At 67.5% G+C, this 55,785-nt stretch carries 52 protein-coding genes and 1 tRNA gene (1 of these 53 only partly in view); 31 read left to right on the top strand and 22 right to left on the bottom strand.

The genetic code is table 11. The features are described from left to right. Window positions 1-43: 43 nt before the first annotated feature. The 6 genes from ACTFO6_RS09880 to ACTFO6_RS09905 form a co-directional block, all read right to left on the bottom strand. Window positions 44-517 carry a hypothetical protein gene (locus ACTFO6_RS09880; RefSeq protein WP_439934298.1) on the bottom strand — a complete coding sequence of 158 codons (474 nt, stop codon included), beginning with the start codon at window positions 515-517 and terminating at the stop codon, window positions 44-46. Between the two features lie 9 nt (window positions 518-526). Next, window positions 527-1,624 (bottom strand): SGNH/GDSL hydrolase family protein, encoded by a 1,098-nt coding sequence (locus ACTFO6_RS09885; protein ID WP_439934299.1) that lies wholly within the window; start codon window positions 1,622-1,624, stop codon window positions 527-529. Between the two features lie 395 nt (window positions 1,625-2,019). Next, window positions 2,020-3,168 (bottom strand): acyl-CoA dehydrogenase family protein, encoded by a 1,149-nt coding sequence (locus ACTFO6_RS09890; protein WP_439934300.1) that lies wholly within the window; start codon window positions 3,166-3,168, stop codon window positions 2,020-2,022. Next, the gene (locus ACTFO6_RS09895) at window positions 3,168-4,736 is read right to left on the bottom strand and encodes an amino acid adenylation domain-containing protein (RefSeq protein WP_439934301.1); all 1,569 of its coding nucleotides are present in this window, start codon (window positions 4,734-4,736) and stop codon (window positions 3,168-3,170) included. The genes ACTFO6_RS09890 and ACTFO6_RS09895 overlap by 1 nt, the downstream gene beginning before the upstream one ends. 12 nt (window positions 4,737-4,748) lie before the next feature. Continuing rightward, window positions 4,749-5,000: an acyl carrier protein gene (locus ACTFO6_RS09900; RefSeq protein ID WP_439934302.1), complete on the bottom strand. Its 252-nt coding sequence runs from the start codon at window positions 4,998-5,000 to the stop codon at window positions 4,749-4,751. A gap of 27 nt (window positions 5,001-5,027) precedes the next feature. Beyond that, on the bottom strand, window positions 5,028-7,562 hold the full coding sequence (locus ACTFO6_RS09905; protein WP_439934303.1) for a hypothetical protein: 2,535 nt from the start codon (window positions 7,560-7,562) through the stop codon (window positions 5,028-5,030). A gap of 254 nt (window positions 7,563-7,816) precedes the next feature. On the opposite strand from ACTFO6_RS09905, the gene ACTFO6_RS09910 reads away from it, so the two are divergent. Both ACTFO6_RS09910 and ACTFO6_RS09915 read left to right on the top strand, forming a co-directional pair. Beyond that, window positions 7,817-7,987, top strand: a complete 171-nt coding sequence (locus tag ACTFO6_RS09910) for a hypothetical protein (RefSeq protein WP_439934304.1) — start codon at window positions 7,817-7,819, stop codon at window positions 7,985-7,987. Further along, window positions 7,984-8,310, top strand: coding sequence for a hypothetical protein (locus ACTFO6_RS09915; protein WP_439934305.1), 327 nt, complete (start codon window positions 7,984-7,986; stop codon window positions 8,308-8,310). Before ACTFO6_RS09910 ends, ACTFO6_RS09915 begins: the two co-directional genes overlap by 4 nt. Window positions 8,311-8,367: 57 nt before the next feature. Here the strand turns inward: ACTFO6_RS09915 and ACTFO6_RS09920 are convergent, their stop codons facing one another. Further along, complete coding sequence (locus tag ACTFO6_RS09920) at window positions 8,368-8,907, bottom strand: NUDIX hydrolase (protein WP_439934306.1); 540 nt, start codon at window positions 8,905-8,907, stop codon at window positions 8,368-8,370. A 252-nt stretch (window positions 8,908-9,159) separates the two neighbouring features. Here ACTFO6_RS09920 and ACTFO6_RS09925 point away from each other — a divergent pair, with 252 nt between their 5' ends. Beyond that, window positions 9,160-10,221 (top strand): AAA family ATPase, encoded by a 1,062-nt coding sequence (locus ACTFO6_RS09925; RefSeq protein ID WP_439934443.1) that lies wholly within the window; start codon window positions 9,160-9,162, stop codon window positions 10,219-10,221. 21 nt (window positions 10,222-10,242) lie between these two features. Then, the gene (locus ACTFO6_RS09930; protein ID WP_439934307.1) at window positions 10,243-11,487 is read left to right on the top strand and encodes a vWA domain-containing protein; all 1,245 of its coding nucleotides are present in this window, start codon (window positions 10,243-10,245) and stop codon (window positions 11,485-11,487) included. Between the two features lie 21 nt (window positions 11,488-11,508). On the opposite strand, the gene sfsA is transcribed toward ACTFO6_RS09930, so the two are convergent. Beyond that, complete coding sequence (sfsA, locus tag ACTFO6_RS09935) at window positions 11,509-12,213, bottom strand: DNA/RNA nuclease SfsA (protein ID WP_439934308.1); 705 nt, start codon at window positions 12,211-12,213, stop codon at window positions 11,509-11,511. After that, on the bottom strand, window positions 12,210-13,340 hold the full coding sequence (locus tag ACTFO6_RS09940; RefSeq protein WP_439934309.1) for a GNAT family N-acetyltransferase: 1,131 nt from the start codon (window positions 13,338-13,340) through the stop codon (window positions 12,210-12,212). The genes sfsA and ACTFO6_RS09940 overlap by 4 nt, the downstream gene beginning before the upstream one ends. Window positions 13,341-13,435: 95 nt before the next feature. Between ACTFO6_RS09940 and ACTFO6_RS09945 the strand changes: the two genes are divergently transcribed. Further along, complete coding sequence (locus ACTFO6_RS09945) at window positions 13,436-13,774, top strand: P-II family nitrogen regulator (protein WP_439934310.1); 339 nt, start codon at window positions 13,436-13,438, stop codon at window positions 13,772-13,774. Window positions 13,775-13,824: 50 nt separating this feature from the next. On the opposite strand, the gene ACTFO6_RS09950 is transcribed toward ACTFO6_RS09945, so the two are convergent. After that, window positions 13,825-14,400 carry a Smr/MutS family protein gene (locus ACTFO6_RS09950; protein ID WP_439934311.1) on the bottom strand — a complete coding sequence of 192 codons (576 nt, stop codon included), beginning with the start codon at window positions 14,398-14,400 and terminating at the stop codon, window positions 13,825-13,827. 38 nt (window positions 14,401-14,438) lie between these two features. Continuing rightward, on the bottom strand, window positions 14,439-15,389 hold the full coding sequence (gene trxB / locus ACTFO6_RS09955) for a thioredoxin-disulfide reductase (RefSeq protein ID WP_439934312.1): 951 nt from the start codon (window positions 15,387-15,389) through the stop codon (window positions 14,439-14,441). A gap of 131 nt (window positions 15,390-15,520) precedes the next feature. On the opposite strand from trxB, the gene ACTFO6_RS09960 reads away from it, so the two are divergent. The 5 genes from ACTFO6_RS09960 (at window position 15,521) to serS (ending at window position 21,803) form a co-directional block, all read left to right on the top strand. Beyond that, the gene (locus tag ACTFO6_RS09960; RefSeq protein ID WP_439934313.1) at window positions 15,521-17,812 is read left to right on the top strand and encodes a DNA translocase FtsK; all 2,292 of its coding nucleotides are present in this window, start codon (window positions 15,521-15,523) and stop codon (window positions 17,810-17,812) included. A 68-nt stretch (window positions 17,813-17,880) separates the two neighbouring features. Further along, window positions 17,881-18,471 carry a DUF4124 domain-containing protein gene (locus ACTFO6_RS09965; RefSeq protein WP_439934314.1) on the top strand — a complete coding sequence of 197 codons (591 nt, stop codon included), beginning with the start codon at window positions 17,881-17,883 and terminating at the stop codon, window positions 18,469-18,471. Then, window positions 18,471-19,103: an outer membrane lipoprotein chaperone LolA gene (gene lolA / locus ACTFO6_RS09970; RefSeq protein ID WP_439934315.1), complete on the top strand. Its 633-nt coding sequence runs from the start codon at window positions 18,471-18,473 to the stop codon at window positions 19,101-19,103. Before ACTFO6_RS09965 ends, lolA begins: the two co-directional genes overlap by 1 nt. Next, window positions 19,090-20,454, top strand: coding sequence for a replication-associated recombination protein A (locus ACTFO6_RS09975; RefSeq protein ID WP_439934316.1), 1,365 nt, complete (start codon window positions 19,090-19,092; stop codon window positions 20,452-20,454). Before lolA ends, ACTFO6_RS09975 begins: the two co-directional genes overlap by 14 nt. 65 nt (window positions 20,455-20,519) lie before the next feature. Then, a complete protein-coding gene (gene serS, locus ACTFO6_RS09980; RefSeq protein WP_439934317.1) occupies window positions 20,520-21,803 on the top strand; it encodes a serine--tRNA ligase in 1,284 nt (427 codons plus the stop codon). Window positions 21,804-21,876: 73 nt separating this feature from the next. Here serS and mltF read toward each other — a convergent pair whose 3' ends face one another. Together mltF and ACTFO6_RS09990 are read right to left on the bottom strand one after the other, a co-directional pair. Further along, entirely contained in the window at window positions 21,877-23,265 is a 1,389-nt protein-coding gene (gene mltF, locus ACTFO6_RS09985) for a membrane-bound lytic murein transglycosylase MltF (RefSeq protein WP_439934318.1), read from the bottom strand. Between the two features lie 166 nt (window positions 23,266-23,431). Beyond that, a complete protein-coding gene (locus tag ACTFO6_RS09990; RefSeq protein ID WP_439934319.1) occupies window positions 23,432-23,791 on the bottom strand; it encodes a hypothetical protein in 360 nt (119 codons plus the stop codon). A gap of 287 nt (window positions 23,792-24,078) precedes the next feature. Here ACTFO6_RS09990 and ACTFO6_RS09995 point away from each other — a divergent pair. The 4 genes from ACTFO6_RS09995 (at window position 24,079) to mltB (ending at window position 27,683) form a co-directional block, all read left to right on the top strand. Next, window positions 24,079-24,171: transfer RNA gene (locus ACTFO6_RS09995), tRNA-Ser, on the top strand. Window positions 24,172-24,506: 335 nt separating this feature from the next. After that, window positions 24,507-25,592 carry a threonine aldolase family protein gene (locus ACTFO6_RS10000; RefSeq protein WP_439934320.1) on the top strand — a complete coding sequence of 362 codons (1,086 nt, stop codon included), beginning with the start codon at window positions 24,507-24,509 and terminating at the stop codon, window positions 25,590-25,592. Window positions 25,593-25,793: 201 nt separating this feature from the next. Further along, window positions 25,794-26,447, top strand: coding sequence for a CDGSH iron-sulfur domain-containing protein (locus ACTFO6_RS10005; RefSeq protein WP_439934321.1), 654 nt, complete (start codon window positions 25,794-25,796; stop codon window positions 26,445-26,447). 204 nt (window positions 26,448-26,651) lie between these two features. After that, on the top strand, window positions 26,652-27,683 hold the full coding sequence (gene mltB / locus ACTFO6_RS10010) for a lytic murein transglycosylase B (protein WP_439934444.1): 1,032 nt from the start codon (window positions 26,652-26,654) through the stop codon (window positions 27,681-27,683). A gap of 2 nt (window positions 27,684-27,685) precedes the next feature. Here mltB and ACTFO6_RS10015 read toward each other — a convergent pair whose 3' ends face one another. Further along, the gene (locus tag ACTFO6_RS10015) at window positions 27,686-28,771 is read right to left on the bottom strand and encodes an ABC transporter ATP-binding protein (protein ID WP_439934322.1); all 1,086 of its coding nucleotides are present in this window, start codon (window positions 28,769-28,771) and stop codon (window positions 27,686-27,688) included. A gap of 110 nt (window positions 28,772-28,881) precedes the next feature. Here ACTFO6_RS10015 and ACTFO6_RS10020 point away from each other — a divergent pair, with 110 nt between their 5' ends. From ACTFO6_RS10020 to ACTFO6_RS10030, 3 genes are all read left to right on the top strand, one after another. Then, entirely contained in the window at window positions 28,882-30,573 is a 1,692-nt protein-coding gene (locus ACTFO6_RS10020; protein ID WP_439934323.1) for an ABC transporter permease, read from the top strand. A 122-nt stretch (window positions 30,574-30,695) separates the two neighbouring features. Next, a complete protein-coding gene (locus tag ACTFO6_RS10025) occupies window positions 30,696-30,923 on the top strand; it encodes a type II toxin-antitoxin system VapB family antitoxin (protein ID WP_439934324.1) in 228 nt (75 codons plus the stop codon). Between the two features lie 106 nt (window positions 30,924-31,029). Continuing rightward, window positions 31,030-31,341 carry a TA system VapC family ribonuclease toxin gene (locus tag ACTFO6_RS10030; protein ID WP_439934445.1) on the top strand — a complete coding sequence of 104 codons (312 nt, stop codon included), beginning with the start codon at window positions 31,030-31,032 and terminating at the stop codon, window positions 31,339-31,341. A gap of 223 nt (window positions 31,342-31,564) precedes the next feature. On the opposite strand, the gene ACTFO6_RS10035 is transcribed toward ACTFO6_RS10030, so the two are convergent. Then, the gene (locus tag ACTFO6_RS10035; protein WP_439934325.1) at window positions 31,565-32,596 is read right to left on the bottom strand and encodes a Fe(3+) ABC transporter substrate-binding protein; all 1,032 of its coding nucleotides are present in this window, start codon (window positions 32,594-32,596) and stop codon (window positions 31,565-31,567) included. Between the two features lie 196 nt (window positions 32,597-32,792). Between ACTFO6_RS10035 and ACTFO6_RS10040 the strand changes: the two genes are divergently transcribed. Beyond that, window positions 32,793-33,161: a DUF2325 domain-containing protein gene (locus tag ACTFO6_RS10040; protein ID WP_439934326.1), complete on the top strand. Its 369-nt coding sequence runs from the start codon at window positions 32,793-32,795 to the stop codon at window positions 33,159-33,161. A 61-nt stretch (window positions 33,162-33,222) separates the two neighbouring features. Here ACTFO6_RS10040 and ACTFO6_RS10045 read toward each other — a convergent pair whose 3' ends face one another. Then, window positions 33,223-33,909, bottom strand: a complete 687-nt coding sequence (locus ACTFO6_RS10045; protein WP_439934327.1) for a hypothetical protein — start codon at window positions 33,907-33,909, stop codon at window positions 33,223-33,225. 149 nt (window positions 33,910-34,058) lie between these two features. Here ACTFO6_RS10045 and ACTFO6_RS10050 point away from each other — a divergent pair, with 149 nt between their 5' ends. The 3 genes from ACTFO6_RS10050 to ACTFO6_RS10060 all read left to right on the top strand — a co-directional run bounded on the left by ACTFO6_RS10050 (window position 34,059) and on the right by ACTFO6_RS10060 (window position 37,595). Further along, complete coding sequence (locus tag ACTFO6_RS10050) at window positions 34,059-34,919, top strand: secretin N-terminal domain-containing protein (protein ID WP_439934328.1); 861 nt, start codon at window positions 34,059-34,061, stop codon at window positions 34,917-34,919. Window positions 34,920-34,995: 76 nt separating this feature from the next. Beyond that, window positions 34,996-36,933 carry a type IV pili methyl-accepting chemotaxis transducer N-terminal domain-containing protein gene (locus tag ACTFO6_RS10055; RefSeq protein WP_439934329.1) on the top strand — a complete coding sequence of 646 codons (1,938 nt, stop codon included), beginning with the start codon at window positions 34,996-34,998 and terminating at the stop codon, window positions 36,931-36,933. Continuing rightward, window positions 36,930-37,595 carry a response regulator gene (locus ACTFO6_RS10060; RefSeq protein ID WP_439934330.1) on the top strand — a complete coding sequence of 222 codons (666 nt, stop codon included), beginning with the start codon at window positions 36,930-36,932 and terminating at the stop codon, window positions 37,593-37,595. Before ACTFO6_RS10055 ends, ACTFO6_RS10060 begins: the two co-directional genes overlap by 4 nt. An 18-nt stretch (window positions 37,596-37,613) precedes the next feature. Here ACTFO6_RS10060 and ACTFO6_RS10065 read toward each other — a convergent pair whose 3' ends face one another. Further along, window positions 37,614-37,934, bottom strand: coding sequence for a carboxymuconolactone decarboxylase family protein (locus ACTFO6_RS10065; protein WP_439934331.1), 321 nt, complete (start codon window positions 37,932-37,934; stop codon window positions 37,614-37,616). Window positions 37,935-38,244: 310 nt separating this feature from the next. Here ACTFO6_RS10065 and ACTFO6_RS10070 point away from each other — a divergent pair, with 310 nt between their 5' ends. From ACTFO6_RS10070 to ACTFO6_RS10115, 10 genes are all read left to right on the top strand, one after another. Further along, window positions 38,245-39,504 (top strand): MFS transporter, encoded by a 1,260-nt coding sequence (locus ACTFO6_RS10070; RefSeq protein WP_439934332.1) that lies wholly within the window; start codon window positions 38,245-38,247, stop codon window positions 39,502-39,504. Window positions 39,505-39,533: 29 nt separating this feature from the next. Continuing rightward, on the top strand, window positions 39,534-40,949 hold the full coding sequence (locus ACTFO6_RS10075) for a NarK family nitrate/nitrite MFS transporter (protein WP_439934333.1): 1,416 nt from the start codon (window positions 39,534-39,536) through the stop codon (window positions 40,947-40,949). 82 nt (window positions 40,950-41,031) lie between these two features. Further along, window positions 41,032-44,763, top strand: a complete 3,732-nt coding sequence (locus ACTFO6_RS10080; RefSeq protein ID WP_439934334.1) for a nitrate reductase subunit alpha — start codon at window positions 41,032-41,034, stop codon at window positions 44,761-44,763. A gap of 18 nt (window positions 44,764-44,781) precedes the next feature. Further along, window positions 44,782-46,305, top strand: a complete 1,524-nt coding sequence (gene narH / locus ACTFO6_RS10085; protein ID WP_439934335.1) for a nitrate reductase subunit beta — start codon at window positions 44,782-44,784, stop codon at window positions 46,303-46,305. Next, window positions 46,302-47,000: a nitrate reductase molybdenum cofactor assembly chaperone gene (gene narJ, locus ACTFO6_RS10090; protein WP_439934336.1), complete on the top strand. Its 699-nt coding sequence runs from the start codon at window positions 46,302-46,304 to the stop codon at window positions 46,998-47,000. The genes narH and narJ overlap by 4 nt, the downstream gene beginning before the upstream one ends. Window positions 47,001-47,021: 21 nt before the next feature. After that, on the top strand, window positions 47,022-47,726 hold the full coding sequence (gene narI, locus ACTFO6_RS10095; protein ID WP_439934337.1) for a respiratory nitrate reductase subunit gamma: 705 nt from the start codon (window positions 47,022-47,024) through the stop codon (window positions 47,724-47,726). A 111-nt stretch (window positions 47,727-47,837) separates the two neighbouring features. After that, window positions 47,838-48,239, top strand: coding sequence for a hypothetical protein (locus ACTFO6_RS10100; protein ID WP_439934338.1), 402 nt, complete (start codon window positions 47,838-47,840; stop codon window positions 48,237-48,239). Beyond that, the gene (locus ACTFO6_RS10105; RefSeq protein WP_439934339.1) at window positions 48,236-48,682 is read left to right on the top strand and encodes a glycine cleavage system protein H; all 447 of its coding nucleotides are present in this window, start codon (window positions 48,236-48,238) and stop codon (window positions 48,680-48,682) included. The genes ACTFO6_RS10100 and ACTFO6_RS10105 overlap by 4 nt, the downstream gene beginning before the upstream one ends. Before the next feature lie 47 nt (window positions 48,683-48,729). Beyond that, the gene (locus ACTFO6_RS10110; protein ID WP_439934446.1) at window positions 48,730-49,431 is read left to right on the top strand and encodes a thioredoxin family protein; all 702 of its coding nucleotides are present in this window, start codon (window positions 48,730-48,732) and stop codon (window positions 49,429-49,431) included. A 37-nt stretch (window positions 49,432-49,468) separates the two neighbouring features. After that, on the top strand, window positions 49,469-50,011 hold the full coding sequence (locus tag ACTFO6_RS10115; RefSeq protein ID WP_439934340.1) for a hemerythrin domain-containing protein: 543 nt from the start codon (window positions 49,469-49,471) through the stop codon (window positions 50,009-50,011). 155 nt (window positions 50,012-50,166) lie between these two features. On the opposite strand, the gene ubiT is transcribed toward ACTFO6_RS10115, so the two are convergent. The 5 genes in view from ubiT to ACTFO6_RS10140 are tightly spaced (at most 7 nt apart) and all read right to left on the bottom strand, a layout consistent with a single transcriptional unit that may run on beyond the window. Beyond that, window positions 50,167-50,628: a ubiquinone anaerobic biosynthesis accessory factor UbiT gene (gene ubiT, locus ACTFO6_RS10120; RefSeq protein WP_439934341.1), complete on the bottom strand. Its 462-nt coding sequence runs from the start codon at window positions 50,626-50,628 to the stop codon at window positions 50,167-50,169. After that, window positions 50,625-52,229, bottom strand: coding sequence for a lipoyl protein ligase domain-containing protein (locus ACTFO6_RS10125; protein ID WP_439934342.1), 1,605 nt, complete (start codon window positions 52,227-52,229; stop codon window positions 50,625-50,627). Before ACTFO6_RS10125 ends, ubiT begins: the two co-directional genes overlap by 4 nt. Further along, entirely contained in the window at window positions 52,226-53,125 is a 900-nt protein-coding gene (gene ubiV / locus ACTFO6_RS10130; RefSeq protein WP_439934343.1) for a ubiquinone anaerobic biosynthesis protein UbiV, read from the bottom strand. The genes ACTFO6_RS10125 and ubiV overlap by 4 nt, the downstream gene beginning before the upstream one ends. 7 nt (window positions 53,126-53,132) lie before the next feature. Then, entirely contained in the window at window positions 53,133-54,128 is a 996-nt protein-coding gene (gene ubiU / locus ACTFO6_RS10135) for a ubiquinone anaerobic biosynthesis protein UbiU (protein ID WP_439934344.1), read from the bottom strand. A gap of 4 nt (window positions 54,129-54,132) precedes the next feature. Further along, window positions 54,133-55,785: the 3' portion of a radical SAM protein gene (locus ACTFO6_RS10140; RefSeq protein ID WP_439934345.1), read on the bottom strand. It continues 207 nt past the right edge of the window; the window shows 1,653 of its 1,860 coding nt (coding positions 208-1,860); its start codon lies beyond the right edge, outside the window — the gene reads right to left on this strand; the stop codon is at window positions 54,133-54,135.

A 55,785-nucleotide genomic window follows, 5' to 3' on the forward strand; every position in this document is an offset into this window, starting at 1 on the left:
TTGCTCCCATGCTTCCCGTTCCTTTCAACCGGGCAGCTTTAGCTTACCCGACTGTCCAAAAAAACGTGACCGCCGCAGTGATCTTACCTGCGTGGATGTCTAACGTGTAGGTTAACGCCTGAAACGTGTAGAAGGAAATCCCGATAGGCAGAAAAATTTCGAGCGTGCCAAACTGAGCCGGAAGACCAACAAGCTCCAAAAGCTGCTGAAGCTCTGCGATGAAAAAGCCGAAGTACTTAAAATAGGCAAGGCAGCCGAGGCAGTAGGCCAGTGAAACAACAAGGTATCTGTTGCGGGCTCGCTGGCTTGCTGCATGAAGCATCGCGGAGCCGATCGTCCACTGCACAACAGTTGTGAAGGCAACAAGCCCCGCAAACCTCCAATCCCAAGTTGCGTAAAAATAGTAGCTTGCGAGAAGCAGCAGGTTTTTTCTCGCATTTGACGTATTCACAGCGTAGTGGACAGCTAGCCAGACTGTCCCTAGAAACGCAAAAAAGCCGAAACTGGTTAAACCCACGGCTGCAAGTCAATGAAGGTTAGCGACTCGCTCGATTGCGCTCAATGCGAGCTCTGCGAAGAGAATCTCTCCCTTTTCTGAAAAGTGAGTGGTATCTCCGAAATACGAAACATCCGCAGGTATGAGGGTTGCGGCATCCAAAAGCGTGACGTTTGCGGAGTGCGCAACATCGCGGATTGTCTCGTTGAAGCGATCGAGCGCTTCAAGAAGCGAATCAACCGTGTAACAGGGCCTGAAGTGAAGCGCGGAGGACGCACGCCTGCGACGCTCCTCTTCGGGCAGGGCCGAGGTAAAGCTGCGCGCACTGGTGGATAGGATAATCTTGATGCCCTCTCGATTTGCGATCTCGATCAACCGCATCAGGTCGCTTCTAAGTGAATCCGGGTCGAAGTCTGGAACTAGCGCTCTGGATTTCTGCGGCACGTTGGCTCGGAGCCAGGAGGTGTTCTTGGTGAGCAGCTCATAGGACAAGATCCAATTGGGCAAGACTGGGTAAGGAAGGTTATTACTTTTTTTCTGGTGCCTTTCACGAACCGGATTTTTGCAGCCGATATCATTGGCGCCCGGATACCAGATGACCATATCTATAGAGAGCGGGACCAGTAAGCGCTCAAAGAGCCGAATTTGATCGCGGATCGTGAGGCCGGCGATGCCCGCATTGATTACCCGAACCGTATTCATATTTTTCCGCGCTTTAATGAGTCTCTCCAGTTGTGCACTGGAAGTCTTGGAGTTGTCACGGGCATAAGTGCCCATTATGGTCGAGGCGCCGAGCAGTGCTATGCGCAACTCGTTTGTTACGGGAGCCAGAGGTATTTCTGGACCGCGCAGGCCTATAGAGTTGCTACGGATGATGAAATCCGCTCCACCTATCGTTGTGGATGGGCGAAGAAGCTTTACGCCTATTTCCTTGTTGTATTCGTATGTCGTTGCCCCTATTAAAAAGTTGAACACGCTTTGGCCGTATCTCAAGTGAGCCCTGATTTGCAGGGCCAGCTCCACGTTGCCGAGGAAGGCGAAGATCCATAGTAGGGTTTTGAGGAATTGTTTTTTTGCCGCCTCGTGCCCGTTGGCTTCGATTCTCGAGGAAATCCCCGCCGTAGCCATTGCTTCGCTCCTACCTTCGCTACAATAAGCACGTATGAACGGGGAAGTCATCTATCATGTCATGAACCAAGAATATTAAATTGCGAGCGCTTCTGATAAAAGGGGCCAAATGTAAATTGATATTTCGTAGGATGCTTCTCGCAAGTGTTGAGGCGTTATCGAGCCGGATCCCTTGATCTAGATCTAGACGCCGATGGCACTGATCAGCTCAAAGGAGGAATGGGCTAGGGGTAAGCCGCTAGAAAGGAGAGCCGGACCAAACAGCTACGGAGTGGCTCGAAAGCGCGGCTTCGCACCGGTATGGCTTATTGTGGGAGGATAGGCGCACTACTCTGTCTCGTGGCGGGAGGCTCCGGAACACAGCAACGGGCTGCTTGGCCTCCTGCTATCGCCGCTCAAAGCCCCAGCCAGCGGGCGATGATGTTGCGCTGCATTTCGGACGTGCCCGAGTAGAGGGTGCTGCCCACGGCGTCCCGCAAGGCCCGCTCCACTTCGTATTCCGTCATGAAGCCGTAGCCGCCGTGCACCTGGACCGCGTCGAGGGCCGTGCGGACCAGGGATTCGCTCACGAACAGCTTGGTGATGGAGGCGTCCAGCGAGGCGTTGCGCTGGTGTGCGAGGCGCCAGGCGGAGCGGTAGGTGAGGACGCGGGCCGCCTCCAGATGCACCTTCATGTCGGCGATCTTGTGGGCGACGGCCTGGAACTTGCCGATGGGCTGGCCGAACTGGGAGCGGGTCCGGGCGTAGGCGATGCAGGTCTCCAGCAAGCGCTCCATGGTGCCCACGTGGCACGCCACCAGCAGGGTGCGCTCCCAGTCCATGGCGGTGGAAAAGACCGCCGCGCCGCCTCCCACCGCGCCGAGAACGGCGTCCTCGGGCACGCGGGCGTCTTGGAACACCAGCTCGCCCACCGGGGACGTGCGCAGGCCCATCTTCTCGAACTTCCCGCCGGCGGAAAAACCGGGCGTGCCTTTCTCCATCAGAAAGGCGGTCACGCCGCCGTGGAACCCCTTGGCCGGGTCGGTCACGGCGAAGACCACCGCCAGGTCGCCCACCGGTCCGTTGGAGACGAAGGTCTTGGTGCCGTTCAAACGCCAACCTCCGCCGGCGCGCTCCGCCCGGGTGCGCATGGCGAAGGAATCCGAGCCGGCACCGGGCTCGGTGATGGCATGCATGCCGATCAGGCTTCCGTCGCACAGCCCGGGGAGGTAGCGTCGCTTTTGGGCTTCGGTCCCGTGGGTCGTGATGGGCGCAACGCAGGCGAGGAGATGGGCGCACAGGGAAAAGCTCAAGCCCCCGTCGCGGCAGCCGTAGCCCAGCGCCTCCAGGGCGATGGCGCAGGACAGGGGGTCCAGGCCGCTGCCGCCGTATTCCTCGGGCGCCGGAAGCCCCGGGAGGCCGATCCCGGCGCACTTGCGCCACAGCTCCCGGGAGAAGGTCTGATCCCGGTCCCGTTCGGTTACCCCCTGGTTCAATTCCCGCTGGGCGAATTTGACGATGCTGTCGCGCAGCAGCTTCTGCTCGTCGGACAAGGAGAAGTCCATCAGACCATTTCCTTCAATCGCTGATAGTCGACTTTGTCGGTGGAGGTCTTGGGCAGCGCTTCGCACCAGACGAAGTGGTCGGGAATCATGTAGGCGGGAAGGACCTCGCTGCAGAAGCGTTTCAGCTCGATGAGGGAGGGGCGCTTGCTTTCCCGGCAGCTCAGGAAGGCTTTGATCTTGACGCCCGCCTCCTCGTCGGGAAGGGCTACCACCGCCGCTTCCTTGACCAGGGGATGGCGATAGAGCCCGGCCTCGATCTCCCCCAGCTCGACCCGGTAGCCGCGCCGCTTCACCATGCGGTCGCGCCGCCCGAGGTAAACGTAATTTCCGTCATTTCCCTCTACCACGATGTCGCCGGTCTTGTACCACCGCACCCCGTCCCCGTCGGTGAGGAAGGCGGCGGCAGTCCGCTCGGGCAGGGCCCAGTAGCCCTGCATCACGCCCCGCCCGCTGATGCAGAGTTCTCCCTCTTCCCCCTGCTGGACCTCGCGCCCCTCTCCGTCCACCACCTTGCTGCGCAGATGGGAGCACACCCGGCCGATGGGAAAGGGGGCGGTGCGCTCCTCCGGGATCGGGAGCGGCACCTCGTAGAAGGTGCACACGTTGGTTTCGGTGGGCCCGTAGAGGTTGAAATACCTCGGGTGGGGCCACCACCGGGTCAGGGTCCGCAGGTGCTTCACCGGAAAGACCTCGCCGGCGAAGAGCACCAGGCGCAACGCGGAATAGTCGTGGCTTGAAAGGCTTCCGTACTGGGCCAGCAGGCTCAGGATGGAGGGGGCCGAATACCACACGCTGATGCGCTGCTCGGCGATCAGGGGCGCGAGGCGCAGGGGATCTTTGCCCGCGTCCTCGGCCACCAGGACCAGGGCCGCGCCGTGCTTCAGGGCCACGTGGATGTCCAGAATGGACAGGTCGAAGTGGAAGGGCGCGTGGGAGGAGAAACGGTCGGTGGCGCGGGGCTCGAAGACCTCGGAGCACCAGTCGACGAAGCTCACCCCGTTCTCGTGGGACAGCATGACCCCCTTGGGTTTGCCCGTGGAACCGGAGGTGTACAGGATGTAGGCGAGATCGCCGGGCCCGGGCATCGCGGTGGTCGTCAGCGGGGCGGGGTTTGCGGCGTCCGCCTGCTCCAGGGCCCGCGCCAGGGCGGCCCCGCCCCCGGCCCCCTCCAGGACGAAGGAGGACGGCACGGCGCCCAGTTGCGCCAGCTCGGCCTCCAGCTTTTCCTGGAAGCGCCGCTCCAGCACCACCGCCCGCACGGCGCAGTCGTGCAGGATGTAGGCGTTGCGCGAGGGCGGCGCGCCGGGATCCACCGGCACGTAGGCGGCCCCCGCCTTGAGAATCCCGTAGATGGCCGCCACCGCGTCGATGGACTTGCGCAAATAAATCCCCACCCGGTCGCCCGGCTGCACGCCCAGGGTCCGGAGGCGATCCCGGACCCGGTCGGAGAGCGCTGCCAGCTCGCGATAGGTGATCTCCCCCGCGCCCGGCTCCACCGCGGCGATGCGCTCCGGGTACCGCTCGGCGGCGCGGATGAAAGCATCGTGCAGCACGCAAGGCGTTTCCATGGTCTCGCCTCCTTAACCTTGCTTGGAACGGATGAGGGAGGCGATCTGGGCGAGGGTGTCCAGGTGCTCCGGGTCCGTTTCATGGGCCTGGAGCGTCACCCCGAAGCGCTCCTCGATGAACAGGACGAGCTTCAGCGTGGCGATGGAATCGAGCACGCCCCCCGTGATGAGGGGTGTCCCATCGGTCAGCTCGTCGGGGCTTTCCCCCGGCAGGAACTCCCTGAGGATGAATTCCTTGACGGCGCTCTTGATGTCCTCTGTCATAGTGGCCTCCCTGGCCGCGCGCGATGATCAGTTTCTCGATACCTGCCGCTGGTGATGGAAAATGGCTTCCTGCTGCTCCTGCAGCGCCTTGTAGAGGCGGGAAGCGATCAGTTCATGGCCGCGCCGGTTGGGGTGATCGTCCCACTCCGCGAGGCGGATCGAGGAGATGTCGTGGTTTTTGTAGACGTCCGAGAGATCGATCACGAGGAAACCGGTTTGCTGCGCCCGGCGCAGGGTCTCGGGGGTCTCTTCCTGCCAGGCGCCCTCCCGGACTTGGGGCAGGAACACCAGCACGGGGATGGCCTTCGCGGCGCGGGATTGCTCGACGATGCGCTGGTAGACCCGGGACAGGATCTCCCCGCTTAAGGGCGCAAGCCGCTTGAGGGCGGTGGCCTCGTCCATCTCCCGGTTGAGCCCCGCTTGAGCGACGATCTCCCGCAGCGGCGCGTACGGGATCTCGATGTCCTTTTGCACCACTTCCACCATGTATCTCGCCGCGCGGGAGATCTCCCGGCCTGTCGCCACGTAGAACACCGCATCCGGGCTGAACCCGAGCGCCTTCTCCAGCGCCACCAGTTGCTGGGGCGGCTGATAGCCAGGAACGCCGAAGTTGAGGATCTCGATCTTGCGCCGCCCGGCCTCGGCGGCGTCCCGGTTCAACCGCTCTTCCAGCAGCGCCTCGAACGTTTCCCCGTCGCCGACGCCCCAGCCCATCACCAATGAGGCGCCCAGCAGAGCGATGCGGTAGGTGCCGGGCGGCGGCATTCGCTCGTAGTCCCGATCCCGCATGCCCCAGCGGTTGATGCTGAGGGTGCCGAAGTCGGCTTTCGAGACGAAGGAGGGAATCAATTCCACCTGGGCGAAGCCGCCGCTGAAGCGCTTGAGATTCGCCCCCTGCACGTCCAGCCAGTTGGCGGGTCTTTTCGTGTACACCTCCCAGAGCTGGGAGTTGAACCGGTCCACCGAGAGCAGGTTTTCGTAATAGCCGCGCTCCAGCTTGGCGACATCCAGGCGGCTCAAGCGCCCGGAGCGCAGGGAGTGGATGGCGGTGGCCACTTCGGTGCCGAACTGGGAGTGCACCCCTTCGATGCCGATTCCCACCAGGGCCACAAGGGCAGCCACGGTGGCGACCCGGGCTCGCAGCCAGAGCTTCGCCTCCTGTTCCGAGGCGCGAATGTTGCGCACCCCGCCGCGTTCGATGCTGCCCAGCAGGATCACCCCCAGCACCAGGGCGGGGATGGCGAGCGCCTCCCAGCTCGATTCCCCGCCGAGGGCCGACCACAAGGACAGCCATTCGGGGATAGACTCGGCGGTCCAGAACGACCACAGCACGCAGATGCACCAGAAGACGGCGAAGGTCTTGAGGGTGGTGACGCCGAGGCTGCGCCAGGTCTGGACGGATTTGCCCAGGGTGCGGCGGCGGCCGTGTTTGATTTCGTAGAGACCGTTCAGGACCACCAGGACGCCCAGGATCATCCAGAACAGGATGTCCTGCCACGCCAGCAGGGCGGTGCCCCGCAGCCAGAACCACTGGTAGGCGTGCAGGAACCAGGTGAGGAGGAACACGTACAGGGTGGCCAGCACCATCGCCTTGGTGGTGCCCAGGCCCCGCAGCTTGAACACCGCCGGGTAGTAGAAGACCTTCTGCATGAAGTCCTTCCAGTAGATGTTGATGCGGCGCCAGAAGTCGGTAAAACTGGCGGCGAGGAGATAGCGGTGATGGGTCTCGGGCAGGCGGAAGCCGAAGAGATAGAGCATGCCCACGATCAGATGGAACAACCCGGACACGCGCAGGTAGAGAAGAAAATTCGCCACCAGGTATTGCATCAAGGTGCCCGGACCGGTCACCTCGGAGGGGGCCAGGGTGAGGTAGTAATAGACGAACCGGTACAGGATCAGGTGAATGACGCCGCGCAGCATCCAGTCGATGCCCACCTGGTAGATACGGTACGCGTCGTCGTCGAAGTAATTGCGCCGGAACGCCTTGTAGTCCACCACCGGAAACAGGGGGAAGCAGGCGTTCGGCAGCATGAAGAAGTAGGACAGGGTTCGGACCGGCGATACCGGCGTCGTGTCGTGGCGCAGATCGTAGAAGTAGACGATCAGCCGGAACATGAACATGGAGCCGAGGATGGGCCATACGGCGTCGGACACCGGACCCTCCAGCCACTTCGCCCGCAGCGCCGCGAGGAGCCCCCCCGCCGCGGCGAGCAGCACGCCGCGGGCGAAGAAGGACACCGGCAGGTGGCAGATGCCGATGAGGATCAGCCCGATGGCGATGAGCCGCAGCCCGTGGGTGAGATCCAGCGCCACTACGATCCCGGCCATGGACAGGGCCAGGAAGAAAGGCAGCCGCAGCCGCAGGGGTAGCAGGGCGTGGATGGCGAAGCCGGCGAAGGCGAGGAGAGCGAGCCGCAGGAAAGCAGGACTTTCGATCTGGAACTGCCGCAGCAGGAGCGTGAGCAGCCCGAGCTGGGCCAGGATGAACAGGTACTGGGGAAGGCGGATGCGGCCTTCGGTCAGGGCGTCTGCAGCGGCTCCTGCCCCCGTGCGTTCCACCACGGCACTCCTCCCTTTCCGCGCCGCGGTCCGCCCGCGGTGCGGCTTTTGTACGGGGCGCTGAGGTAGGGTGGGAAAGACCCAGAATCTTGCTGCTTCCCGGAGGACGCGGGTCGCCGCCGCCCCAGCTCTGCCGCCTCACGCCGTCAAGGCGCAGGACATATCATACAGCGGATTTTTTACGGGAATTCCCCCGCCCCCCGATTTCTTTGGACACCGATTTAGGGCAACATGCCCCGTGACCAAAGGAGGTATCCGTGTCGAAGAAACAAGCGGTGAAGGGGCGATTCTTCGCCCGCAGAAAGGCCGAGGCGGTGTTGCGATTGCTTCGGGGGGATCTCGGTCTCCGGTCGCGGGAGCTCGGTGTCACGGCGGCCAAGCTCTCCGAGTGGCGTGAGACGCTTCTTGCCGCGGGCGGGCGCGCTTGAAGAGCCGCGAGCCCTCGCCCAAGGACGAGGAGATGGCGCGCCTCAAGGCCGTGGTCGGCGAGTTAACGATGCGTCTTGAGCACTGGCGCGAGGCGCTCCGGCGCCTCCAAGGCAGGGCTCCCTTTGGAGCTGCTGAGGTCGAGGCGATGAGCCGCGAGGCTTCGCCGTCCACGAATCACTGCTACGGCGTCTTCCTGTTCGCGGCCGAATGGCAGGCCGCGCGCTCGACGGTGTACGCGGGGCGCGGAGCACCGTCGAGCGCCCACCCCGCCGCACCACGACACCCTGCACGCCGGGTGGGCCTGTGGAAGGGGAGGGATTAAACGCTGCATCCCATCCCGCGGCAAAAGGCCCACCGCGTAAATGGGCGCGACAGGGCCTTATTTCTTCGCCGGCTCGATGGTGCCCACGTGCAGGGTGAACTCACCGCGGCCGCGGTCGGCGAAGTAGTCGCGCAGGGTGGCGTGGATGGTGCGGAAGGCGAGTTCGTTCCAAGGCACTTCGGGCTCGGCGAAGAGCTTCACTTCCAGGCTCTCTTCGCCAGGACGGAAGTCGAGGTCCAGCAGCCGGGCGCGGAACATGAGGTACACCTGGTTTACGTGGGGCAGGTTGTACACGGTGTAGAGGGGTCCCAGCTCCACCCGCGCGCAGGCCTCTTCCATCGTTTCCCGCAACGCGGCCTGGAAGGTGGTCTCGCCGTTCTCCATGAACCCTGCGGGCAGGGTCCAGTAGCCGTAGCGCGGCTCGATGGCGCGACGGCACAGGAGCACCCGGTCTTCCCATTCGGGAATGCAACCCACCACGATCTTCGGGTTCTGGTAGTGGATGGCGCCGCAGGCGGGGCAGACGTGACGGGGCAGGGTGTCGCCCGGCGGCACCCGGTATTCCACCCGGGCGCCGCAGTTGGAGCAGAAATTCATCGGCGGATCTCTGAACCGGCGCACGTTAGCAAAAATCCCCTTTCCTGACTAGAACCATCCCAAAATAGGCGCGTAGAGCGCCGCCGAAACGCGCCGAACAGCCTGGTGAACGCAGCGCCAGGGCCCACGGCTGCGCCCACTCTACCCTTCGCGCGCCGCGGCGGGCATCCGGCGCGGAGCCGGCCCCGGCGCCGCTGGCTGCCCTTCCGCTGCAGGTTTAGAATGCATCGAGCCCCCGAGGTTGAAAACCCAGTGCGTCCTTCCCACATCGCCGCCATCCTGGAGCGGGAGCTCGACGCCGCCGTCTCTGGCGAGCATACGCCCGTGATGTTGTGGGGGCCGCCGGGGGTGGGGAAGTCCCGCATCATCGGGGACCTCGCCCACCGCCACGGCGTTGCCCTGATCGACCTCCGCCTTTCCCAATTGGAGCCCACGGACCTGCGGGGCATTCCCTTCCGCGCCGGGAACCGGGTGGAGTGGTCCGTGCCCGCCATGCTCCCCGACCGGGAGCGCCACGGCGACCGGGGCATCCTGTTCCTGGACGAGATCACCTCTGCCGCGCCCACGGTGGCGGCGGCGGCCTATCAGTTGATTCTGGACCGGCGCCTAGGGGAATACCAGGTGCCCGACGGCTGGGTCATCTTCGCCGCCGGCAACCGGCCCGGGGACCGGGGCGTGACCTATGTGATGCCGGCGCCGCTGGCCAACCGCTTCACCCATTACGAAGTGGAGCCCCACCTGGACGACTGGGTGGCCTGGGCCCACGCCCACGGGATCGATCCCCGGATCATCGGTTTCCTGCGCTTCCGCCCCGACCTGCTGTTCGATTTCGACCCGGCGCGCCACCCCGTCGCCTTTCCCTCCCCCCGTTCCTGGGAGTACGCCCACCGGGCCCTGGTCAAGTTCGACCAGGAGGAGGCGCTGCTCCTGGACGCCCTGCAGGCGTGCGTGGGCGCTTCCGCGGGCATCGAGCTCAAGGCCTTCATCGACACTATGGAGCGCATGCCCGACGTGGACGCCATCCTGGAAGGGCGGGGCGAGCGGGTGCCCGACGAAGTGGACCTGCAGTACGGAGTCGCCGCGGCCCTGGTGCGCCGGGCCGTGCAGGCGAGCCGCGGGCCCGACGCGCGCCGGGTCCTCGGCAACATCCTCAAGTACGCAACGGCCTTTCCCCAGCGGGAGCTGGGGGTGATGCTGGTCGCCGACATGCACCGCTCGGTGGGACGGCCCTTGATCGACCTGCCGGAGTTTTCCGACTGGGCCAACTCCATCACCGACCTGGTGCTCTATGAGCGGCCCCTGGCGGGGCCGTAAGCCGCGACGGGGGTGCAGGCGATGGACGCCGCCATCGACACCAAGCTGCGGGCGGCCCGCACCCGGCTGATCCTGGATACCCCGTTCCTGGGGGCCCTGGTGCTGCACCTGCCCCTCACGCCGGCGGATCCCCGGCGGGTTCCCACCGTGGCCACCGACGCCCGGGCCTTCTATTACAACTCGGCCTACATCGCGGGGCTCTCCCTGCCCGAGACCCAGTTCGTGCTGGCCCACGAGGCCCTCCACTGCGCCCTCGGCCATTTCGTCCGCCGCAGCCACCGGGTGCGCCGCCGCTGGGACGTGGCCTGCGACCACGCGGTCAACTGGCTGCTGGTGGAGGAAGGGTTAAAGCCCCCGTCCGGGGCGCTGCTGGATCCCGCGTTCCGGGGCCTGGCCGCGGAGGAGATCTACCCCCTCGTGCCCGAGGACACCCGGGAGGCGCCCCTGGACCTGCATGCCTTCGACGGGGGCGGGGAGGCCCCGGACCGCCTGGCGGCGGGAGCTACCCCGGGGGAAGCGAGTCCGGAAGGCGCAAAAGGCGGCGGACCTTCCGGCGATCTGGCCCTGGAAGCGGCGGCAGTGGGCCGCCTCAGGGCGGGAGCGGCGGCTCTGGGGGCGCAGGCGCTCCCGGCCATGGGGGGCGAGGAGCTTGCCGGCCTCTGGCGCATGCGCCTCGCCGCCGCCGCTCAGCAGGCCCTGCGGGCGGGCCGGCTGCATGCGGGATGGCAGCGGCTCGTGGACCGTTTCATCGAGCCCCGGTTGCCCTGGCGGGCCCTGCTGGAACGCTTTCTCCGGACTTGCGGGCGGGACGACTACAGCTTCCAGCGTCCCCCGCGCCGGGAGGGGGAAGCGATCCTGCCGCGCCTAGCGAGCCGGGCGTTGGAGGTGGTGGCCGTGATCGACGTGTCCGGCTCCATCGGCCAGGAGGAGCTTACCGAGTTCGCCGCCGAGCTGAACGCCCTCAAGAGCCAACTGCCGGCCCGGGTCACCCTGCATGCCTGCGACGAGCGGCTCGCCCCCGAAGGGCCGTGGGTGTTCGAGCCCTGGGAGGCCTTGCGCCTCCCGCCCCGGATGACGGGGGGCGGCGGCACCCGCTTCACGCCGGTCTTCGAGTGGATCGAGCGCCAGGACCTGTGCCCCGACGCCCTGATCTATTTCACCGACGCCCTCGGCGAATTCCCCGAGCGAGCGCCCCCCTATCCGGTCCTGTGGCTGGTGAAGGGCCGGGAGCCGGTGCCCTGGGGAGAGCGTGTCCAGTTGAACTGAGCGCTGACCCGCGGGCGCTTCTCAGGGGCATACCACGGGAACACGCTCCACCAGGACGATCTCTTCCAGGCTGACCCGGGCCCGGTAGGCCACCGCTTCCACGCCCGCTGCCAGGGCCTCCCGCAGAGTTCTGCCGTAGGTCGGGTCGATGGCATCGGCGGGGCGCACCTCGTCCACATCGCTCCGCTGCACGCAGAACACCAGCACCGCCCGTTGGCCGCGGCTCACCACGTGCATCATCTCGTGCAAATGCCGGGTGCCCCGGCTGCTCACCGCGTCGGGGAAGAGAGCGATCCCGCCGCTCACCGCTGCGGTCACGTTCTTAACCTCCACGTAGGCGAGGCCGCCGCGGGCGGAGGAAAGCAGGAGATCGGCCCGGCTCGACGAGCCCTCGTAGCGGATCTCCCGCCGCTCGAGGCGATAACCCTCCAGCTCCCCCACCACGCCGCCCGCCAGGGCCTCCTCCACCAGCCGGTTGGATCGGCCCGTGTGGATGCCCACCAGCACCCCGTCCGCCTCCACCAGCTCCCAGGTATAGGTGAGCTTGCGCGCCGGGTTGCGGCTGCGGGAGAGCCACACCCGGCTGCCGGGGGTCTGACAGCCTAGGAGCGACCCGGTGTTGGGGCAATGGGCCACCACCAGGCCTTCCGCCGTTTCCACGTCGGCGAGGAAACGCTGGTAGCGGCGCAGGAGCCGGCCTTCGGTGAGGGGCGCTTCGAACCTCACGGCAGCGCTTTGAACGGCGAGCGCTCGGCCAACTCGTCCATGTAATGGTCCATGCCCGCTGCTTCCCGCGCGAGGGCCTCTTCCACGGCCCGGGCGAACCCGGGATGGGCCAGCCAGTGGGCGGACCAGGTACGCACCGGGAAGAGCCCCCGGGCCAGCTTGTGTTCCCCCTGGGCGCCGCCCTCGAAGCGCTGGATGCCCTGCCCGATGCACCACTCGATGGCCTGGTAATAGCACGCCTCGAAGTGCAGACCGGACACATACTCGACGGCGCCCCAGTAACGCCCGTACAGGGTGGAGGCGCTGCGCACGAAGAAGGCCGCGGCGAGGGGCCTGCCGTCCCGGCGGGCGATGGCGAGCAGGACGTGCCGGGGCAGGGCCCGCCCGAGCCGCAGGAAGAAATCCAGGGTGAGGTAGGGCGTGGAGCGGTGAAGGCGATAGGTGCGGGTGTAGCAGCGGAAGAAGAAGCGCCAATCCTCCTCCCGGATGTCAGGGCCTTCCAGCCATTGGAAACGGACGCCGGCCTCGGCCACCCGGCGCCGCTCCTGCCGGATCTTCTTGCGCTTGTCGTGGGTGAAGGTCGAGAGGAAATCCTCGAAACGGGCATAGCCCCGGTTGAACCACTGGAACTGGACGCCTTGGCGCACGGTGAGGCCCGCCTGCTCCAGGTCCGCCTTCTCCTCTTCCCGGGGAAACAGGACGTGGAGCGAGGAGGCCTGGGTTTCATGCGCTAGGGCGAGGGCGGCGTCGAGGAGTTGCAGCCGCGTCTCGCTCGAGGGCGCGAGGAGTCGCGACCCAGTCGCCGGCGTGAAGGGCACGGCGCACAAAAGCTTGGGGTAGTAGCGCAGCCCGTGGCGGCGATAGGCCTCCGCCCAGGCCCAGTCGAACACGTATTCGCCGAAGGAGTGGGTCTTGAGGTAGAGGGGCATGGCGGCCAGGAGCTCGCTGTCCCGCCACAGGGTGGGAAAGCAGGGCGTCCAGCCGGTGGCGGGGGCAGCGCACCCCGAGTCGTGGAGGGCGCAGAAGAATTCGTGGCTCAGGAAGGGGTCCTCCCCCGCCAGCCGGTTCCAGGCGTCCCGGTCCACGCCGCGGAGATCCTCCAGGATGCGCAGCTCAGCCTTCGCCATGGTCCTCAGGGAATCGGCACCATCCGATGGTAAACTCCCAGGGCAAGGCCGGCGGTGCAGGCCACACGATGCATTCCTATTCTTGGAGCCGAACCATGAAAAAGATCGAGGCGGTGATCAAGCCGTTCAAGCTGGACGAGGTGCGGGAAGCCCTCTCCGCCATCGGGGTGACCGGACTCACGGTGACGGAGGTGAAGGGCTTCGGGCGGCAGAAAGGCCACACCGAGCTGTACCGGGGCGCCGAGTACGTGGTGGACTTCCTGCCCAAGGTGAAGGTGGAGGTGGTGCTGCCCGAAGCCCTGGTGGAGCAGGCGATCGAAGCCATCGTCAAGAGCGCCCGCACGGGCAAGATCGGCGACGGGAAGATTTTCGTCACCTCGGTGGAGCGGGTGGTGAGGATCCGCACCGGCGAGACCGACGAGGCGGCGATCTGACCGGCAGGACGTAAGCGACGCAGGAGAAGCCCGGGGAATCCCTGTTCCCCTTACCCCTTCCGGTTTTCCGCCTTGAGCAGCACCAGCATCGCCCCCGTGCCGCCGTCCGCCGGATGAGCTGGGCTGAAGGCCAGCACTTCCTCCCGCTGCATGAGCCAGTGGCGCACCTTGATTTTGAGCACCGGCTCTCCGTTCTTCGACCTCAGGCCCTTGCCATGGATGATGCGCACGCAGCGCAGGCCCCGCCGCTGGCAGGCCTTGAGGAACTCGGCTGTCTGAGCCCGGGCGGCTTCCCGGTTGAGGCCGTGGAGATCCAACTGGTCCTGCACCACCCAGTGACCCCGGCGCAGCTTGCGCAGCACCTGCCGGGACAGGCCCGGGCGTACGAAGGAGAGGTCCCCGTCTGCCTCCACCAGGGTTTCCCAGGGGCCGCCCGCCAGGGACTCGGCGAGAACCTGCTCCTCGTCCCGCAGCCGCTGGTAGGCGATGGGGGCGGGGCGCTCGGACACCGGCTCGATCCGGCCGCTCTCGGGAAGCCGCGCCACGTCCCGCACCGCCTGGCGGAACAGATCCAGCTCCGTCTCGTCCAGCGGCGGCACCCCGCCGATCGCGAAGCGTTCCTTCATGGCGGTCTCCCACCTCATGCCCGACGACCGGCACCCGATCAGCCGAGCTCATCCAGATATTTCTGCGCGTCCAGGGCCGCCATGCAGCCGGAGCCGGCGCTGGTGACCGCCTGGCGGTAGACGTGGTCCTGCACGTCGCCGGCGGCGAAGACGCCGGGGATGCTGGTGGCGGTGGCGTCGCCCTCCAGGCCGCTGCGGGTGATGATATAGCCGTTTTTCATCTCCAGTTGCCCGGCGAAGATTTCCGTGTTGGGCTGGTGGCCGATGGCGATGAACACCCCCTGGACAGAGATCTCCTTGCTGGCCCCACTCTGGGTGTGGCGCAGCCGCACGCCGCTCACCCCGGAGCCGTCCCCCAGGATTTCCTCCACCACGTGGAACAACTCCAGGGCCACCTTGCCGCTTTTCACCTTCTCCATCAGCCGGTCCACCAGGATGGGTTCGGCCCGGAACTTGTCGCGCCGGTGCACCAGGGTGACCTTGGCCGCGATGTTGGAAAGATAGAGGGCTTCCTCCACCGCCGTGTTCCCCCCGCCCACCACCGCCACGTCCTGGCCCCGGTAGAAGAAGCCGTCGCAGGTGGCGCAGGCCGAGACGCCTTTGCCCATGTAGGCCTGTTCCGAGGGCAGGCCCAGGTACTTGGCCGAGGCGCCGGTGGCGATGATGAGGGCGTCGCAGGTGTAGCTCGCCTGGTCGCCGATCAGGGTGAAGGGGCGCTCGGTGAGCCGCGCCGTGTGGATGTGATCGAAGATGATCTCCGTGCCGAAGCGCTCCGCGTGGCGGCGGAAGCGCTCCATCAGCTCCGGTCCCTGGACCCCGTCGGCGTCCGCCGGCCAGTTGTCCACGTCGGTGGTGGTCATGAGCTGGCCGCCCTGGGCCAGGCCGGTAATGAGGACGGGCTTCAGGTTGGCCCGGGCCGCGTACACGGCGGCGGTATAGCCGGCCGGACCGGAGCCGAGGATGAGAAGTCTGCAATGCTTGGAATTCATGGAGTTATTCGGAGGCCGGAAAATCGCGAAAGCGAAATGGTGAAGCAATTTCCCTGGCCTGTCGAGCGGGCGCCGGTGGTCCGCGGTGGGTCCGGCCGATATAATCCGACGGTTTATACTGGCGGTATTCGATGCGCTTCCCGTCCAAGAGCATGGCCGACAAGGCCAGCGCCAACCCCCTGCCGCCCAAGATCGCGGCCCTGATCCGGGAGTTCTGGTGGCTGGTCATGGTGGGGCTCGCCGCCTACCTGGCCCTGGTGCTCTTCACCTACAGCCCCGCCGACCCGGCCTGGTCCCGCAGCGGTGCCGCAGGCCCTGTCCAGAACGCTGGGGGGTGGGTAGGAGCGTGGACGGCGGACATCTTGCTGTACCTCTTCGGCCTCTCGGCCTACTGGTGGGTGGTGTTTTTCCTCTTCGCCGTCTGGTGGGGCTACCGGCGCATCGAGACGGTGACCTTCCTGGATAAGCGCTCCTTCGCGGTGGGAGGGAGCGGCTTTCTCCTGCTACTCCTGGCCAGCAGCAGCCTGGAGGCCCTGCGCCTCCATAGCCTGAAGGCGGTCCTCCCTGCGGGCCCCGGGGGCGTGGTGGGCCAGGCCCTGGGGGAGGGGCTCGCCGCGGGGTTCGGCTTCACCGGCGGCACCCTGGTACTCCTCACCCTGATCGCGGCGGGATTGAGCCTGTTCACAGGGTTGTCCTGGATTCGGGTGGTGGAGGGACTGGGCGCTGGGCTCGAGTGGGCGTACCAGCACTCTAGGGAGGCCGTCGCCGCCTGGCGGGACCGCCGGGAAGGGCGGGAGGCGCGGGAGCGGCGGGAGGAGGCGCTGGAGGAGGAGCGCCGGCGCCGGGAAGCCGCCCAGCCCCTGCGCATCGAGGCGCCCACGGTGGAGATCCCCAAGTCCCAGCGGGTGGAGAAGGAAAAGCAGGTGCCCCTGTTCGAGCACCTCCCCGACTCCCTGATCCCGCCCCTGCACTTGCTGGATCCGGTGCTGGAAGACCGGGAGACGGTGAGCCCGGAGGTGCTGGAATACACCTCCCGCCTGATCGAGCGCCGGCTGGGGGATTTCGGCGTGGAGGTGAAGGTGGTGGCGGCCTACCCGGGACCGGTCATCACTCGCTACGAGATCGAGCCGGCGGTGGGGGTCAAGGGCAGCCAAATCGTCAACCTGGTGAAGGACCTGGCCCGGGCCCTGTCGGTGGTGAGCATCCGGGTAGTGGAGACCATTCCCGGCAAGACCAGCATGGGGCTGGAGATCCCCAATCCCCACCGGCAGGTGGTGAAGCTCGCCGAGATCCTAAGCTCCAAGACCTACGCGGACACCCCCTCCCCCCTCACCCTGGCCCTGGGCAAGGACATCGCCGGCAACCCCGTGGTGGCCGACCTCGGCCGCATGCCCCACCTGCTGGTGGCCGGCACCACTGGCTCGGGCAAGTCGGTGGCCATCAACGCCATGATTCTGTCCGCCGTGTACAAGGCGCCGCCTTCCCAGGTGCGGCTGATCCTCATCGACCCGAAGATGCTGGAGCTGTCGGTGTACGAGGGCATTCCCCACCTCCTCGCCCCCGTGGTCACCGACATGAAGCAGGCCGCCTCGGCCCTCGCCTGGTGCGTGGCCGAGATGGACCGGCGCTACAAGCTCATGGCCCAGCTCGGGGTGCGCAACTTGGCCGGCTACAACCACAAGATCCGGGACGCCCGCAAGGCGGGGGAGCCCCTCCTCAACCCCTTCCCCGTGGACCCGCAGAACTCGGAGCCCCTGGAGGAGATGCCCTTGATCGTCGTCTTCGTGGACGAGCTGGCCGATCTTATGATGGTGGTGGGGAAGAAGGTGGAGGAGCTGATTGCCCGGCTGGCCCAGAAGGCGCGCGCCGCGGGCATCCACCTGGTGCTGGCCACCCAGCGGCCTTCGGTGGACGTGATCACCGGCCTCATCAAGGCTAACATCCCGGCGCGCATCTCTTTCCAGGTGTCCAGCAAGGTGGATTCCCGCACCATCCTGGACCAGTCCGGGGCCGAGGCCCTGCTGGGGCAGGGGGACATGCTGTTCCTGCCCCCGGGCACGGGCTACCTCCAGCGGGTCCACGGGGCCTTCGTGTCCGACGCCGAGGTGCACCGGGTGGTGGACTTCCTCAAGCAGCACGGCGCGCCCCAGTACGTCCACGCGGTGCTGGAGGGCCCGGAGGAAGAAGGCCAGAACGGGAACGGGGGCAATTTCGAGGGCGAGGCGGATCCCCTCTACGACGAGGCGGTACAGATCGTGTTGCGCACCCGGCGGGCCTCCATCTCCCTGGTGCAGCGCCACCTGCGCATCGGCTACAACCGGGCGGCGCGGCTCATCGAGCAGATGGAGCGGGCGGGGCTGGTCTCCAGCATGCAGGCCAACGGCAACCGGGAAGTCCTGGTGCCGGACCGGGCGGACGATTGAGCTGCCGACACTTTCGCCGAGCCCGGGTGTCGAACGGCGTAGTCTCGTATTCCATGGGGGAGGCCGCCATGAACCGGACCCTCGTTTTTGCCGCCCTGGCCCTCGGTTGCGCCGGCGCGGCGGCGGAGCCTGCCTACAAGTGGAAGGACGCGAAGGGGGTGACCCACTACGGGGACACGCCTCCCTCGGGGGTGAGCGTCGAGCGGGTGATCGAGGACACCCGCTACCCGGTGAACCCGGAGGCCTGCCGCACCATCCGTTGCCAGTTGGACCGGATCCAGGCGAGCAAGCGGCTAGAGGCCGAGGCGGAAGCCTCCGCAGTTCGCGCCGATCCCTCCTGGGCCTCCCCTGCGGCCCGGGGCCTGCCCTTCGAGGTTTTCATCCACCTGCGGCGGGGCATGACCGAGTCCGAAGTGCTGGCCCGGGCTGGCCCGCCGGACCTGCAAACGGTGGAAGGGGTGGACGAAGTGCAGCAAACCCTGGCGGAGGCGCGGCCCGTGGGGCCGCGGGACGGGCGGGGCTTCTCCTCGATCAAGCTCATCGACAGCCGGATCTTGAAGACCTGGACCTATCTGCCCACGGCGAGCGACCCCTTCACCACCGTCATCACCTTCCGCGGCGGGCGGGTGGAGAACATCGAACGGATCAGGAAGTTCTGATGGTTTCCCGTTTCGTCCGCTGCCTGGTGGGGGGCGTGGTCGCCCTGCTCCCCTTGCTCGCCTGGGCCGGGGGGCTGGAGAAGCTTGACCGCTTCGTGGCCTCCACCGCGTCGGCCCGGGCCGAGTTCCAGCAGACGGTCCTGGACGCCAAAGGAACGACGGTGCAGCAGGCCCGCGGCACCATGGAGTTCCAGCGCCCGGGCCGCTTCCGCTGGACCTACGTGAAGCCCTACGAGCAGCTCATCGTGGGCGACGGGGAAAAACTCTGGATCTACGACCGGGACCTGAAGCAGGTCACCGTGCGCAGCCTCGGGGAAGCGCTGGGCGCCACCCCGGCGGCGCTGCTGGCGGGCAGCAACGACCTGCACGCGAGCTTCCATCTGAAGGAAGGGGGCAAGGGGCAGGGCCTCGAATGGGTGGAGGCGACCCCCAAGGCTCGCGAGACCCCGTTCCAGCGCATCCGTATGGGCTTCGACGGGGCGGGGACCCTGGTGGCGATGGAGCTGGAAGACGGCCTGGGCCAGACCACGGCGCTTAGGTTTTCCAACCTGCAGCGCAACCCTGCCATCGATCCCGTGCGCTTCCGGTTCGCGCCGCCGCCCGGGACGGACGTGATCGGTGAGGGCTCCTGAGCTCTTTCCCGAGCGGGAGCCGGCGGCTCCCCTGGCCGAGCGGCTGCGGCCCCGCACCCTGGACGAGGTGGTGGGGCAGGCCCACCTGCTGGGGCCGGGCAAGCCCCTGCGGCTCGCCTTCGAGTCGGGCAAGCTCCATTCCATGATCCTGTGGGGGCCGCCGGGGAGCGGCAAGACGACCCTGGCGCGGCTCATGGCGGGCGCCTTCCAGGCGGAATTCATCGCCCTCTCCGCCGTGCTCTCCGGAGTGAAGGACATCCGGGACGCCGTGGAGCGGGCGCGCCAGGTGCTCCAGTCCAGCGGTCGCCCCACGATCCTCTTCGTCGACGAGGTACACCGCTTCAACAAGGCCCAGCAGGACGCCTTCCTGCCCTACGTGGAGCAGGGGCTCATCACCTTCATCGGCGCCACCACCGAGAACCCTTCGTTCGAAGTGAACGGGGCGCTCCTCTCCCGCGCCCAGGTCTACGTACTCAAACCCCTCTCGGAAGAGGACCTGGCCCTCTTGCTGGAGCGGGCCCGGGCGCAGGCCTGCCCGGCCCTCGCCCTCTCCCAGGAGGCGCGGCGGCTCCTCACGGGCTTCGCCGATGGCGACGCCCGACGGCTGCTCAACCTCCTGGAGCAGCTCCACACGGCCGCGGCCACCGCGGGCGTTACGCAGGTGTCGGGAGAATTCGCCCGGGAGGCCCTGGCCCGCTCCGGGCGGCGCTTCGACAAGGGGGGCGACGCGTTCTACGACCAGATCTCCGCCCTGCACAAGTCGGTGCGGGGCTCGAGCCCCGACGCGGCCCTCTACTGGCTCGCCCGCATGCTGGACGGGGGCGCCGATCCCCTCTACCTGGGGCGGCGCCTGATCCGCATAGCGGCGGAGGACGTGGGCCTCGCCGACCCGCGGGCGCTGCGCATCGCCCTAGACGCGGTGGAAACCTACGAGCGGCTGGGCAGCCCCGAAGGGGAACTGGCGCTCGCGCAGGCGACCGTCTATCTCGCCTGCGCGCCCAAAAGCAACGCGGTCTACGCCGCGTATAATGAGGCTCGCGCGCTGGTGGCCCAGGACGCGTCGCGCCCGGTGCCGGAGCACCTGCGCAACGCCCCCACCCGGCTCATGAAGGCGCTGGGCTACGGGCGCGAGTACCGCTACGCCCACGATGAGCCGGAGGCCTACGCGGCGGGGGAGAATTACTTTCCCGAAGGCATGGACCCCCAGCGGTTCTACCGCCCCACCGGCTGGGGGTTGGAAGCGCGCATCGCCGAGCGGCTCGAGCACCTGCGCGCCCTGGACGCGCAGGCGAAGCAGGCGGGCGCAGCCAGGGACGGGGGCGCGGACAAAGGCCGCAAGCGAAAAACCTGAAACGCAAAGGGCGGGAAGGCGCTTCCTTTTTCGCCGCCTGCGTTTCGCTTTTCACCCTGGGATAAATGCTGGACATACAACTGCTGAGAAACGACCTGGAGGGCGTCGCTCGCCGCCTGGCGACGCGGGGGCTCCATCTGGACACGGAGACCTTCCGCGCCCTGGAAGCGGAGCGCAAGGCGGTGCAGACCCGCACTGAGGAGCTGCAGGCGGCGCGTAACCTGGCCTCCAGGCGCATCGGGCAGGCCAAGGCCCAGGGGCAGGACGTGTCCGCCCTCCTGGCCGAGGTGGCCGGCATGGGCGAGGAGCTGAAAGCGCTGGAAGCGCGGCTCGCCGACGTGCAGCGGCGCTTGAGCGATTTCCTGCTCACCGTGCCCAACCTGCCCCACGACACGGTGCCGGTGGGCCGCTCGGCGGAGGACAACGTGGAGGTGCGCCGCTGGGGCGCGCCCCGGGAGTTCCCTTTTCCGGTGCGCGACCACGTGGACCTGGGCGAGGGCCTAGGACTGCTGGACTTCGCCGCCGCTAGCAAGATCGCCGGCAGCCGCTTTGTGCTGATGAAGGGGGCGGTGGCGGCGCTGCACCGGGCCATCGCCCAGCTCATGCTGGACGTGCACACCCGGGAGCACGGCTATTCCGAGGTCTACGTCCCGTACATGGTCAATGCCGAGAGCATGCGGGGGACAGGGCAGTTGCCGAAATTCGAGGAGGACCTGTTCGCCGTTCCCCGAGGCGAGGAGAAGTTCTATCTCATCCCCACGGCCGAGGTGCCGGTCACCAACATCGTGCGCGACGAGATCCTGCCCCTGGAACGCCTGCCCCTCAAGTACGCCTGCCACAGCCCGTGCTTCCGCTCGGAGGCGGGCTCCTACGGCAAGGACACCCGGGGCATGATCCGCCAGCACCAGTTCGACAAGGTAGAGCTGGTGCAGATCGTCCATCCCCAGCGCTCCTACGAGGCGCTGGAAGAGCTCACCGGCCACGCGGAGGCGATCCTCAAGCGCCTCGAGCTGCCCTACCGGGTGGTGACCCTGTGTACCGGCGACATGGGGTTCGCGGCGGCGAAGACCTACGACATCGAGGTGTGGCTCCCGGGCGCCGGCGCCTACCGGGAAATCTCCTCCTGCAGCAACTTCGAAGCTTTCCAGGCCCGCCGCATGCAGGCGCGCTTCCGCAACGAGAAAGGCAGGCCCGAGCTGGTGCACACCCTGAACGGCTCGGGGCTGGCGGTGGGGCGCACCCTGGTGGCGGTGCTGGAGAACTACCAGCGGGCGGACGGGGGCATCGACGTGCCCGAGGTCCTGCGGCCCTACCTCGGGGGACTGAAAGCGATTGAGCCCGGGGCCTAGGAAGCCCGAGCTCCAGCGTTTCGTCCGCCGGCTGTTGTTCCGCCGCCTTCATCCCGATGGAATAACGGGTGTGCTATGGAAGCGCCTCTGCGTAGCCGGGCGCGTCCGCCGTTAGCGGCCGCTCCCGGGGCTCGAAGCGCTTGAGGATGTCGTAGTAGGTGCGCACGTTCTCCACCAGGTAAACCGCCTCTCCGCCGCGGGCGAAGCCGCGCTGCACCGTCATGTAGTGATCGGGCCGGGACAGAAGGGGCAGGCTCTGCCGCACGTCCATCCAGGCGTCGGGATCGAGCCCTTTGCGCTGGGCCAGGATGCGCCCGTCCTCCAGGTGGCCGAAGCCCAGGTTGTAGGCGGCCAGCGCTAGCCAGGTGCGATCCGGTTCCGGGATGCGCGCGGGCAGCGTTTCCTTGAGGACTAGGAGATACCTGGCTCCGGCGATGATGCTCTGGTAGGGATCCAGGCGATCCGTCACGCCCATGCGGTCCGCCGTCTCCTCGGTCAGCATCATCAGACCGCGCACGCCCGTGGGGGAGGTGGCGAGGGGATCCCATTGGGATTCCTGGTAGCCCAGCGCCGCGAGCAGGCGCCAGTCGATCCCGGTCAGCCGCTCCGCCTCCTGGAACCAGGGTCTGAGCGCCGGCAGCACGCTGCGCATCCTGGTGATTATGCCGTTGACATCCGCCGGCCTGAGCCGCCCGGCGTGGCCGTAATAGCGGTCCAGCAGCCGCTTGAGCGTTCCGTCCCGGGCGATGCGGGAGAAAAACTCCTCCGCTTTGGCGAGCAGCCGGGGGTCCCCTTCCTCGGGAAAGGCCCACGCCAGCGGCGTCGGCTCCCCCACGGTGAAGGCGCTCCCCACGTTCGGGTAGAAGTCGGTCGCCATCGCCACCACGTTGGAGCGGGCCACCGCGTAATCGAATTCACCGTCCGCCAAGCGCGCGAGGAGCGCCAGTCCGTCCTCCACGGGCATCTCCGACCAGGCCAGGGCGGCGTCGCGGGTCGCCGCATTGCGCAGGTTTTCGGCGCCGCCGCTGCCCGCCACCATGGCGAGGCGCTTGCCCAGCAGGTCGGCAACGCTGCGCGGTCGCGGTTGATCGGTCCGGTAGACCACTTCGAAGCGCACGGTCTGGTAGGTCGGTCCGAAGCGGACCCAGGCGCCCGGCGGCGTCAAGGCGGGGATTCCCGCCGCCGCCAGGTGGGCCCGGCCTTCCTCCAGCGTCTTGAAGAGCTGAGCCGCGTCGGTCATGAAAACGTAGCGCACGGCAAGCCCTAGCTCTCCGGCGAAGGCGGCGACCAGGTCGTGCTCCAGGCCCGCGTAGTTGCCGTCCGCATCCTCGTACACGGCGGTGGGGCTGTTGATCGTGACCACCACCAGGGTGCCGTGCTCCAGCGCCGAAGGAAGCCGAGGCGGCGCCTCGCTGCAAGCCGCGCATAACACGACGGCGGGAATGATGGGGTGCAGTCGCATGAAGGGAACGCGGGATTTTCATTCCATTTTGGCACCTGGCACCCGGCGCCGAAAGACGCGGTGCAGCAATTCGCCGCGCGGATTTGTCAAAAAACGTCAAACGAAGACGATGGCGTGCCGCTACGGGAAGCGGCGCGGCGGGCTGTGCCCTCCGTCGCGAAGCGGCTCAGGCCTTGGAGCTGGCGCGGCGGCGGCGTTCCACCGCGGGCGGAATGTTCCGCTGCCGGCGGTCGGCGAGGCCGGCGCGGCGAATCAAGTCCAACCAGAAGGCGTCGCTGCTCTCCGATTTGAACTTGAGATAGAGCGCGACCTCTTCCGGATAAGCGTTGGGCGAGCCCAGGCGCGCGAGATGGTTGCTCGGCTTCTCTCCCGGCAGCGGAGGCGTGGTATCGGAGATCCACGCTCGCATGATGGTCTGCCACAGGGCGCGGTAGAAGGGATCGTCCGCCTCCTCGAAGCCGTACTGCCACTTCAAGAAGGAGATCTCGGCGGCGGTCAACTGGTCGGTGCGGAAGTGGATGCTCATCGGTTCCTCTCCTTCTGTGCCTCCCATGAATTCGATGGCCTGGCCTGACCGAGACCGTTCCTCGAACGCTCGATTGCCGTCCTCAAGATAATATGGAATCGTTCTTGCATCAATGGCCTGCCTCGAGCCGGACTTTCCACGAAAGCGCCGCTCCCCTCCTCTGGGGTGGCCTCTGCACCGCGCCATCCTCCCGAGTCCCCCGGGAAATGTCCGGGTTGACCGCAAGCCCCGCAGGGGCGGCTCCGCGTTCCGTGTGCCCCGGGTTCGCTGTTAAAATGTTCTCCCGTGGAGAGGTACCGAAGCGGTCATAACGGCGCCGACTCGAAATCGGATGGTCGGGTAAAACCGGCACGTGGGTTCGAATCCCACCCTCTCCGCCAACCAAAACACCCCACCAGGGGGTGTTTTGGTTGGCGAAGGGTGGGTACGCAGAATCCGCTTCGGGTTCGACCAGCCGAGCACCGCTCGGCTGGGACGTCACGAACGCAGCGAGTGGCGGGCCCGAGCCTCGCGAGGGCCGAGGCTTTCGCGGAGGCAACGCGAAAGCCGAGCAATCCCACCCTCTCCGCCAGAATCGAAATAGCCCCCGCAGTGGGGCTATTTCGATTCTGAGGGATGGGTGTGTGGACGAGCCGCCCGGGTTCGACCAGCCGGGCACCGCTCGGCTGGAACGTCACGAGACGAAGGCAAGGGCAGGCCAGAGGAGGGCATGGGCATGAACGGCGGCCCCATGAATCAAGGCGTCCCGGGAAGCGTCGTGGACCTGCGTTCCGACACGGTGACGAAACCGACGCCGCAGATGCGCGAGGCGATGAGGACGGCAGAAGTGGGCGACGACGTCTATGGGGAGGATCCTACGGTGAACGCCCTGGAGCGGGAGGTGGCGGCACTGCTGGGCAAGGAGGCCGCCGTGTTCACGCCGTCCGGGACCATGGCGAACCAGATCGGCGTGCTGCTCCATACGCGGCCCGGGGAGTCGGTCATTTGCGAGGAAGGCTCCCACGTGTTCGTCAATGAAGCGGGCGGCGGCGCGGCGCTGGCCGGCGTCCAGTTCGATCTCATCCCGCTGGCGGAGCGGATGTCCGACGAAGCGATCGAGGCCTGCTACCGTCCCGAGGAGCTTCACGCAGCGGCGTCCGCGCTCCTGGTCGTGGAAAACACCCACAACCGCGCCGCCGGCCGCGCCCTCGGCAAGTCAGAAGTCGCCCGCATCGTGGCCAAGGCGCGCTCCCTGGGGCTCAAGACCCATTGCGACGGCGCCCGACTGTGGAACGCGGCCGTCGCCACCGGCGATTCCGAGCGGGCGCTGGCGGCGGGCTTTGACACCGTGGCGGTGTGTTTTTCGAAAGGCCTGGGGGCGCCGGTGGGTTCCGCCATCGCCGGGACCGCAAGCGCCATGGTCCGCGCGCGCAAGCTGCGCAAACGCCTGGGCGGGGGCATGCGCCAGGCGGGTATTCTTGCGGCGGCGGCGCTCCACGGCCTGGGGCAGCGGGCTCGGCTCGCCGAAGACCACCGGCGGGCCCAGGCGCTGGCGGCCGGTTTGCGCGCGCTGGAGGGCGCGGTGGGACGGGTGATCGTGGAGATTCCGGATCCTGCGACCAACATGGTGTACTGGCGCGTGGAGGGCGACGACGGCGACCGGCTGGTACGCGCCCTGGAAGCGCAGGGCGTGCGCATGCTGCACCTGGGCGGCGGCTGGCTGCGCGCCGTCACCCATCTGGAAATCACGGACGCGGCCGTCGATCGCGCCCTCGAGGCGGTGAGACGCGCGTGCGCGGCCCGACCGCCGCAGGCTGCTTGACGTAAAGCCTGCACGGGCCCACGGACGGGTCGCCCGGCACCTCGCAGCCCGATCGGTGACCCGCACCTGTTCGCTGGAGTCGGGCGCGTATCCCGATTATGGGCGCGGTGCGCGGCGGGACGCTCTATGCCCGGCTTGTTCTGTGTGCCGGCTGGAGCGATACTGCCATCACCGTGAGCCGTTACCGCAGGAGGGCTCGGCATGAAGACCAACGTCAAGTCCTATTCCTCTCCGGAAATCGAGGTGCGCTACGACGTGGCGCGCTGCATCCACGCCGCCGAGTGCGTGAAGGGCTTGCGGCCGGTGTTCGACCCGGACCGCAAACCTTGGATCGATCCCACCCAGGCCGACGCCGAGCGCATCGCCAGCGTGATCGAGCGCTGTCCCTCGGGGGCACTCAAGTACGTCTTCAAGGACGGCCGCCGCACGGAGACCGCGCAAACGGCCTGTCGGGTGACGGTGGCGGTGGACGGGCCGCTCTACGCCCGGGGCGAGCTCAAGGTGCTGGCTCCCGACGGGCGGGTGCTGCTCGAGGACACGCGCATGGCCCTGTGTCGCTGCGGCCAGTCGGCGAACAAGCCCCTGTGCGACGGGTCCCACGAAAAGGCCGGCTTCAAGGACCCGGCCCGGGTGCCGCCGCCGTCCCAGGCGATGGCGCCGTCCCCGAGGGGCGGGCCGGTGGTGATCCGGCCGCGGCAGGACGGGCCTTACCTGTTCCAAGGGGGCTTCACCCTGGCCGGGGCCGGCGGCGAGGCGTACCAGGTTTCCGGTGTGGCCCTGTGCCGTTGCGGCCACTCGGCCAACAAACCCTATTGCGACGGAAGCCACAAACGGGTCGGGTTCAAATCCGATTGACCCGGACTTTTCGCGAGGAGCTTGGGAGGGTGGGCGGATTGAGGCGCCGTCGCGGCAAGGGCCTTGCCGTCGATGCCGGCGGCGCCGGCTGGTAAGCTTATGCTCGGGGAGCGGCCGCGCGTCAGGCGGAGCGGTTCCCATCGATCGAACCAAGCGAGAGGAGACGACGCGTTGAAGGGAATCGGGAGAAGGGTCTTGGCGGGAATGGTGCTGGGGGCGGCGCTCCAGTGGACCGCGGCGCTTGCGGGCGTCGCGGCCGCGCCGGAAGAGCCGCAGCAGGGCTTCCCGGCCCGGGCGCTGGAGGACTTCGCCCAGCGCGTGGCTCAGAAGCACGGGATCGATCGGGGGGAAGTTTCCCGGGTGCTCGGCCAGGCCCAGTTCCAGCCCCGGGTGATCGAGCTGATCACCCGCCCGGCGGAGTCCAGGCCTTGGGTCGAGTACCGAGAGCTGTTCATCACGCCCAAGCGCATTGTGGGCGGCGTGGAATTCTGGAACGATCACGCCGAATCCCTGACCCGTGCCCGGGTCCAGTACGGGGTGCCCGAGGAAATCATCGTGGCCATCATCGGGGTCGAGACCCTGTACGGGGAGCGCACCGGCAGCTACCGGGTGCTGGACGCCCTGGCAACACTGGCGTTTGGCTTCCCCCGCCGCTCGGCCTATTTCACCGGGGAACTGGAGAACTTCATCCTCCTCGCCCGGGCGAACGGCCTAGATCCCTCGAGTCTGCTCGGCTCCTACGCGGGCGCCATCGGCATTCCCCAGTTCATGCCGGGAAGCTATCTCGCCTATGCCGTCGACTTCGACGGGGACGGGAAAGCGGATCTTTCCTCAAGTCCCGTAGACGCCATCGGCAGCGTGGCCCACTACCTGAGCCGGCACGGCTGGGCGCAGGGCGAGCCGGCGGCGGTACCGGCAAGCCTGGCGCGGCCCGGCGCGGCGCAGGCGGACGCGAAGCCGCGGCGCACGGTCTCCGAGTTGCAGGCGGCGGGGGTACAGCCCCTGGGAACGGTGGCGCCGGAGGCGAAAGCGGCGCTCCTCGAGTTCGACGAGCGGGACGGAAAGCGATACTGGCTCGGCCTGCCCAACTTTTTCGTGATCAAACGTTACAACAACAGCGACTTCTATGCCATGGTGGTGAGCCAGTTGGCCGAGGAGGTCAAGGCGTTGCGGGAGGCGATGCGCCGGCCCCGTCCCATGGACGCCGTCGGCACGGCTTCCAAGCCGGCGCAGTGAGCTCAGGCGCGCGCCTCGTCGTGGCGAAACGCCACCACGTGGTCCGCTTCCAGGCGGATGCCGATCTTCTCGCCGATGCGGTGGTTGTGGTGGCTGGGTACCAGGGAGAGCACCTGGGCGCCGCTCTCGAGCCGCAGGGTGTAGAGGATTTCCGCGCCGCGGAACGCCTTGTGTAACACCTCGGCCTTCATGGGGCTCGCGTCGTCGTGCACCACGTCGTCCGGGCGCAGCAGCACGTCCACGTAGCAGTTGCGGGCGCAGGCGTCGCAGCTCGTCGCCTCGGCGCACTCGTGGGGGATTTCTCCCCGCAGCACGCCCAGCTCGATTTTCACCTCCCGCGGGCTCAGCACCTGGCCGGGCAGGAATACCCCCTGGCCGACGAAGTCGGCGACGAAGCGGTTGGCGGGCTTGTGGTAGAGGTTGTACGGGGTGTCCCATTGCTCGATGCGGCCTTCCCGCATGATGCCGATCTCGTCCGCCATGGCGAAGGCCTCGTTCTGGTCGTGGGTGACCAGGACGGCGGTGATGTGGCGTTTTTTCAGCAGCTCCCGCACTTCCTGGGACAAGCGCGAGCGCAGGTCCACGTCCAGGTTGGAAAAGGGCTCGTCCAGGAGCAGCAGGTCGGGCGCCGGCGCCAGGGCCCGGGCGAGTGCCACCCGCTGCTGCTGCCCGCCCGAGAGCTGGTGGGGAAAGGCGTCTCCCAGGGATTCGAGACCCACCACCTCCAGCAGCTCGGCCACCCGGCGAGCCCGTTCCCGGGCGGGAAGCCCCCTCAGGCCGAAGGCTACGTTCTCGGCGACGGAAAGGTGGGGGAAGAGGGCATAGTCTTGGAACACCATGCCCACGCGCCGGCGCTCCGGCGGCACGCGGAAGCCGGGGCGGGAGACCACCACCCCGTTGATGGCGATCTCCCCAGCCGCCACCGGCTCGAAGCCGGCGATGCAGCGAAGTACCGTGGTCTTGCCGCAGCCGCTGGCCCCCAGCAGGCAGCCGATAGCCCCCCGCCGGAGGCTTAGGGAGAGCCCCTGCACCACGGGCTGGTCGCCGTAGGCGTGGTGCAGGTCGCGGATTTCCAGGAGAGCGGCCATCAGCGTTCGTGTCGATCGGGGGCAATCCTGAAGCGCCAGGAAGATGCCGGCCGGCGCTCAGGTCGCTGCTATCATTGTAATTGATCTCATTTTCAATCACAGAACCGCTCGTGCAGGCGCTGAAAACCTTAAGCCCGTTGAACCTGGCCGCTTTGGCCCTCGCCGTGCTGGCCGTCGTGCCCGTGGCGAGCGTGCTGGTCCACGTGTTCCTGCCCGCGCCGAGCGATGCCTGGTCCCATCTCGCCGAGACGGTGCTCCCGGACTACGTGGCCAACACGTTGTGGATGATCGCGGGCGTGACGGCGGGGGTGGTCAGCATCGGCGTCACTAGCGCCTGGCTCACCACCATGCACGAATTTCCCGGCCGGCGCTTCCTGGAGTGGGCCCTCATCCTGCCGCTGGCCATGCCGGCCTACGTGATGGCCTACGCCTATACCGACTTCTTCCAGGTGAGCGGGCCGGTCCAGACCTGGCTGCGGGAGGTGACCGGCTGGGGTCCCCGGGACTACTGGTTCCCCGAGGTCCGCTCCCTGGGCGGGGCGGTCGCCATGTTCGCCTTCACCCTCTACCCCTACGTCTACCTCCTAGCCCGCACCGCATTCCTGGAGCGCTCGGCGGCCATGGTGGAGGCGGCCCGCACCCTGGGCCACGGGCCGTGGAGTTGCTTCTTCCGCGTCTCCCTCCCCATGGCGCGCCCCGCGGTGGCGGCGGGGGCCGCCCTCGCCCTCATGGAGGCGGTGGCCGATTACGGCACGGTAGCCTACTTCGGCGTGCCCACCTTCACCACCGGCATCTTCCGCACCTGGTTTTCCATGGGGGACCGGGTGGCGGCGGCCCAGTTGGCGGCCTCCCTCCTGGGCTTTGTCCTTCTGATCCTGCTGGTGGAGCGACTGAGCCGGGGACGGGCGCGCTTTTACAACACCAGCCAGCGGGAGAAAGCCCACACCCGGCACCGGCTCTCCGGGGTGCGGGGGGCGATGGCTTTCCTGGCCTGCGCGGCGCCCCTGGTCTTCGGCTTCCTGCTGCCGGCGGGGGTCCTGGCCCACCTGGCCGTGGGGGAGGGGGGGCTTTACTCGGCTGGGCGTTTCTTCACCCTGGCGCGCAACAGCCTCATGCTGGCGGCGGTGACGGCGGTCCTGGCGGTGGCGCTTTCGTTGCTCTTCTCCTACAACGCCCGGCTTCATCCGGGACCCCTCGCCCGGAGCTTGAACCGCCTGGTCTCCCTCGGCTATGCCGTGCCGGGCATCGTCATCGCGGTGGGCGTGCTCATTCCCCTCGCCCGGTTCGATAACGCCCTGGATGCCTGGATGCGCGCCACCTTGGGCGTTTCCACTGGGCTGCTCCTCACCGGGACCATGACGGCGCTGGTGTACGCCTACCTAGTGCGCTTCCTCTCGGCGGCGCTCCACACGGTGGAGGCGGGCCTCACCAAGGTGCGCCCGACCATGGACGACGCCGCCCGCAGCCTCGGGGTGGCTCCCCTCGAGACGCTCATGCGCGTGCACGCGCCTATGCTGGCGCGCAGTCTCCTCACCGCCGGGCTGCTGGTATTCGTCGACGTAATGAAAGAGCTGCCGGCAACGCTGGTCATGCGCCCCTTCAACCTGGATACGCTGGCGACCCAGGTGTACAACCTGGCCGCCGACGAGCGACTGGCGGAGGCGGCCCTGCCGTCCCTGGCCATCGTCGTCGTGGGGCTCGTGCCCCTCGTCATCGTGGCGCGCCAGATCGCCCGGGCGGCCCAGCCCACCGGCGTGTCGGCCGCCGCGGTGCTCCCTGAGCAGGGATTCCAGCGGATGTGAGTTCCTTGAGCGCAAAGGGTTCCGGGCACGGGAGCCGCCGCGCCTGGCCGGCATCCCATGGGTTGACATAAAGACATACCATAAATATAAGCATGCTTTGACGTATGCGTACGACGATACACTTGGACGACCGCCTTCTGGACCGCACCCGCCGCGAGGCGGCGCGCCGCGGCACCACTCTAACGGCACTGATCGAACAGGGCCTCGAGATCGTGCTGCGCAAACCGCCCGCGGGCGCGCGCCCGCCGCGGTCGCCGCTGTCGGTGTCCACAGCCGGGGGCGGCCTGCAGCCGGGCGTCAATCTGGACGATACCTCCGCCCTGCTCGACCGGATGGAGTCCCGTAGCTGATCCTCTGCGACGTCAACGTCCTGGTCTACGCGTTTCGCGCCGAACCATTCCTTCCGCCTGTCGCGCCTGGCTTGAAGACTGCCTGGACGGCCCGGCGCCCTTCGGCATCTCGCCCCAGGTGCTAGCGTCCGTGGTGCGTGTCTGCACCCATCCGCGCATCTTTGCGCGCCCCGATTCGCCCGCTGCCGTGCTTGCCTTCTGCAAAGCCCTGCTTGACAGTCCCACGGCCAGTATTGTCGTGCCCGGCGAGCGGCACTGGCCCCTTTTCAGCCACCTGTGCAAAGAGTCGCAGGCAACGGGCAACCTGGTACAGGATGCGTGGTTCGCAGCGCTGGCAATCGAGTATGGCTGCGAGTGGATTACGACCGACCGCGACTACGCCCGTTTCCCGGGCTTGAAGTGGCGCCCCCCGTTGTAGTCCCGGCAAAACCCATGCCCCGGGCGCGTCGGCCCGCCGCGGTGCCCCGAAGCAGGGCTCCCACGCGCCTGGGCGCGAGGCCCGGGACTTCTCGCCAAATCTAGCAAACTCATAAAGCGCAGCCCGCCAGACGGGCAGGCGGGGCGAAAAAGCGACGGCCGCCCGGCGGTGGCCGGGCAGCCGTGTCGCGCAATGCCTGTCCAGCGGCTCCGTCGCGCCGTGCTTACTTCCAGCCCACCTGGTCGTAGATTTTCTGCGCCAGCGCCTGGTTCTTGCCTAGCACGCTCACGTTGAGGGAGTCGGCCTTGAACTTGCCGAGGGAAGCGAGGGCCGGGTTGCTGTAGGCGGCGCCCGGCACCACCGGCCACTCGTTGTTACCGGCGGCGAAGTAGGCCTGGGCCTGGTCGCTCGCCAGGTACTCGAGGAACTTGATCGCCGCCTCTTTGTGGGGCGCGGTCTTGACGAGGCCGGCGCCGGAGACGTTGACGTGGGTGCCGCGGCCGTTCTGATCCGGCCACAGCAGGGCCACCTTCTCCACCACCTTCTTGTCCTCGGGTTTGTCCGAGTTCATGAGCCGCACGTAGTAGTAGTGGTTGGTGATGGCCACGTCGCACTCGCCCGCCGCCACGGCCTTGATCTGGTCGGTGTCGCCGCCTTTGGGCTCCCGGGCCATGTTGTCCTTGACGGCTTTTGCCCACCGGCGCGCCTTCTCCTCGCCCCAGTGGTCGATCAGGGCTGCGAGCAGGGAGAGGTTATAGATGTTGCTGGAAGAGCGCACGCAGATCCGGCCTTTCCACTTGGGATCGGCGAGGTCCGCGTAGCTCGCGATCTCGCCCGGCTTCACCTTGTCCTTATGGTAGGCGATCACCCGCGCCCGGTAGGAGAAGCCGAACCACTTGCCCCCGGGATGGCGGAAGCTCGCCGGGATGCGGCTTTCCAGGACCGAGGACTTTACCGGCGCGAACAGATCGAGCTGTTCCGCGCGCCACAGCCGGCCGGCGTCCACGGTGATGAGCACGTCCGCCGGGCTGTTTGCCCCTTCGTTCTTGATGCGCTCGATCAAGGGATCTTCCTTGCCCTCGATCAGGTTGACCTTGATGCCGGTCGCCTTGGTGAAATCGCTGTAGAGCTTTTCGTCGGTCTGGTAGTGGCGGGAGGAATAGACGTTGACCACCGGGTCCTGGGCCGCGGCCGAGACGGCAACGCCGAGGGCCGCCGCGGCCAGCAGCGCCCGCGTCGCGAGAAAGCACTTCATTGTTTTCTCCTTCCTGGCTGGTGAATGAGAACGTATCTCGTTTAATTATTATACGAACGAAAATCATTCGTAAACAAGATGGGCATTCTGCGCCAGGCGAGGCAGGGGGCGGCGGCAAAAACTCTTGACATACAGACGAGAATAATTATCATTTGTGTTAAATAGTATCGAGAATCATTTTCAAAGGAGCGACCCCATGAACGCCCTCATCGTCGGCGCCGATCGCCTCGGCAACATCCCCTCCACCCTGGCCGCCCTGGGCATCCGGGTGGTGGACCACGTGTCCGGTCGCCAGGCCGCCCACCAGCGCCGGGTGGCGGCCCTCTCCCGGGAAGTGGACCTGCTGATCCTGTTCACCGACTTCTTGAGCCACAACGTCATGCGGGGCTTTCGCGAAAGCGCCCGGGCCCAGGGCATCCCCGTGTTGGCGTGCCGGCGCTCGGTGTCCTGCCTGGTGCAGTCGCTGACGGGGTTGGGCTTGTCGCCCCGGGAGGCCTGCGGCGGCTGTCCCGTCAAAGCGAAACCCGGCGGCCAGGAGACGGCTTTCCAGGCCCGGGAGAATTGATCGGGGCGGGAGAAGGGGAGCTTGCGACTGCGGACCGGGCCCAGGGAAGGGCTCGCAGCCCTTACCAGCGGGGAAAACCGTCCCGGGTCACGAAGCGGATCTCGGTGGTGAGCCGCCCCTCGAACCAGGTGTCGAAGCTCACCTCGCCGGGCCGCTCCATCACCCGGAAGCCCTTCTGAGAGGGCGGGTCGATCTGCAGGAAGCGGAGCTGGCGCGTGAGCACCCGGACGGTCATGGAGACCCGCATCGGGTAGTAGCCGTCCAGGAACTTGCGCATGAAGGGGCCGCTCGCCAGGCTGAACGTCCCGTCGCCGTTGTCCCGCAGCGCCCGCCCTTCCGCCTTGAGACACACCCGGGCGCCCGGCCCCACGTGGCGAAGCTGCACCGACGCCCCCTCGACCCAGGCCCGCTGGACGCCGTGGAAGGACTCCACTTGCAGGTTGCGGATCCGCTCGGGGTTGAACACGATCTGCAGGGCGCTCACCTGGTCCAGGTTTTCGTGGCACTGGCGCAACCCCGTCCACCCGTCGTCCAGGCTCTGGTCGGTGATGATGACGGTGTTGTGGTGATGGTGGACCGGCTTCCCGGGCGGCGCCTCCAGGAACCGCAGCTCCCCCTCGTTCACGTTCGCCGCCGAGGCGGTCTCGAACGCCGGGAAATCGGGGGCATCGGCGGGGGTAGCGCTGGCTCCGTGGGCGGGGAATGCTATCGCCAACGCGGCCAGCAGGCAGCAGCGGGCTGGATTCATGGGTTTCCTCGCGCCTCTCTCCTATGGTAGCACCGGGCGGCCTGCCGGACACGGAATGCGCCCTGGTATATGATCGGCCTTGCAGGCCGGTGGCGGGCGAAACGGGGGCGATGGGAGACGCGAATTCGAGAAAACGGACAGGGAAGGGCGTGCTCGGCTGGATCGCCCTGGGGCTCGTCGCCGCGGTCGCCTGGGCGGCGGAGCCGACTGTCACCGAGGTCATTCCGTTGCGCCACCGCACCCTGGAGCAGGTGCTGCCCGTGATCCAGACCCTGGCCGGGCCCGAAGGGGCGGTCACGGGCATCGGCAACCGGCTCGTTGTCCGCGCCACGCCCCGGCGCCTGGCGGAGATCCGGCGCGTTGTGGAGGAGATCGACACGCCGCCCCGGCGGCTTCTGGTCTCCGTGCGCCAGGACGGCGAAGGAGCCTCGGTCCGGCGGGGGGTGGAGATTTCGGCCCGAGCGCGCCTCGGCGGCGAGGCCCGCGCGGCGATTCCGCCTTCCGAGCGGACCGATGGCCGGGAGCTCGACGCCGTGTATTCGAGCGGCGACGCCCGGCTCCGGGCCCGGATCGGCGAGCGCCGGGTCCAGGAGCGGGAGCGCGGCACCCAGACGCTTCAAGTGCTCGAGGGCGGCGAAGCGTTCATCCAGGTGGGCGCGGCCGCCCCGGTGCCGGAGCGCACGGTGGTGGAGACGCCCCACGGCACCCGGATCGTGGAGAGCGTCCAGTACCGGGAGGCGGCGACCGGCTTCTACGTGCGCCCCCTGGTTTCCGGCGATTCGGTCCTGCTCTCCATCCGCACCGTCCGCGACCGCTTCACCGGTGACCGGTCCGGCGGCATCGACACGCAGCAGGTGGAGACCCAGGTGTCCGCCCGGCTCGGGGAATGGATCGAGCTGGGCGCCGTCGCCCAGGACAGGGGACAAGGCGCCACGGCGATTTTCTCCCGAGGCGAGGCGTCCGAAGCCGAGCGGCGCCGGGTCTTCATCAAGGTGGATGAGTTGCGTTGAAGGCACGACCGGCCCGGAGGAGGGCACTCCGCTCTCTGTATAATCGAGGGATCACGCACCGCCCGCGCGCCGCCTTATGCCGCCCGTCTTTCGCAAGCTCGGCTTCCGCCTGTCCGCCATTCTGGTCGTGTTTTTCATCGTCGCCGTTCTGGCCATCGGGCTGACCCTTTACGTCTCCTGGAAGCTGCAGGGCGGCGCGGCGGCCATCAACGATCTGGGGAGCGAGCGCATGCGCTCCTACCGCATCGCCTTCCTCCTCTCCCAGGTCGCGGCGGAGCCGGGGCGCCGGGGCGAGCTCGCGGCCGCGGTGCGCCAGGAAGTGGACACGTTCGAACGGGTGCTGGAAGGCCTCGACCGGGGCGATCCCAGCCGCCCGCTCCTGATTCCCGGCGAGCCCGAGATCCGCAGCCAGTTGCGCGAGATCCAATCCGCCTGGACCCAGCGGATCAGGCCGCGGATCGAGGACATCCTGGCCGCCGCCGACCCGGCGGAGCAGGCCCGGCGGGTGGCCCAGTACCGGCCCGAGGTGGACGCCTTCGTCCACCGGATCGATTCCCTGGTGCGCGCCATCGAGCGGGCGAGCTCGGGCAACACGGCCCTACTGGAGACCCTGCAACTAGGGCTCCTGGCGCTGGCCATCGCCGGCACGATCATCCTCATCTACCTGGTCTTCCTGTTCGTGATCCGCCCGGTGATGAGCTTGCAGGAGGGCGTGCAGCGCATGGAGCGGGAGGATTTTACAGCGCGGGTGCCCGTGGAAAGCGACGACGAGTTTGGTGACCTGGCCCGGGGCTTTAACCGCATGGCCGACCACCTGCAGGACCTCTACGCCACCCTGGAGCGGCGGGTGCAGGACAAGACCCAGCGGCTGGAGGACAAGAACCGGGAGCTTGCCATCCTCTACGACGTGTCCACCTTCCTCAACGAGCCGGCCGACATCGAAACGCTGTGCCGCGGCTTTCTGGAGAAGCTCATGGTGGTGTTTCAGGCCGACGGGGGATCGGTGCGGATGGCGGATCCGAAGACGGAGCAGATCCACCTGTACGTGTACCAGGGGCTCGATCCCCAATTCGCCTCCGAGGAGCGCTGCCTGCGCGTGGGCGAATGCCTGTGCGGCGAGTCCGTCCAGCAGGGCCAGTCCGTGGTGCAGGTATTCGCCGCGAGCCCGCCCCCCGACATGCTGTACAAATGCCGGCAGGTGGGGTTCGCCTCGGTGTCGGTCTTCCCGATCCGGGCGCACAAGCAGGTGCTGGGATTGTTCAACCTGTATTTCCGCCGTGGGCGCGAGTTCACCCCCCAGGAGCGCCACATGCTGGAAACCCTGGGCCAGCACCTGAGCATCGCCATCGAGAACCAGCGCCTGGTATCCCGGGAGCGGGAGCTGGCGGTCTCCGAGGAGCGCAATCTCCTCGCCCAGGAGCTGCACGACTCCATCGCCCAGTCCCTGGCGTTTCTTAATTTGCAGGCGCAGATGCTGGAGCAGTCCATCAAGAAGGCGGACTGTGAGCGGGCGCTGGAGGAGCTGGCCCAGATCCGGGAAGGCATCCAGGAAAGCTACGACGACGTGCGGGAGCTGCTGGTCCACTTCCGGCTGCGCTCCGGCGCGGTAGACATGGAGGAGGCCCTCAAAAGCGCTTTGGAGAAGTTCGAGGGACAGACGGGGATTTCCAGCCGGCTGCGGGCGAGCGGCATGGGCATGCCGCTCGCGCCGGAGCAGCAGCTCCAGGTGCTGCACATCGTGCAGGAGGCCTTGTCCAACGTGCGCAAGCACGCTCAGGCCACCGAAGTGCGGGTGGAGATGAAGCGGGGGCGTGATTACCGCTTCGACGTGGTGGACAATGGGCAGGGGTTCGACGCCCGGCAGGTGCTGGACAAGGGCGACGGCCACGTGGGCTTGAAGATCATGCGGGAGCGGGCCCACCGCATCGGCGGCAAGCTCGAGGTGAGCTCGGCCCCGGGGAAGGGGACGCGCGTGACGCTCACGCTCCCGGTCGCGCAACGGGAGGCGGCGTGACGGAAAAGGTGCGGGTTCTGCTGGTGGACGACCACGCCCTCTTCCGCAGCGGCGTGAAGGCGTTGCTTTCGCGCCAGGAGGGCATCGAGGTGGTGGGCGAGGCCGCCGACGGGCTGGAGGGCGTCAAGCGGGCCAAGCAGCTCAAGCCCCACGTGGTGCTGCTGGATCTGCACATGCCGGGCTTGAGCGGGCGCGATACCTTGAAGCTGCTGCTGGAAGAGCTGCCCGAGGTGCAGGTGGTGATGCTCACCGTGTCGGAGGACGCCGAGGACCTGATGGAAAGCCTCAAGGCGGGGGCCCGCGGCTACCTGCTCAAGAACATCGAGACCGAGCACCTGGTGGACAGCATCCGCCGCGCCGCCCGGGGCGAGCCGGTGATGTCGCCCCAGATGACCGGGAAGCTCCTCCAGGGAATCCAGGGCTTCGCCCGGGGCGACGCGCCGGCTTCCGCGTCGGAGCGGGACAAGTTGAGCCCGCGGGAGCGGGAAATCCTGGCGCTGCTCGCCCGCGGCGCGAGCAACAAGGAAATCGGGCGCGCCCTCCATCTGGCCGAAAGCACCGTCAAGATCCACGTCCAGCACATCCTGCGCAAGCTCAATCTCTCGAGCCGGGTGCAGGCGGCCGTGTATGCCGTGGAGCAGGGGCTGGTGCCGAAACAGTAAGCCCCCTTTCCTGCGGGGCTACTTCTTCCCGATCACGTCCTCGGCCCAGGTGAGGGCCGCCACCACGTGGGGGAAGCCGATGGTGCTCACGAGCAGCAGCAGGGCGTGGTGGATTTCCTCCCGGGTCGCCCCCGCGGCCAGGGCCCGGCGCACGTGGCTGTGCACGGCCCCTTCGGAGCGGGTCGCGGCGGCGGCCGCCAGTTGGATCAGATGGCCCGTCTTTTCATCCAGTGGACCGGCCTCCCGGACCCGCTGGCCCAATTGCTCCAGCGCGTCGAAGATCGGGCCGTGGGCCTTCTTGAGCTGCAAATAAGCCTTGGGGGCCTTGTCCTTCGCCATGGCGGCTTCTCCTCTCGTGGTTTGGGTTATAAGCCCTGAACGGGCCCGGCACGGGGCCTTCAGGAGCTTCCAAGCCATTGTAAATCAAAGCGTCGCGGTTCCCGTCGTCCCCAAGAACTAGTCCTTCCGGCGGATGGGGGCGGCCGCTTTCCTCCCTCGTCCGGCCAGGTCCCATCCTCCTACCGCCGCGGCGCTTTCCGCCGTTCGCCGAATAGGCGCGGGCCGCGGGGCGCCGTAACCTGTCATCGTCGTTCAAGGGATCGCGATCCGGCGGGAAAAGCGGGTCGCGGCACGAACCAGGGAGACGGTCATGGCAAGCCAGGCGTACAAGCAGGTGTCGGTGCTGGCGGCGAGCACCTTCGCCTTCACCGTGTGCTTCGCGGTGTGGGTGATGTTCTCCATCATCGGCATCCCCATCAAGGAAACCCTCGGGCTCAACGAGACCCAGTTCGGGCTGCTGGCGGCGACCCCCATCCTCACCGGCTCCCTGATCCGGCTGCCCCTGGGGATGCTCACCGACAAGTACGGCGGCCGCGTCGTGTTCTTCGTTCTCATGCTGTCCACCGTGGTGCCCATCTATCTGCTCTCTCACGCCACCGAGTTCTGGCAGTACCTGGCGCTGGGGCTGTTCGTCGGCCTGGCCGGAGGCTCCTTCTCGGTGGGCATTGCCTACGTGGCCCGCTGGTTCAGCAAGGGCCGCCAGGGCTTCGCCATGGGCATCTTCGGCGCCGGCAATGCCGGCGCCGCCCTCACCAAGTTCGTGGCGCCGACCCTGGTGGTGGCCTTCGGCTGGCAGATGGTGCCCAAGGTCTACGCCGCGGCCATGCTCGTCACCGTGGTCCTGTTCTGGCTGTTCACCTATACCGACAAGGGCCACCACGTGCACTCCAGCGTCACGTTCCGGGATCAGCTCAGGGCGCTCAAGGACCCCAACGTGTGGAAGCTGTGCCAGTACTACTCCATCGTGTTCGGCGGCTACGTAGCGTTGAGCCTGTGGATGACCAAGTACTACATCAACGAGTACGGCTTCGGCATCCAGACGGCGGCGCTGATCGCCTCCATCTTCGTCCTGCCCTCGGGCGTGATCCGGGCCGCCGGCGGCTGGCTGTCCGACCGCTACGGCGCCCACCCGGTGACCTGGTGGGTCATGCTGGTGTCGTGGGTGTGCCTGTTCTTCATGTCCTATCCCCAGACCGAGATGACCATCCAGACCATCCATGGGCCGCTCTCGCTCCACATCGGCCTCGACGCCTGGATGTTCACCGCGCTGCTGTTCGTGGTGGGCATCGCCTGGGGCTTCGGCAAGGCCTCCGTGTTCAAGTACATCTCGGATCAGTACCCCGACAACATCGGCGTGATTTCTGGAATCGTGGGCCTGGTGGGCGGGCTGGGGGGCTTTCTCCTGCCCATCATGTTCGGCGCGCTGGTGGACGTGACCGGCGTGCGCTCCAGCATCTTCATGCTGCTCTGGGGCGTGACCCTCGTCTCGCTCGTCTGGATGTACTGGAGCGAGATCGTCCCTGCGCGGCGCAACGGCAAGGCCGGCGCCCCGGTGTTGGCGACGAGGTAAGCGCGGTTTCCACTTAAAAGGAGAGGATCATGGCAACCCGCGTGTTGACCAGCTGGAACCCGGAGGACCGGACGTTCTGGCAGACCCATGGCAAGCGAATCGCCACGCGCAACCTCTGGATCTCCATCCCGGCGCTGCTGCTGGCCTTCGCCGTGTGGATGGTGTGGAGCGTGGTGGTGGTGAACCTGCCCCACATCGGCTTCCAGTTCACCACCAACCAGCTCTTCTGGCTGGCGTCGGTGCCGGGCCTGTCGGGGGCGACCCTGCGCATCTTCTACTCCTTCATGGTGCCCATTTTCGGCGGCCGGCTGTGGACCACCGTCTCCACGGCGTCACTGGCGATCCCGGCGGTGTGGATGGGCTTCGCGGTCCAGGATCCGGAGACGTCCTACCTGACGTTCCTGGCGATCGCCCTGCTGTGCGGCTTCGGCGGCGGCAACTTCGCCTCCAGCATGGCCAACATCAGCTTCTTCTTCCCCAAGTCGAACCAGGGCACGGCCCTGGGGCTCAACGCCGGCCTGGGCAACCTGGGGGTGTCGGTGGTGCAGTTCGTCGTGCCCCTGGTGATCACCACCGCCGTGTTCGGCGCCTTCGGCGGCGAGCCCCAGACCTGGGTGAAAGGGGAGGTGACCAGGCAGATGTGGCTGCAGAACGCCGGCTTCATCTGGGTGCCCTTCATCCTCGCCTCCACCCTAGCCGCCTGGTTCGGCATGAACGACATCGCCTCGGCCAAGGCGTCCCTGGCGGAGCAGGCGGTGATCTTCCGCCGCAAGCACAACTGGCTCATGTGCTGGCTCTATATCGGCACCTTCGGCTCGTTCATCGGCTATTCGGCCGGCTTCCCGCTCCTCATCAAGACCCAGTTCCCGGGCGTGGACCCCTTGCAGTACGCCTTCCTCGGTCCCCTGGTGGGGGCCTTGATCCGCCCCGTGGGCGGCTGGATGTCGGACAAGCTGGGCGGCGCGCGGGTGACCTTCTGGAACTTCATCGTGATGGCCCTAGCGGTGGTCGGCGTCCTGTACTTCCTGCCGAAGGGGACCACCGGCGGCTTCGCCCTGCCTTGGGGCCCCGCCGAGGGCAGCTTCACCGGCTTCTTCGCCATGTTCATGCTGCTGTTCCTCACCACCGGCATCGGCAACGGCTCCACGTTCCGCATGATCCCCATCATCTTCCGCACCCTGCACGAGCGCTGGAGCGCGGGGCGGGGCCAGGCGGCTCAGGTGGAAGCGGCGCGCAGCGCCGGCAAGGAGGCGGCGGCGGTGCTGGGCTTCAGCTCGGCGGTGGCGGCCTACGGCGCCTTCTTCATCCCCAAGTCCTACGGCACGTCCATCGCCCTGAGCGGCGGACCCGAGGCGGCGCTCTGGGTCTTCATCGCCTTCTACGCGACCTGCATCGCGGTGACGTGGTGGTTCTATTCCCGCAAGCACGCGGAGGTGCCGTGCTGACGGCGCAAAGGGGGAAGGGCGGGCGTCCGTCGACGCCGCCTCTCCCTTCCCGGGTCACGGACAACGCTTCACGGAGAAATCGATGAGTCACTTTCTGGATCGGCTGAGGTATTTCATCAAGAACGAGCCCACCTTCGCCAACGGGCACGGTGTCGTCAGGGACGAGGACCGCACCTGGGAGGACGCCTACCGCATGCGCTGGCAGCACGACAAGATCGTGCGCTCCACCCACGGCACCAACTGCACCGGCTCTTGCAGTTGGAAGATTTACGTGAAAGGCGGCATCGTCACCTGGGAGACCCAGCAGACCGACTACCCGCGCACGCGCCCGGACATGCCCAACCACGAACCGCGGGGCTGCGCCCGGGGTGCCAGCTACTCCTGGTACCTTTACAGCGGCAACCGGCTCAAGTACCCGATGGTGCGCGGGCGGTTGATGAAGTTGTGGCGGCAGGCGCGGGAGAAGCTCAGCCCCGTGGAGGCCTGGGGGAGCATCGTCGAAGATCCGGCCAAGGCGCGTGCCTTCAAGTCGGTGCGGGGCCTGGGCGGCTTCGTGCGGGCCACCTGGGACGAGGTGAACGAGATCATCGCCGCGGCCAACGTGTACACCATTAAGACCTACGGCCCCGATCGGGTGATCGGATTCTCGCCCATCCCCGCCATGTCCATGGTGTCCTACGCGGCCGGAAGCCGTTACCTCTCCCTGATTGGCGGGGTGTGCATGAGCTTCTACGACTGGTACTGCGACCTGCCCCCCTCCAGCCCCCAGACCTGGGGGGAGCAGACTGACGTGCCGGAATCGGCCGACTGGTACAACGCCACCTATCTCATCGCCTGGGGTTCCAACGTGCCCCAGACCCGCACCCCCGACGCCCACTTCTTCACCGAGGTGCGCTACAAGGGGGCGAAGACCGTGGCGGTGACCCCCGACTATTCCGAGGTGGCGAAGCTCTGCGACCTGTGGCTGCCGGCGAAACAGGGCACGGACGCCGCCCTCGGCCTGGCCATGGGCCACGTGATCCTCAAGGAATTTCACCTCTCGGGCAAGAGCGAGTATTTCCGCGACTACGCCCGGCGCTACACCGACCTGCCGTTCCTGGTGCTGCTCGAGAAGAAGGGCGAAGGCTACGTGGCGGACCGGCTGGTGCGGGCTTCCGACTTTCCCGGCAAGCTGGGGCAGGAGAACAACCCCGAATGGAAGACGGTGGCGTTCGACGAGTTGACTGGCAAGCTGGTGGTCCCACTTGGCAGCATCGGTTTTCGCTGGGGTGAGTCGGGAAAGTGGAACCTCGAGCAGAAAGACGCCTGCACCGGAAACGACATAAGTGCGAGGCTCACGCTGCTGGGCTGCCACGACGCGGTGGTGCCGGTAGCGTTCCCCTATTTCGGCGGTCGCCCCCACGAGCACTTCCCCCACAACCCTAACGACGAGGTGTTGCTGCGCAACCTTCCGGCGAAGCGGGTCGAGCTGGCCGGCGGCGAAGCGCTGGTCGCCACGGTCTACGATCTCATGATGGCCAACTACGGCCTGGATCGGGGCCTCGGCGGGGATAACGTGGCGACCTCCTACGACGACGACGTGCCCTACACGCCGGCGTGGCAGGAGCGGATCACCGGCATCCCCCGCGACCGGGTGATCCAGGTGGCTCGGGAGTTCGCCGACAACGCTGACAAGACCCGGGGCAAGTCCATGATCATCATCGGCGCGGCCATGAATCACTGGTACCACATGGACATGAACTACCGGTCGGTCATCAACATGCTGGTGTTCTGCGGCTGCGTCGGCCAGTCGGGGGGCGGCTGGGCCCACTACGTGGGGCAGGAGAAGCTGCGGCCCCAGACCGGCTGGACTGCCCTCGCCTTCGCCCTGGACTGGAGCCGGCCGCCGCGGCACATGAACTCCACGTCCTTCTTCTACGCCCACACCGACCAGTGGCGCTACGAGAAGCTCAAGGTGTCCGAGATCCTGTCGCCCCTCGCCAATCCGAACGAGTACCGCGGCAGCCTCATCGACTTCAACGCGCGCGCCGAGCGCATGGGCTGGCTACCTTCCGCTCCCCAGCTCGCGGCGAATCCCCTGGAGGTCACCAAGGCTGCCGCCGCGGCGGGGATGGATCCCAAGGATTACGCGGTGCAGGCCCTTAAAAACGGCAGCCTCAAGCTCGCCTGCGAGGACCCGGACAATCCGGTGAACTTCCCGAGGAACCTGTTCGTCTGGCGCTCCAACCTCCTGGGTTCCTCGGGCAAGGGCCACGAGTACTTCCTCAAGCATCTGCTGGGAACCCAGCACGGGGTGCAGGGCAAGGACCTAGGCGATACGGGGGGCGAGAAGCCGCTGGAAGTGGCGTGGCACGACCAGGCGCCCGAAGGCAAGCTGGACCTGCTGGTGACCCTGGACTTCCGCATGTCCACCACTTGCCTGTACTCGGACATCGTGCTGCCCACCGCCACCTGGTACGAGAAGAACGACCTCAACACCTCCGACATGCACCCCTTCATCCATCCCCTGTCGGCGGCGGTAGACCCGGCGTGGCAGGCCCGTAGCGACTGGGAGATCTACAAGAGCATCGCCCGCAAGTTCTCCGAGCTGGCGGTGGGGCACCTGGGCGTGGAAAAGGATCTGGTGCTTGCGCCCCTCCTGCACGACACGCCCGCCGAGCTGGCCCAGCCCTTGGAGGTCAAGGACTGGAAGAAGGGCGAGGTGGAGCTGATCCCCGGGAAGACCGCCCCCCAGATGACGGTGGTGGAGCGGGACTATCCCAACACCTACAAGAAATTCACCGCCCTGGGACCCCTCATGGCCAGGCTGGGCAACGGCGGCAAGGGCATCGGCTGGAACACCGAGCAGGAGGTGCAGGGGCTGGCGAAGCTCAACTCCACGGTAGCCGAGGAGGGGGTGTCCAAGGGGCTGCCCCGGATCGAGAGCGACATCGACGCGGCGGAGGTGATCCTGTACCTCGCCCCCGAAACCAACGGGGAGGTGGCGGTGAAGGCCTGGGAGGCCCTGTCGAAGGTCACCGGGCGCGATCACGCCCATCTGGCCCTCGCCCGGGAAGAGGACAAGATCCGCTTCCGAGACCTGCTCGCCCAGCCCCGCAAGATCATCTCTTCCCCCACCTGGTCGGGGCTGGAGAGCGAGCACGTGTCCTATAACGCCGGCTACACCAACGTCCACGAGCTGATCCCCTGGCGCACCCTTACCGGGCGCCAGCAGCTCTACCAGGATCATCCGTGGATGCGGGCCTTCGGCGAGGCGCTGGTCGCTTATAAGCCGCCCATCGACACCAAGACGGTGCGGGAGCTCCTGGGCCAGCGGGGCAACGGCCATCCCGAAGTGGTGCTCAACTTCATCACGCCCCACCAGAAGTGGGGCATCCACTCCACCTACACCGACAACCTGCTAATGCTGACCCTGTCCCGGGGCGGCCCCATCGTGTGGATCTCGGAAGCCGACGCCCGCAAGGCCGGCATCGAGGACAACGACTGGATCGAGGCCTACAACCTGAACGGGGCGCTCACCGCCCGGGCGGTGGTGTCCCAGCGGGTGCCGGAGGGGATGGTGCTCATGTACCACGCCCAGGAGAAGATCGTGAACACCCCGGGATCGGAAGTGACCGGCCTGCGGGGCGGCATTCACAACTCGGTGACCCGCGCCTGCCCCAAGCCCACCCACATGATCGGCGGCTACGCCCAGCAGAGTTACGGCTTCAACTACTACGGCACCGTGGGCTCCAACCGGGACGAGTTCATCATCGTGCGCAAGATGGCCAAGGTGGACTGGCTCGATCGGCCCCACGCGGAAGCCGGCGCATGAAAACCCAGGAGACATGAAATGAAAGTCAGAGCCCAGATCGGGATGGTGTTGAACCTGGACAAGTGCATCGGCTGCCACACTTGTTCCGTCACCTGCAAGAACGTGTGGACCTCGCGCCCTGGCATGGAATACGCGTGGTTCAACAACGTGGAGACCAAGCCCGGGATCGGCTACCCCAAAGAGTGGGAGAACCAGGGCAAGTGGAAGGGCGGCTGGAAGCGCTTGTCCAACGGCGAGATCGTGCCGCGCATCGGACCCCGCTGGCGGGTGCTTTCTTCCATCTTCGCCAATCCCGACCTGCCGGAGATCGACGACTACTACGAGCCGTTCACCTTCGACTACGAGCACCTGCACAACGCGCCCCTCTCCGAGACCGCGCCGGTGGCCCGCCCGAGATCGCTCATCACCGGCGAGCGGATGGAGAGAATCGAATGGGGGCCCAACTGGGAGGAGATCTTGGGGGGCGAGTTCGCCAAGCGCTCGAAGGACAAGAATTTCGACCAGGTGCAGAAGGAGATCTACGGCCAGTTCGAGAACACCTTCATGATGTACCTGCCGCGGCTGTGCGAGCACTGCCTGAACCCGACCTGCGTCGCCGCGTGCCCCTCGGGCTCCATCTACAAGCGGGAGGAGGACGGCATCGTCCTCATCGACCAGGACAAGTGCCGCGGCTGGCGCATGTGCGTCTCGGGCTGTCCCTACAAAAAAATCTATTTCAACTGGCAATCGGGCAAGGCGGAGAAGTGCATTTTCTGCTACCCCCGCATCGAGGCGGGACAGCCCACCGTGTGCGCCGAGACCTGCGTCGGGCGCATCCGCTACCTGGGCGTGCTGCTCTACGACGCCGACCGCATTCAGGAGGTGGCGAGCGTGGAGGACGAGAAGAGCCTGTACCGGGCCCAGCTCGGGATCTTCCTCGACCCCTTCGCCGCCGAGGTGATCGAGCAGGCGCGCTCCGACGGCGTTCCGGAGGCCTGGATCCAGGCTGCCCAGGCCTCGCCGGTGTACAAGATGGCGGTGCAGTGGAAGGTGGCCCTGCCCCTGCATCCGGAGTACCGCACCCTGCCCATGGTCTGGTACGTCCCGCCCCTGTCCCCGATCCAGGCGGCGGCCAACGCCGGCCACCTGGCCTCCGACGGGGTGATCCCGGACGTGTCCCAGCTTCGCATCCCCCTCAAGTACCTGGCCAACCTGCTCACTGCCGGCGACGAGGCGCCGGTCAAGCTCGCCCTGGAGCGCATGCTCGCCATGCGCGCCTACATGCGGGGCCGGCACGTGGAGGGGAAGGCGGACGCGGAGGTGCTGCGGCGGGTGGATCTCTCCGAAGCCCAGGTGGAGGAGATGTACCGCATCATGGCCATCGCCAACTACGAGGACCGGTTCGTGATCCCCACCACCCACCGGGAGTACGCCGAGGACGCGTACGACCTGCGGGCCTCCTGCGGCTTCAGCTTCGGCAACGGCTGCTCGGACGGCACGTCCAAGCCGAGCCTCTTCGGCGGCAAGAAGCGGGTGATCCCCCTCAAGGAGGTGGCGAAATGAAGACCTATCAGGTGCTGGGGGCGCTGCTCGGCTATCCCGACGCGGCCCTGATCGAAGCCTTGCCCGAGCTGGCGGAAGCGATCGAGATGGAAGCGCTGTTGCGCGGCGACGAGCGGGCGCGGCTGCTCACCTTCATGGCGGAGTTGCAGAACGCCGACCTGCTCGAGCTGCAGGAGCGCTACGTGGGCCTGTTCGACCGCAGCAGGGCGCTCTCGCTCCATCTCTTCGAGCACGTGCACGGGGAGTCCCGGGACCGGGGCCAGGCCATGGTGGACCTCAAGGGGCTGTACGCCTCCAAGGGCCTGCGGCCCGTCGGGGACGAGCTGCCGGACTTCCTGCCGGCGTTCCTGGAATACCTGTCCCAGTGCGAGCCGGGGGAGGCGCGCGAGCTGCTGGCGGAAACCGCCCACATCCTCTGCGCGCTCCACTGCCGCCTCGGCAAGCGCTCGAGCCCCTATGCGACGGTCTTCGGCGCGCTGCTGGCACTTGCGGGCGAGAAGCCGCTGCCGGATGCGGGTGCGCTGGCGCAAGAGCCGGACGACTCGAGCCCCGAGGCCCTGGACGCGGCCTGGGCGGAAGAGCCGGTGACCTTCGGGCCCGGGGCGCCATCCGCGGGCGCTGTTTGCGGACAGCCTGCCGCAGGCGCGCCGGCGGTGGTGCAGTTCCGCGGCTGGCCGCAGCGGATTGCCCGTTAGTCTAAAGACGAGGAAAAGACCATGGCTTACCTCCATCAGTTTCTGTTCGGCATCTATCCCTACATCGCCCTGACCGTGTTCCTGCTGGGCAGCCTGATCCGCTTCGACCGGGGGCAGTACACCTGGAAGAGCGACTCCTCCCAGCTCCTGCGGCGGGGCCAGCTCCGGTGGGGCAGCAACCTGTTCCACGTGGGCATCCTGTTCCTGTTCTTCGGGCACCTGGTGGGCTTATTGACCCCCCATTGGGTCTACGAGCCCTTCCTTGGCGCCGGGACCAAGCAGCTCCTGGCCATGGTTTCCGGCGGCATCGCCGGGCTCATGACCTTCGCCGGGCTGGTGCTGCTGATCCACCGGCGCCTGGCGGAGCCGCGCATCCGCGCCGTCAGCACCCCCATGGACTTCGTGGTGCTGTTCTGGATCCTGATCACCCTGCTGCTGGGGCTTTTGAGCATCGTCTCCTCGGCCCAGCACCCGGATGGGAGCGTGATGCTGGCCCTCTCCGAATGGGCTCAGCGTATCGTCACCTTCCGCGGCGGCGCCGCGGAGGTGATGGCGAGCGCGCCCCTCGTCTTCAAGGTCCACCTGTTCTTCGGGATGACCTTGTTCCTGTTGTTTCCGTTCTCCCGGCTAGTGCACGTGTGGAGCGGCTTCGCCGCGGTGGCCTACCTGTTCCGGCCGTATCAGCTCGTGCGGGCGCGCAGCCTCGCCAGGCGGCCGACGCTTTGAGCTAGATCAAGGGCCCCGCCTCCCTTTCCGGTGTTAAATTAGGAACCCGGTGCGGGCGGGGAAAGCCCGCGCCGGCGTTCGCCTCCGAAATTCCCGAGCCGGCTCGCCGCGATGCACCGTCGAAACAAGCTCTTCGTCGTCATGGGGCTCCTGTGGGGGCTCGCCGGGGGCCTGCTGGCCCTCGTGCACCTCGCCCACCCGGGGCTCGTGCCCGGCAACGTCCCCCGGGCCCACGGCCATTTGATGCTGCTGGGTCTCACCCTCATGACCATTTACGGGGTAGGGCTCCACGTGATCCCCCGCTTCGGGGGCTACCCCTTGCGCTCGGAAAAGCTGGCCAGCTTGCAGTTCTGGCTGGCCAACCTGGGATTACCGGTCATGGTGGCCGGCTGGCTCGGCACCCTGGACGCCCTGGTGGCGATCGGCGGGTTCATGAGCGTCGCCGCCATGGCCCTCTTCGCCGTCAACATGGTCTTCAGCGTGCGGCTGCGCTCGCCCCTGGATGCCCGATGACCGAATACCGGGGCTGCGAGCTTCCTCCCGATCTTTGGTACGACCTGGATTACCTCTGGGTGGCGCCGGAACCCGACGGCACCTATCGCATCGGCATCACCGACCCGTCCCAGACCATGGCCGGGCGGGTGCAGTACGTGACCTTGAAGCCTGTGGGCACCCATCGCCAATGGAAAAAGCCCCTGGCGCGGCTGGAGTCGGGCAAGTGGGCGGGCGGCATCCCGGCGCCCTTCGACGGCGTCATCGTGGCGGTCAACGACCGGGTGCTGGCCGATCCGGGCCTGATCAACATCGCCCCCTACGGCGACGCCTGGCTGGTCAAGATGAAGCCCGATATCCCGGAGCGGGCCCTCGAACATCTGGTCACCGGGGCGGAGGCGGTGGAGAAACTCAAGGCCTGGATCGACCGCTACGACGTCCAGTGCATGCGGTGCGCCCAATGAGTAGCCGGCCGGCAGCCGCGGGTGATGGGGGCTCCCCCGGCCCCAGGATCACGGTGCAGCTCCTGGTATCCGAGTGGTGTCCCACCTGCCCCAGCGCCGAGGCGGTGTGGCGGCAGGTGGCAGCGGAAAAGGACATCCGCTTCGCGGTGGTGGACCTGGCCCAGCCGGAAGGGCGCGAGCTCGCCTCGCGCCTGCGGATCAAGACCGTGCCGGCGGTGGTGATCGACGGGAAGCTGGCGGCGGTCGGGGTGCAGTCGCCGGCGGAGGCGCGGGCCCTGGTGGCGGCCGCCCCTCCCCGGCCTAAAGGGCGCGCCTATCACGTTGGCATGATGCTTTCCCGGGACAATCGGGCCTTCGTGGTCTCGGCGATGGGCTACCTGGTCCTCTCCGGTCTGGCCCTGCTCCTCCAGGGCACGCTCCTCGCCGACGGGGCCACCCGGCCGGTCGCCATGCACCTGTTCGGCGCCGGTTTCGTGTTGATGCTGATCTACGGCTTGGGCGCCCACATGCTGCCCCGGTTCACCGGCAACCCCATCCGCGGCGGGGCCTGGGCCTGGCTCCAGCTCGCCCTCGCCCACGCGGGCGTCGTGGCGTATGCCTCGGGATTCCTCCTGGGATCCCGGTGGCTCGCCGTCGCGGGCAGTCTCGGCATGTGGCTCGCCCTCGCCGTGTTCGCCGGTCGAATCCTTCCGGTTCTCAAGGGAACGGAAGAGACCGGCAAAGGTCTGCCCGTAAGGCAGACCCCGTGAATTGCCGAGAACTTCCGAGAGGAGCGAGTCGATCATCATGAGCGCTTTACCCCGTCCTGCGCCGGGCTTCGACCAGCCCCTGGCGCTGCTGGAAGCTTGCCACGATCGCATCGAAAGCCGCTGTGTCCTGTTGCTGCGGCTGGTGGATCACCTGGAAAAACAGGGGCTGGACGAGGACGCCCGCCTGGCGGCGCGCCAGATCCTGTCCTACTTCGACGACGCCGGGGTGAAACATCACCAGGACGAGGAGCAGGACCTGTTTCCGGTGATGCTGGAGACGGCCGGGGAAGCGCGAGAGGCGCTGGAACGCCTGATCGCCGGGCTGCAGGAGGACCACCGGCAGATGGAGCGGCTGTGGGCCGAGATCCGGGAGCCCCTCGCCGCCATCCGGGACGGGAACGCCGCGGAGCTGGACCTGGACCTGGCGCTGCGCTTCCAGGCCCTGTACCTCCCGCATATCGAGCAAGAGGAGCGGGAGCTCCTGCCCGCGGCCGCACGCCTGCTCACCCCCGAGCAGGTCCGTCGCCTCGGCGCTTCCATGGCGGCTCGCCGGGGCCTGAGGCTTGCGCCTAAGGAGTAGAACCTATCTCAAAATCGGGTAGGGTGCGTTGAGCGCAGCGAAACGCACCGCTGTTTCAGAGGCGTCGCGACGGTGCGCTGAAGCGCACCCTACCGCGCCGGCGATTTTGAGATAGGTTCTAGTCGTATTGGCCAGGGGTGTGCTTTGAGTGGTCGTTAGCCCAAAGGCACAGAGTCTTTCTCCAGCATGGCAGCCACTACGGCGCGAAGCCATGTGGGTGAGCAGTCCATCGCATCCAGCGTATTCTTGATTAGCAATCCCAATTCCGTGTCCCCTTGGAGCACAAGGCGGCGGCTGAAGAACAGGGTATCCGGATCCTCGAGCCTTGCGGCGAGCCGCAAGAAATCCACGGCTTGGGCGCGGAGGGTGAGGTCAGGAGGCTGCCGCCCGGCGCAGGGGCGGAAGCCCTGGGCGGTCAGCATGAACTCGACCCGTAGCCCCAGGTCCTCGGCCACGATGCGGATGCGCCGGCCCTCGATGGGCGCCAGAGCTTCCCGCGGCAGGAGGCTGCCCAGCAGCGCCAGGTTGAGGAGGGCGGCGAAGGCCGCCGACGGGGGATAGGCCGGCAGGCGCGCAAGCAACGCGGCGAGCGGCCGCGGAAACGCCGGCAGGATCACGCGTCCGTCTCCCCGGCCGAAGGCTCGTTGCGCGGCCGCGGCGGAACGAAGCGCATCACCTTGGCCAGAAGCGGCGCGTCGAGCCGCGCCTGGGCCTGGAAGCGCCCTTGATAAGCCGCCGCCTCCTGCTGGAGCTCGTAGCAGTTGGAGCCGGAGACGTCCATGAGCACCGCGGGGAGCCCGGCGTCGGCAAACGCCCGGTGGCGCTTGAGGTAGAAATGGCTGCAGCACATGCCCACGTAGGCAGCCCCTTCCTGCCGCAGCGCGTCCAGCGTCTCCAACAGATGCTCGTACTTGGTGACGGTGATGACCCGCATGCCCCGCTGCCGGGCCATGCGGTAGGCGTCCCCCACCTCGCACTTGCCGCACTCGGAGCAGCCGTCCCGATGGCGCCACTTGCACCAGACGGGCTTGGCGCAATAAGGCACCAGCATCACCGCCGCCCGGCCGAGGATCGTCTCGGCGGACGACCCATCCGGGCTGTGGATCATGACCGCGTTGGCCTCGGCGTGGGAGAGATCGGCCGCGTCCTGGAGGCGGCGGGTGTCCAGGGCAAGCCGGGCGAGCCGCGCCAAGTCTTGCGCCGCGAGCCCCGGCACTTCCACGGCGCCCGCTTCGATCAGTCCGGCGGCGCGCGCTACCCCGTCCTCCAGCGGCCACCCTCGCAGGCAGGCCGCCAACCGCTCCAGGGCCTCGCCGGGCTGGGCGTGGAGATCGGCGGCGAGCCGCACCTCGCCGAAAACGCGGGCGCCAGCGTCCACCTCGGCCTGCAGGCGCAGGGTGCTGGATTTCGCTTTGGTCAACACCTCGATCACGCCCGGTCCCGGCTCGGGCCATTCCACGAACCCGACCGCGCGACCCTCGTGGGCGAGGAGCGCCGGCGAGACCCGGACCGGAGCGGGCTCGATCGGCGCTGAAACCGGCCGCCAGCCGAATGCCTCGGCGATGGCTTCAGCGATCGCCTGGTGAATCGCCGAAAGAGGCGGCGCGCCGCCCGGTTGCTCGGCGAGGGTGGTGAGGCGGTCGCGGGCGGCGGCCAGGCCGTCCGGGGAAAGCTTCTCGGTGGGCACCCGTAACACTTCCAGCATCGCCTGGACGTCCACGTCCAAAAGGACCGTCCCGTGCACGAGCCACGCGCCCCCTTCCCGCACCGCGAACACGCTGGCGAGCTTGCGGCCGCCGATCTCCAGGTCGTTGGGCGCCTTGATCCGAACGGTGATTCCGAGGGAGGCAAGGGCTTGCGCTAGCGCCGCGGCGGCGTTCGCCAGCATGGATGGGAGGGAGAAAGGGCCGGCGAACGCGGACCCGGGCGCCACGAGGCTGAAGCCCGCTTGCCGGGGATCCAGGTACAGGGCGCCGCCGCCGGTCATGCGGCGGGCGACGTCGACGCCGCGGCGCGCGCAGACGTCCAACCGCAGCTCCCGTGGGGCGGCCTGGAAACGGCCCAGGCTTGCGGTGGGGAGGCTGCGGTGGAAGCGCAAGGTGGGACCGCGCCTTGCCGCGGCGCACGAGCGCAGCCACTGCCGGTCCAGGGCGTGGTTCTCCCGTCCGGGCCGAAGCCCCGTGTCCACGATCTGAAGCGGAAGGGATCCCATCTTCATGGCCTCGCCTGTCCGCGCCACCCCATGCCGGCGCCCCCGCGCCAGTAGCCGTCGCAGGGCGCCCCGGGCATGAGGGATTCGAGGGCCGCCAGGGCGGCCCGCAAATCCATGGTGCCATCCAGCACGGAGCGGAACACTTCGAGGACACGCCCCGTGTAGCGGGCCTGGGGGCTTACCCGGACGACATCGACGCGGAGCGCCCGCAGCTCGTCGAGGACCGGCAGCAGGTTGAGCACCTGGGCCGACAGGGTCTGGACGCCGTTCAACGTGAGGAACGGCTCGCCCTCCTGGGTGAAGAGGGAGAGCCCTTCCGGGTGGTCCAGGCAGCGGAACCGGCAATCGTCCTTCTGCAGGTTGTAGTGCCGCGCGGTGAAGCAGCGGGCGGAGAAGGCCAGGGGCAGCCGGCCGTAGACCCACGCTTCGGTCGCCACGCCCGGGGGGCGCTCCGCCTGGAGCGCCGCGAGGGCCGCTTGCGACATCTCCACCGGGACGACGAAGCGCACGGCACCCAGCTCGGCGAGGACGCCCAGGGTAGCTGGGTTGTAGACGTTGAGATGGGCGCCGGCGACGAAAGGCCCGCGGCCGGCGAGGCACTTGACCGCCGCCATGTCGTTGGCTTCCACTAGGAAGCAGCCGTTGGAAACGATGCGGCGCAGCGACTTCAGATCCGATTCCGATTCCACCAGGGCCTGGGTGGAGAGGACCACCTCCTTGCCGGCGGCGGCGAGCCGCTCCCCCAGGGCCAGCCAGTCCGGCAGCCGCAGGCTGTGGCGGCGGGAGCACACCGTCTCGCCCAGGTAGACGACGTCCAGCGGCGCCCGGGCGACCTCGTCGTAGAACGCGAAAAGCCGCTCCGCGCTCCAGTAGTAGAGGACCGGGCCCAGGGCCAGCTTCATGACGACATCATTTCCACGGCCGGTGATAGGCGCCCAGGGTACACTGCTGTCCTTCGGACACTGCGGCCAGCGCCTGGGCCCATTCGCGCCGTACGGCATAAGCGGCGGGATCCCGGCGGCAGGCGTCGATGGCCGCGCGCCACACCCGGGTGATTTGCTCCACGTAGGCCGGGCTGCGCTGGCGCCCCTCCAGCTTGATGGCGGCCACCCCCATGGCGGCGAGCTTCGGCAGGAGCGCCAGGGTATTCAGGCTCACCGGCTCCTCGAAGGCGTAGTACGCCTGGCCTGCCACCCGGTAGCGGCCTTTGCACAGGGTGGGGTAGCCCGCCTTTTCGCCGGGGGCGAAGCGGTTGACCAGCACCGGCCCGACGCGGGTGTCCATGCCTTCGCCCCGGGGCTCCCAGCGCACCGAGCGCGCCGGCGAGCAGGCGCCGGCGGTGTTGGGGGACTCGCCGGTCACGAACGAGGACAGCACGCAGCGTCCTTCCACCATCACGCACAGGCCTCCGAAGCCGAACACCTCGATCTCCACCGGGGTGCGGGCCACCACCTGCTCCACCTGGGCGAGGGAGAGGACGCGGGGCAGCACCGCGCGCCGGATGCCGAAGAGCTCCCGGTACAGCTCGATCGCCTCGTAGCTGGTGGCCGAGCCCTGTACCGAGAGATGCAGGGCGAGTCGCGGATGGGCGGTGGCCGCGTAGCGTAGGAGTCCCAGGTCGGCCAGGATCACCGCGTCCGCGCCCACGTCGGCGGCCCGGTCCACCGCGTCGGTCCAACGGCGCCAGCTTTGAGTCTGGGGATAGGTGTTGATCGCCACCAGCACCCGCGCTCCGCGGGCGTGGGCGTAGGCGATGCCCTGCCGAGCCGCGGCGGCGTCGAAGTTGAGGCCGGCGAAATTGCGCGCGTTGGTTTCGTCGCGAAAGCCGATGTAGACCCAGTCGGCGCCGTGGTCCACCGCCGCCTTGAGGGCGGGTAGGGTGCCGGCGGGGCAGACCAGCTCCATCGCGCTACCGGGAGTCGGGCTCCAGCGCTAGGTGGAACACCGACGAATCGATCTCGATGCCGCCCCGGGCCGCTTCGCCCACCACCACTCGCACCCGGTCGCCGTAGCGGGCGAGGCGCCGCAGGAATCGGTCGAGCCACAGCCGCTCCTTGCCCTGGAGACGGTTCACGTACAGGGTGAGCGTGGAGGGCGTGCACCCCAGGATGCGCCGGGCATGCCGCGCCGCGCGCCGGTAGAAACGGTGGTCGAGCCATCCTTCCAGCCGCAGGGACAAGCCGGAGCGGTTGAGTTCCAGCCCGGCGCGGCCCTGGGCGAGATAGCGCGCGAGAGCCTGGCGCATGACGGCGAAGCGGGCGGCGAGACCTTCGGGCGCCGCCTGCTCGCCGAAGCGCCGCTCGATGAAGGCCCGCATGGAGAGCGCGCAGATCCAGTCCACTACGGCCAGGGGCATTTTCCTGGGCGAGCGCCACGGCAGGCTCTTCAGAAACCACGCTGTGCGCTTCAGGCCTCCCGGCAGCACGCCGCGCACGAGCAGTCGCGCGACGATTCCCACCTGCTGCAGGGGACCGTACTCGCCGCTGTACACGGGCGCGGCCATGTGGGCAAGCTTGTTGGCGATGCGTCGGGCGATGGCCTCGTCGGCCAGCAGACGGCGGTAGAGGGCCTGGTAGCCCTCGATCATGGCGTCGTAGCTCATGCCCTTCGGCACCACGTTGGTGGCGGGGCGGGTGTTGTCCACCTCGTTCATCCCTTCCCGCAGCCGGCCTTCGGCGGCGAGCCGGGCGTGGAGGGGCGTCTTGGGCAGGGCGGTGAGGAGTCCCACCATGGCCGCCTGGATGCCCGCCTCGGTGATGAAGCGGTATTGCAGCTCGAAGGTCTGTTCCGTATCGGCGTCGAAGCCGACGATGAAGCCCCCCAGCACGTCGATGCCGTGGGCGTAAATGCGCTGGATCGAGGTGAGGATGTCCTCGTGGGTGTTCTGGGTCTTGCGGATCTCCTTGAGCGCCGCCGGGTCGGGGGATTCGATGCCGATGAACACCCAGTTGAATCCCGCTTCCCGCAGGAGCCGCAGCAGCTCCGGATCCTGGGCCACGTTGAGGGAGACTTGGGCGCCGAAGCGGAAGCGGTGGCGGTGGCGGGCCTGGTAGTCGATCAGGTGCCGCAGCAGCTCCCGGGCGAGGGCCCGGTGGCCGATCAGGTTGTCGTCCACGAAGAAGAGGTTGCGCACCCCTTGGGCGCGCAGCGCGTCCAGCTCCCGCTCCACCTGGGCCAGGGTCTTGTAACGGGGCTTGCGGCCGAACATGACGATGATGTCGCAGAACTCGCACAGGTACGGGCAACCCCGGGACACCTGGAGGGTGGCGGTGGTGTAGCGCGCGAGCTTGAGCAGGTCGAAGCGGGGCGTGGGGGAGTGCCGGAGATCCACCACACCGGTTTCGCGGTAGAGCCGTTCGGGCCGCCCCGCCTCTAGGTCGGCGCAAAAGCGCGGCCAGAGGTATTCCGCCTCCCCCGCTACCACCGTATCGGCCAGCTCCAGGTAGCGCTCCGGCACCAGGGAGGCGTAGCTTCCCCCGACCACCGTGCGGTAGCCGGCGGCCCGGTAGTAGCGCAGGAGTTCCTGTTGCCGGGCGAACTGCACCCCCATGCCGGCGATACC

It is taken from the genome of Pelomicrobium sp. G1, from assembly GCF_051905455.1.
Taxonomy (GTDB): Bacteria; Pseudomonadota; Gammaproteobacteria; order Burkholderiales; family UBA6910; genus Pelomicrobium.

Bases quoted from the DNA above. Each gene is read 5' to 3' on its own strand.
- ACTFO6_RS09885 (WP_439934299.1), bottom strand. From the start codon at position 1,624: ATGGCTACGGCGGGGATTTCCTCGAGAATCGAAGCCAACGGGCACGAG.
- ACTFO6_RS09890 (WP_439934300.1), bottom strand. From the start codon at position 3,168: ATGGACTTCTCCTTGTCCGACGAGCAGAAGCTGCTGCGCGACAGCATC.
- ACTFO6_RS09895 (WP_439934301.1), bottom strand. From the start codon at position 4,736: ATGGAAACGCCTTGCGTGCTGCACGATGCTTTCATCCGCGCCGCCGAG.
- ACTFO6_RS09900 (WP_439934302.1), bottom strand. From the start codon at position 5,000: ATGACAGAGGACATCAAGAGCGCCGTCAAGGAATTCATCCTCAGGGAG.
- ACTFO6_RS09920 (WP_439934306.1), bottom strand. From the start codon at position 8,907: ATGAATTTCTGCTCCAACTGCGGCGCCCGGGTGGAATACCGGGTGCCG.
- ACTFO6_RS09930 (WP_439934307.1), top strand. From the start codon at position 10,243: ATGGACGCCGCCATCGACACCAAGCTGCGGGCGGCCCGCACCCGGCTG.
- ACTFO6_RS09940 (WP_439934309.1), bottom strand. From the start codon at position 13,340: ATGGCGAAGGCTGAGCTGCGCATCCTGGAGGATCTCCGCGGCGTGGAC.
- ACTFO6_RS09945 (WP_439934310.1), top strand. From the start codon at position 13,436: ATGAAAAAGATCGAGGCGGTGATCAAGCCGTTCAAGCTGGACGAGGTG.
- ACTFO6_RS09950 (WP_439934311.1), bottom strand. From the start codon at position 14,400: ATGAAGGAACGCTTCGCGATCGGCGGGGTGCCGCCGCTGGACGAGACG.
- trxB (WP_439934312.1), bottom strand. From the start codon at position 15,389: ATGAATTCCAAGCATTGCAGACTTCTCATCCTCGGCTCCGGTCCGGCC.
- ACTFO6_RS09960 (WP_439934313.1), top strand. From the start codon at position 15,521: ATGCGCTTCCCGTCCAAGAGCATGGCCGACAAGGCCAGCGCCAACCCC.
- ACTFO6_RS09965 (WP_439934314.1), top strand. From the start codon at position 17,881: ATGAACCGGACCCTCGTTTTTGCCGCCCTGGCCCTCGGTTGCGCCGGC.
- lolA (WP_439934315.1), top strand. From the start codon at position 18,471: ATGGTTTCCCGTTTCGTCCGCTGCCTGGTGGGGGGCGTGGTCGCCCTG.
- serS (WP_439934317.1), top strand. From the start codon at position 20,520: ATGCTGGACATACAACTGCTGAGAAACGACCTGGAGGGCGTCGCTCGC.
- mltF (WP_439934318.1), bottom strand. From the start codon at position 23,265: ATGCGACTGCACCCCATCATTCCCGCCGTCGTGTTATGCGCGGCTTGC.
- ACTFO6_RS09990 (WP_439934319.1), bottom strand. From the start codon at position 23,791: ATGAGCATCCACTTCCGCACCGACCAGTTGACCGCCGCCGAGATCTCC.
- ACTFO6_RS10000 (WP_439934320.1), top strand. From the start codon at position 24,507: ATGAACGGCGGCCCCATGAATCAAGGCGTCCCGGGAAGCGTCGTGGAC.
- ACTFO6_RS10005 (WP_439934321.1), top strand. From the start codon at position 25,794: ATGAAGACCAACGTCAAGTCCTATTCCTCTCCGGAAATCGAGGTGCGC.
- mltB (WP_439934444.1), top strand. From the start codon at position 26,652: ATGGTGCTGGGGGCGGCGCTCCAGTGGACCGCGGCGCTTGCGGGCGTC.
- ACTFO6_RS10015 (WP_439934322.1), bottom strand. From the start codon at position 28,771: ATGGCCGCTCTCCTGGAAATCCGCGACCTGCACCACGCCTACGGCGAC.
- ACTFO6_RS10035 (WP_439934325.1), bottom strand. From the start codon at position 32,596: ATGAAGTGCTTTCTCGCGACGCGGGCGCTGCTGGCCGCGGCGGCCCTC.
- ACTFO6_RS10040 (WP_439934326.1), top strand. From the start codon at position 32,793: ATGAACGCCCTCATCGTCGGCGCCGATCGCCTCGGCAACATCCCCTCC.
- ACTFO6_RS10045 (WP_439934327.1), bottom strand. From the start codon at position 33,909: ATGAATCCAGCCCGCTGCTGCCTGCTGGCCGCGTTGGCGATAGCATTC.
- ACTFO6_RS10055 (WP_439934329.1), top strand. From the start codon at position 34,996: ATGCCGCCCGTCTTTCGCAAGCTCGGCTTCCGCCTGTCCGCCATTCTG.
- ACTFO6_RS10065 (WP_439934331.1), bottom strand. From the start codon at position 37,934: ATGGCGAAGGACAAGGCCCCCAAGGCTTATTTGCAGCTCAAGAAGGCC.
- ACTFO6_RS10070 (WP_439934332.1), top strand. From the start codon at position 38,245: ATGGCAAGCCAGGCGTACAAGCAGGTGTCGGTGCTGGCGGCGAGCACC.
- ACTFO6_RS10075 (WP_439934333.1), top strand. From the start codon at position 39,534: ATGGCAACCCGCGTGTTGACCAGCTGGAACCCGGAGGACCGGACGTTC.
- ACTFO6_RS10080 (WP_439934334.1), top strand. From the start codon at position 41,032: ATGAGTCACTTTCTGGATCGGCTGAGGTATTTCATCAAGAACGAGCCC.
- narH (WP_439934335.1), top strand. From the start codon at position 44,782: ATGAAAGTCAGAGCCCAGATCGGGATGGTGTTGAACCTGGACAAGTGC.
- narJ (WP_439934336.1), top strand. From the start codon at position 46,302: ATGAAGACCTATCAGGTGCTGGGGGCGCTGCTCGGCTATCCCGACGCG.
- narI (WP_439934337.1), top strand. From the start codon at position 47,022: ATGGCTTACCTCCATCAGTTTCTGTTCGGCATCTATCCCTACATCGCC.
- ACTFO6_RS10100 (WP_439934338.1), top strand. From the start codon at position 47,838: ATGCACCGTCGAAACAAGCTCTTCGTCGTCATGGGGCTCCTGTGGGGG.
- ACTFO6_RS10105 (WP_439934339.1), top strand. From the start codon at position 48,236: ATGACCGAATACCGGGGCTGCGAGCTTCCTCCCGATCTTTGGTACGAC.
- ACTFO6_RS10115 (WP_439934340.1), top strand. From the start codon at position 49,469: ATGAGCGCTTTACCCCGTCCTGCGCCGGGCTTCGACCAGCCCCTGGCG.
- ACTFO6_RS10125 (WP_439934342.1), bottom strand. From the start codon at position 52,229: ATGAAGATGGGATCCCTTCCGCTTCAGATCGTGGACACGGGGCTTCGG.
- ubiV (WP_439934343.1), bottom strand. From the start codon at position 53,125: ATGAAGCTGGCCCTGGGCCCGGTCCTCTACTACTGGAGCGCGGAGCGG.
- ubiU (WP_439934344.1), bottom strand. From the start codon at position 54,128: ATGGAGCTGGTCTGCCCCGCCGGCACCCTACCCGCCCTCAAGGCGGCG.